This is a genomic window from Bradyrhizobium genomosp. I (2014) (genome assembly GCF_000261685.1).
Classification (GTDB): Bacteria; Pseudomonadota; Alphaproteobacteria; order Rhizobiales; family Xanthobacteraceae; genus Bradyrhizobium.
Genome location: NZ_AJQE01000107.1, coordinates 1 through 41,991 on the forward strand (window position 1 = coordinate 1; position 41,991 = coordinate 41,991).

Consider the following 41,991-nt stretch of genomic DNA (forward strand, 5'->3'; position numbering starts at 1 on the left):
CGGCGACCCCTCCGCCGCCGTGGCGCAAAGCGGGGCCAGCACGCCTGAGACGGTGTCCATCGTCACCGGCAGCGCCTTGCCGATCGCAAGCGCGCAGGCAAGCCCTGCGACGGCGGCGAGCGCCGTCGAGCGTGACGGCATCGGGCGCGGCACGGCAGGAAGGCTCATTGCTGTCATCGTGATCTCCCCCTGTCGCCATCAGGATGCAGCGGCGGCCGCTGCGACCGGCCGCCTTGCAGGCGTCCAGCGGAACGCTGCACCGAAACGATTCCAGACATTGATCGAGGCGACCGCCGAGGTCAGGTACGTCAGTTCCGTCTCGGAGAATTCGCCGGACGCTTCCGCGTAGACCTCCTCGCTGACCCCGTCGGGCAGACAGGTCAGCGCCTCGGCCCAGGCCAGCGCAGCACGCTCGCGCGGCGAAAAGATCGGCGCCTCGCGCCAGACCGCGACCAGATGGAGCTTGTCGACGGGAACGCCAATCCGTTCCGACAGCAGGACGTGATGCTGCACGCAGAAGGCGCAGCCGTTGATCTGCGACGAGCGCAGCTTGACGAGTTCCAGAAGCTGCTTGTCGAGCCCGGCCTTGGCCGCAAGCTGGCCCAGCGCCAGCACCAGATCATAGGCATCGGGCGCGATCTTCTTGAAATCCTCGTATTCGCTGCGGGCGTGTGACATTGCCGTTCACCTCGTCTTGTTATAAGAGTGCGTATATCGTATAAGAGCTCTTATATGTCACGCAAGATCAATGACGTCACGAGATCGCAATCGGGACGAAGGCCGGTCGAAGACGGCGCCGTGCATGTTCCCGCTCCCGGGGAAGGCAAGCGGGGCGAGCAAGGCTATCTCGGCTATCTGCTGCGACAGGCCCACGCCGCGGTTCGCCTGACGATGGAGCGGACTCTCGCCGATCTCGGCGTGACGCCGCCGCAGTTCGCGGTACTGACCATGCTGAACGCCTATCCGGGCCTGTCGGGCGCCGATGTCGCCCGCCTCACCTTCCTGACGCCACAGACCGTCGGCGTCATCATCCGCAACCTCGAACGCGACGGCGCGATTGCGATGACACCTCATCCGGTCCACGGCCGCATCCAGCAATGGACGCTGACGCCGCGCGGCGCGACGCTGTTGAAGGCGTGCCGGCACCGTGTGCTCGAATTGGAGAAGCGCCTCGCTCGTGATTTGGATTCAAAGGCGGAAACAACCATCCGGCGTTGGCTTGCCGGAATCGCGGCCGACCTGAAGGAGGCTTAGGCCGCCGACATTCGCAGTCGTTGATTGCAGCTTCTGCTGCCGCAGCGCGCCCTACCCGCCTTTCAACGCATTCTTGACCTCGCCATCGGGCCAGGTCTTGTCCGTTGCGATCACCCGCACGCGGCTTTGATCGGCGGTATTCACCAGCACGTGCGAACTCATCCGGTCACCGCTCGGCTCGAGACGCAAATCGGTTTCGGGCTTCCAGCTCAGCGTGGTCGCGAGGTCGCCGGGGAAAATCTGCCATTGCGATCCGTCGTCGAGTTCGACGACATGGCTTTCCGCATGTGCGCGTATCTTCATTCCACCCCGATTCGATCTGCCGATCCTGCGACGAAGGGCCCCGGCATCAAGCCGGGGCCCGGTTCCGTCAGTCATTGTCGTGATGAATGACGGTCTTGCTGCGATTGCCGAATTCATCTTCCTTCTTGATCACCGTGGTACGATCGGCGGGCTCGCGTTCCCTGATGACGGTGGTGTGGTCGCGGTCCCGCTCACGATATTCGTGGGACTGGCCAACCGTCACGCCGGCGCCGACCGGGCCGACATGGACGCCGACTTCATCGGCAAACGCAGGCGCCGCAACGGCGGTGGCAATGGCGGCAGCAAGCAGAAATTTCTTCATCTTCTCCTCCTCATTCTCGTGTGGGGGAATGCAGGACTGCGACAGTTTGTTCCGACAAACGACGCGTGGATCGGGCCTGCAGATGTTCCAGGAACCGACTCACACGGGCCATGTTTCCGGCTAGAATGCGCCCATGAAGCACGCTGATTCCTCGCCCCGTCACACGCGCCGCGCCCTGCTCCAATCGGCGTTCGGTGCAGCCGCCTTGCTCGCCGTCCCGACACGCGCTCTCGCCGCGCCTTCGGGCTTCGACGAATGGCGCGAGAGCTTTCGCGCACGCGCGATGGCGAAGGGTATTTCAGCAGCGACCTGGCAGCGCGCGATGGGACGGGTCGAGCCGGACATGAGCGTGTTCAAGCAGATGCGCAACCAGCCCGAATTCCACGAACAGGTCTGGCAATACATCAATCGCCGCGTCTCGGACTGGCGCATCATCAACGGCAAGATCGCGCTGAAGAACAACGAGGCATTGTTCGCCCGCATCGAGCGCGATTTCGGCGTAGAGCGCGGCACGCTGCTGGCGCTGTGGGGCGTCGAGTCCGCCTATGGCGATCCCTTGGTGCAGCAGAACCACATGAGGCCGGTGTTTCCCTCGCTGGCCGCGCTCGCCTGGAACGAGCCGCGCCGCAAGGCCTATTGGGAGACCGAACTGATCAACGCGCTGCGGATCGTCGACAAGGGCTGGAGCACGCCCGAGCAAATGCGCGGATCCTGGGCCGGCGCGATGGGGCATTCGCAATGGATGCCGGAAGTCTGGCTCAATGTCGGCATCGACTATGACGGCGACGGCAAGGTATCGCCGTTCGGCAAGCCCGATGACGCGCTGGGCTCGACGGCAAAATATCTCGTCAACCGCGGCAAGTGGCATCGCGGCGAGCATTGGGGCTACGAGGTGCGCACGCCCGGCAACATGGGCGGAAGCCGCACCTATGCGGCCTGGCAGGCAGCCGGCGTCACCCGCGCCGACGGCCAGCCGTTTCCGCAGCCAAACGCATCCGCGCAGATGTGGACGCCTGTCGCGGGCGGGCCGACATTCCTGCTGGGACCGAATTTCTATTCGGTGAAGAGCTATAACCCTTCCATGAACTACGCGCTGGCGATCTGCCATCTCGGCGACCGCTGCCTGGGCGCACCACCCTTCATCCAGCCCTTCCCCGGCTCGGAGCGCGCGCTGACGCTCGCCGAGGTGCAGGAGATGCAGACGCGCCTGACCAAGGCCGGCTTCGATACCGGCGGCACCGATGGCCGCGTCGGCAACGACACGATGAAGGCGATCAAGGATTTTCAGCAGCGCGCCGGCATCACGCCGGCGGATGGCTATGGCGGGCTGAAGGTGCTGGCCAAGCTGCGGCAGGGGTCGTAGGTACCGTCATTCCGGGGCTCGCGCAGCGAGAACCCGGAATATCGCGCCACATCTCCGGATTCCGGGTTCGAGGCTCCGCCTCGCCCCGGAATGACACAAGTGGTCAATGCCGATACTGCGGCTCCTCCGCGTCGAGTTGGCGGCGGATGGCGGCAAGATGCAGCCGCGCGGATTCGGAATCGCCCTCGCGCATCTGCCTGTAGGTCGCGGCCGCAATCGCGGGATCGACCGGCAGCACCTTTCGTCCCGTCGACATCGCCAGCACCTGCACCTCGGCGGCGCGTTCGAGGTAATAGAGATCGTCCCAGGCTTCCGCAATGGTCGGCGCCAGCACCATCACGCCGTGATGCTTCATGAAGACGATGTCGGCATCGCCGACGGCGGAGGCGATCCGCGCGCCCTCGCGGCTGTCGAGCGCGAGGCCGTTGTAGTCGCGATCCACGGCGGTGCGGCCATAGAATTTCAGCGCGGTCTGGCCGGCCCAGATCAGGGGATCGCCCTCGGTCATCGACAGCGCCGTGGCGTAGGGCATGTGGGTGTGGAAGGCGACCTTGGCACGCGGCAGGCGCTTGTGCATCTCGGCATGGATGTAGAAGGCGGTCGCCTCAGGCACGCCCTCGCCGTCGAGCACGTTGCCGTGGAAGTCGCAGATCAGGAGCTTGGACGCAGTCAGCTCGCGGAAGGCGTAACCATAGGGATTGACGAGGAACAGATCATCATGGCCGGGCACGACGGCCGAGAAGTGGTTGCAGATGCCTTCCTCGAAGCCGTTGCGCGCCGCCACGCGGAAGCATGCGGCGAGATCCTCGCGCGCGGTGCGGATCGCGTCGGTCGCGAGGTCCGGCCGGTTGGAGCGGAATGGAGCGGGCGCGGGTGAGGAAGCGTGAAGGCTGTGCGCCATGGCAAAGGACACCTCTGTCGGTCGGGAGCTGTCTCGCGTTGTACAGGGACTGCGCCTGCGCGTCAGCCCCTGCGACCGCCACCCTGCCCTGCACCGCTCAGGCCCGCCGCGGCACGCCGCCCGCGTTCATGCCGCCGTCGATGACGAGCTCGCTGCCGGTGACATAGCGCGAGGCATCGGAGGCGAGATACAGCACGCCGGAGGCGATCTCCGCGGCCTGGCCGGCACGGCCAAGCGGCGTGATGACACGGGCGCGCTCCTCCGGATCGATCGGGGCGTTCTGACCGGCGTCGGTTGCCCCCGTCGGGATCTTGCCCCAGATCGGGGTATCGATGATGCCCGGGTGAACCGAGTTGACGCGGATGCCGTCGCCCGCCGCCGCACACTCCATCGCGATCGATTTGGCGAACAGCCGCACGCCGCCCTTGGTCGCCGAATAGGCCGACAACCCGGGCGAGCCGCGCAGGCCCGCCAGCGAGGACATCATGACAATCGAGCCGCCGCCGGTCTTGCGCATCAAGGGCAGGCAATGCTTCACCGAGAGAAACACGCCGTCGAGATTGATCGCATTCTGCTTGCGCCAGTCAGCGAGCGTCATGTCGACGATTGAGGGCACGGCGATGCCGATGCCGGCGTTTGAGACCATGATATCGAGCCGGCCGTAGCGCTTCGCGATGTCGGCTGCAATCTCCACCCAGCGCTCCTCGCTGGTGACGTCCTGCTCCAGGAAGATCGCCTTGCCGCCGGCCTTGGTGACGCGCCCGGCGAGCTCCGGGCCGCGCAGCTCGTCGATATCGGTGATGACGACCGAGGCGCCTTCGCGCGCGAACAGCTCGACGATGGCTTCGCCGATGCCGGACGCGCCGCCTGTGACCAGCGCGACCTTGCCCTCAACCTGCCCTGCCATGTTCACTCCCTTTCTTTTTTGTTGTTTGCGGCTATTTATCTTTTGCGCATGATCTTTTCGGAAAACCGCTTCGCACTTTGCGCTAGCGCGGCCCTTCGGGTCCGGATCATGCGCTATCTAATCACGGATGGCCCCTGGTCCGGTAGCGCGACGTCGACGACGCGAAACTGCACGCGCTCGGCGCCCTGGTAGCGATCGACCGAGAGCGAGCCCGCCACATGCAACTGCTGGCCGCGATTGGCGAGCAGCGCGTTACCGAGCTTCTGGCCGACCGAACGGAACGCGATGCCGTTGACGATGGCGCCGTCGCCCGACTTGAAGCGCAGGCGCAGATGCGCCTGACCGACTTCGTCGGCAAACACGAGCTGGTGCGCCGGCAGTGCCAGCATGGGCTCCGGATTGCCGCTGCCGAAGGGACCGGCGCGGTTGAGCGTCGTCGCAAGCTCCGGCGTCACCGCACGTGCGGAGACCGCGCCGTCGATATAGAGCTCGTTGACGTGGCGCGCCTCCGCGACGTCGCGTGCCAGCGCATTTTCGAGATAGGCGCGGAATTCGGCGAGCTTCTCTTTCCGCAGCGTGACGCCGGCGGCCATCGCGTGGCCGCCGCCCTTGAGCAGGATGCCGTCGGCGACCGCCTGCCGCACGGCCTTGCCGAGATCGACGCCGGCGATCGATCGGCCCGAGCCGGTGCCGATGCCGCCGGGCTCGAGCGCAATGGCAAAGGCAGGCCGCGAGAACTTCTCCTTCAGGCGGGAGGCGACGAGGCCGACCACGCCGGGATGCCAGCCTTCCGAGGCCGTGACGATCACGGCGAGCTTGTCCTCCAGCCCGATCGAGGCCAGTGCCTCGGCTTCAGCCTGGGCTTCGGCCGCCTGCTCGATGACACGGCGTTCGCTGTTGAGGCGGTCGAGCTCCGCGGCGATCCGCGCCGCCTCGACGCTGTCGCCTTCGAGCAGCAGCCGCACGCCGAGATCGGCGCGGCCGATGCGGCCGCCGGCATTGACGCGCGGTCCCAGCATGAAGCCCAGATGCCAGGCCTCCGGCGGGCCGTTGAGCCGCGCGACGTCCATCAGCGCGGTGTGACCGACATGGTCGCGCCGCCGCATCGCGATCAGGCCCTTGGCCACGAAGGCGCGGTTGAGCCCGATCAGCGGCGCCACATCGGCGACCGTGCCGAGCGCGACGTGATGCAGCATGCCGAGCAGATCGGGCTCCGGCATCTCTGCGCTCCAGAAGCCGCGCTGGCGCAGCTCGCGGTTGACGGCGACCAGCGTCACGAGCACGAGGCCGACGGCGGCGAGATGGCCGAGGCCGGAGAGATCGTCGAGCCGGTTCGGATTGACCAGTGCGTCAACCTCCGGCAGCACATCGCCGGCCTGATGATGATCGATCACGACAACGGACATGCCGAGGCGTTTGGCCTCGGCGAGCGGCTCGATGCTGGTGGTGCCGCAATCGACGGTGACGAGCAGCGTCGCGCCCTTTGCCGCCAGCCCACGAACGGCCTCGACGTTGGGGCCGTAGCCTTCGAATATCCGGTCGGGAATGTGGATCAGCGGATCGAGTCCGCAATGACGCAGGTGCCAGGCGAGCAGCGCCGCCGAGGTCGCGCCGTCGACGTCGTAATCGCCGAAGATCGCGACCTTCTCGCCCCTCGCCGCCGCATCGGCGATCCGCTTGGCCGCGGCTTCCATCTCCGTCACGGTGAACGGATCCGGCAGCAGCTTTCGGATGGTCGGATCGAGAAAGTCGGGTACAGCGTCGATATCGACCCCGCGGCCGGCCAGCACCCGCGCCAGCAGTTCCGGCAATTGGTACCGCTGCACGATGGCGAGCGCCTGCGCCGCCCCGCGCCCGTCCAGACGGTCGCGCCAGAGCTTGTCGGTCAGCGAGCGCGCCACACCCAGGAAAGCCTGGGGCGCTTCGACGGGCAAGGCGGAGGCGGGCGGCGTCATGACGGGAGGGAGGTTGCGGGGAACTCGAAGGTCCAGGCGATCACGCGGACGCAAGGTCACTGGCTTCTGGGATTGGTCGGCAATCGGCCCGGATTTGCAACGCCCCAGCCGCACAAAGCGGTGGATGAGCCGTCCTCACCGCGCGGAGTGACTATCATTTAGGCATTCGGCCGAACAGCAAATTAAGCAGGCGTTAGGCGGAATCCTCGAAAAAGAATCGTATTCGATCTGTAAGTCGTTGTACTCCGTTCATTGCAGATCAGGCCTCATTGCCAAGGGAAGCTCCCCGATGTCTGCTGCGCTGGGTCTGAAGGCCAAGCCGATTGCCGCCGAACCCGCTGACGATGATTCCGATATCTCCGCACTGATCAATCGCCTCACGGCGGAGGTCAACCAGATCGCGATCGACAAGACCAAGTCGATCCAGCAGATCACCAACCAGATGAAGATGCTGGCGCTGAACGCGCTGATCGAAAGCTCGCGCGCCGGCGCGCAAGGCGCGGGCTTCGCGGTGGTGGCGCAGGAGGTGCGCGGCGTCGGCCAGCAGGTCGAGACGATCGCGCGCGAGCTCGAAACCCAATTGACGAAACGCACGGGCGATCTCGTCGCCTCGATCGAGCGCATGAGCCAGCGCTCCCGCGGCGAGCGGATGGTCGACCTGTCGCTCAACGCCATCGAGCTGATCGATCGCAATCTCTATGAACGCACCTGCGACGTGCGCTGGTGGGCGACCGATTCCGCCGTGGTCGATTGCGCGGCCTCACCGGGCGCTGCGACCGTCTCCCATGCCGCGCAGCGGCTGGGCGTGATCCTCGGAGCCTACACCGTCTATCTCGACCTCTGGCTCTGCGACCTCGACGGCAACGTCATCGCCAACGGCCGGGCCGACCGCTTTCGCGTCGTCGGCCAGAACGTCGCCCACACCAAATGGTTTCGCGAGGCGCGGTCGTTGCGCTCCGGCGACGACTATGTCGCCGGCGACGTCGAGAACCAGCCGCTGCTCGGCAACGCGCAGGTCGCGACCTATTGCGCGAGCGTCCGCACCGGCGGCCAGACCAACGGCGCGCCGATCGGCGTGCTCGCCATCCATTTCGACTGGGAGCCGCAGGCCCGCGCCATCGTCCAGGGCGTGCGCGTCGGCGACAGCGACAAGGCCCGCGTGCTGCTGGTCGACTCGAATTTTCGCGTGATCGCGGCCTCCGACGGTCAAGGCATCCTCAGCGAGCGCATCTCGCTCTCGCTGGACGGCCAGCGTTCCGGCTTCTATCAGGATCGCTCCGGAATGGTCGCCTTCCACGCGACGCCCGGTTACGAGACCTATCGGGGCCTCGGCTGGTACGGCGTGATCGTCTGCGGGGCGTAGGGCTGCAAGCCTGCCCGATCAAGAAACGCGAAAACAACCCCATGCACAGTAGGCAGAGGGTTGTTTTCGCTCGAGTTTTTCCTTCGCCGAACATTTTTGACACGTCAGGCAAAACAGGAGCATTGTGCGATCGTCGCCCAGCCCGAGACGGTCGCGCCGGAGCGGCTTCACTTCAGACCTCCTCTTCACTTCAGACACCACGCTGCAGCAGCACGACGGCATCGGCCTCTTGCCGAGACGAGACCAAGCGGCCTCGCCTTGCGGATCACATGTGATCGCATCGGCTCCTCCAACGCTCTCGCGATAGCCCAATGTTCGCACCATGGAATACGCGCAGCGTCAGGCCGCTGAGGCGATTGCAATCCCACGTCGCATGACCACAGACCACAATCACGACACAATCGCTGATTGTTTTCGATCAGCCGCCGATCACTCCCAAACCAATTCCACTTGCGAGCTTGTCTGAACCGGCGCAGCATCTTGGTGCCGGCCTCGGGCCGAACATCACGCGCGAAACATCGTGCGGATCAAATCAGAAAATGGAGGAAACGAATGACACTCGATGTCTCACGTCGGTCCCTGCTCACGCTCGGTGCCGGCCTTGGCGTCGGTCTTGGCGCCAGCGCGCTCCTTGGCGGCAGTGCGATGGCACGCGCACCCAAGCTCGGCACCCAGACTCCCTACTGGCACCGCTTCGTTCTCGGTGATGCCGAGGTAACAGTCGTGTCCGACGGACCGCTCCCGCTCGGCGATCCCTCCGGCACGTTCACCGGCGTTCCCAAGGAAGACGTCAAGAAGATGCTGGCCGACAATTTCCTGTCGCCCGAAAATGTCGTGCTCGAGCAGAACTCGCCGATCGTGAACACCGGCGACAAGCTGATCCTGTTCGACACCGGCATGGGCTCATCCAAGATGTTTGGCCCCACCACCGGCCGGCAGCAGAAGAGCATGATGGAGGCCGGCATCAAGCCGGAGGACATCGATGCCGTGGTCTGCTCGCACGCGCATATCGACCATATCGGCGGCATCGTGGACGCCAACAACAAGCCGCTCTTCCCGAACGCGCAGATCTACATCTCGCAGACCGATTTCGACTTCTGGACCGACGAAGGCAAGCTGGGCAGCCCCGCCAAGGACTTCGTCCTGCACGCCCGCAAGAACCTGCTGCCGGTCCGCGACCGCATCAAGTTCTTCAAGGACGGCGAGGAATTCCTGCCCGGCGTGCAGGCGATCGCAGCGCCCGGTCACACCGTCGGCCACACCATCTTCATGGTCTCCTCGGCCGGCAAGTCGTTCGCCTTCCTCGGCGACCTCTCGCACCATTCGGTGCTGCTGCTGGAGCGGCCGCGCATGGAATTCTCCTACGACACCGACCCGAAACAGGCCGCCGATTCGCGGGTCAAGCTGCTCACCATGCTCGCGGCCAGCAAGACGGCCGTGATGTCCTACCACTTCGCCTGGCCCGGCTACGGTCATGTCGCCAAGGCCGGCGAGGGATTCCACTATTATCCCGAGCCGATGCAGATGACGCTGTAGCCAATGACAGCAAGCCCGGGCCGCCCATGTTCGGCCCGGGCGCACGGCAGAGGGGAATGATCCCTGACCAATTCCTGCCGCCCAGCATCTCTGGAGCATTTTTTGGCAAGCCAGGCCCGTTCCAGGCAAGAGCCCGCCTCATTGCTCGGGTAGAACTCTGCCCCGCATCATCATCATCGACGCGAGCACGTAGGCTCCTTGCCCGCTCGCATTCGAAAATGCTCGGGAGACAGGCCATGAAGATCGTCGTGATCGGCGGCAGCGGGTTGATCGGATCCAAGCTCGTGGCGAGGCTGACGCAGCAGGGACATGATGCCGTGGCGGCTTCGCCGCGGACGGGCGTGAACGCGGTCACCGGCGAAGGCCTCGCGGCCGCGCTGGCCGGCGCGGATGTCGTGGTGGACGTCGCCAACGCGCCGTCCTGGGAGCCGGCCGCCGTGCTCAACTTCTTCCAGCAGTCGAGCCAGAACCTTGCGACGACGGAGGCCGCAGCAGGCGTCAAGCATCACGTCGCGCTGTCGATCGTCGGGACGGACCGCTCACCCGACATCGCCTATTTCCGGGCCAAGCTCGCGCAGGAGCGCATCGTCAAAGCTTCTTCAGTCCCCTACTCGATCGTTCGTGCCACGCAGTTCTTCGAATTCATCGGCGCCATTGCCGAGACGGGTGCCGCGGAGGGGCGGATCGTCGTGCCGTCGGCGGCGTTCCAGCCGATCGCATCCGACGACGTGGTCGCTTGCCTCGCGGAGGTCGCAACCGGACGCCCGCTCAACGGCACGATCGATATCGCCGGACCTGAAAAGGCGCCCTTCAACGAGTTCGTCGCGCGGCGCCTGAAGGCGGCCGGCGACAGCCGCCCGGTGGTGGGTGACGCCAAGGCCGGATATTACGGCTCCCCCATCGAAGACACCTCGCTGGTCCCGCTCGGCGAAGCCAGACTCGGGACAACGCCGCTCGCGGCATGGCTGGCGACGGCCTGAGCATTCGCGACTCCAGCGTCACTGCAACGACGGCAATGAAGGACATCCCATGCGCAGACTGTTGATCGCGACGGCGGCGTCCGCCGTAGTTTGTCTGGCGGCTCATGCCGCCGGGGCGCAGCCCGCAGCCAAGTCGGCCAAGGTGAGCGTGGTGTTCGACCACGCACTGCCAAATGTTCCGGGCAAGAGCATGAAGGGTGTGCTCGTCGAGTATGGTCCCGGCGGCTTCTCGCCGGCCCACATCCACGCGCGCTCCGCGTTCATCTACGCCACGGTGCTGGAGGGCGCGATCCGAAGCCAGGTCAATGACGAGCCCGCCAAGGTCTACCAAAAGGGCGAGAACTTCTTCGAGAAGCCCGGCGATCGCCACGCCATCAGCTCCAACGCCAGCGACACCGAACCGGCGAAGCTGCTTGCGGTGTTCGTTGTGGACACGGCCGATACCGAGCTGACGACACCGATCACGAAGTGACGGCGGCTGTCGGCCGCCAGACCTGTGCTGGTGCGATTTCGCATTCGCCCGATTATCCTTGCCGTCCTCTGTCGGCTGAATTGATGGCGCGTTAGACGTGAAGCTCTCCTGCTTCACGTTCCACGAGCAACGCAGCTCGCCTCAAGCTAACGGAGACCATCATGACCAAACCCGGCATCGTTTTCGCACACGGCCTCTGGGCTGACGGATCGTGCTTCGGCAAGCTGATCCCGACGCTGCAGGCCGAAGGACATGAGGTCATGGCGAGCCAGCACGGCCTCGATTCTCTCGCAACCGACGTCGCCGCCGTGACGGCATGTCTTGGCCGCGTTCCCGGGCCAGTGGTCCTCGTCGGTCACTCCTACGGCGGCACGCTGATCACCCACGCCGGAACCGATCCGCGGGTCGCCGCGCTGGTCTACATCGCAGCGCTCGCGCCCGATGCCGACGAAACCTCCCAGAGCCAGCTCGCCAAGTTTCCGACGACAGAGGTGTTCAGCCATCTCGACGCGCCGCAGGGGCGCATCTGGCTGAAGCCAAGCGGCGTCAAGCATTTTGCCGGAGACCTGCCCGAGGCCGAGCAGAAGCTGGTCTATGCGACGCAGGGCGCGCCGGTGGCAGACCTTTTCGACCAGAAGGTCGATGGCACGGCGTGGAGATCCAAGCCGAGCTGGTATGTCCTCGCGACCCGGGACCAGACGGTTCACCCGGACCTGCAGCGTGCTGTCTCGACGCGCATGAACGCCACCGTGACCGAAGTCACCTCGTCCCACGTTCCCATGCTGTCGAAGCCGGATGTGGTCCTTGACGTGATCCGCAAGGCCGCGAGCGCGGTCTCCAGGAGCTGACACCGGCGCCGCCGCCGGCCCGATGGCGGACGCCGTCGCAGCTTCCAGGATCAGGCCGGGCGATGCATGTCGCCGGCCTGTGATCTACTCCGCGGGTCGCCGGCGCCGCCGGGATGTCGAAGAAGACGCTCTATAAGCTGTTCGAGAGCAAGACCGAGCTGTTCCGCGCCATGCTGTTGCGCAGCCTGCCGCCGGTGCATTTCGCGGACGCGCCGATCGAGGGGCCACCATCGGCCCGGCTGCGACACGCCCTTCGGAAGATTGCGGACGTGGCGCTGGCCCCCGGCGAGATCGCACTGCATCGCCTGATCATCGGCGAGCGCCAGGCCTCACCGGGCCTTGGCCGCATGTTCGCGGAGGTCATTCTGGAGAATGGCACGGACGACATCGCCGACATGCTGAAGGCCGTTCGTCTCGAGCCGCGCCTCGAAGGCCTGCCGCCGCGCTCCGTCGCCGAGATGCTGCTCGGCATGGTGTTCAGCCACGATCATTTCAGGCTGCTGACCGACGACAGCTTCCGGCCCAACCGGCGTGCGCTGGACAAGCGGATCGACCTTGCGATTGCGATGTTCTGCGCGCCTGAGGCGCAGGAGCCGCAGGCAGCCGTGTGATCGCGCGTTTAGGACCGCTCAGCAGCCGAGCCTGTCGGCGATCCCGCCGAAATCCTTCGCGACGATATCCCAATTGCCGGTCGCCTCGAAGTCCACCTTCTGCAACGGCCCGTATTCCGTCGGCCGCGCCACGAAGGCGGTCTTCAGCCCGTTCTTCTGCGCCGCCGCGAGATCGCCGTTGTGGGCGGCGACCATCATCACCTCTTCCGGCTTGAGGCAGAGCAGGCGCGCGGCGCCGAGATAGGTTTCCGGATCCGGCTTGTAGTGCTCGAACAGCTCGGCCGACATGACGAGATCCCACGGCAAGCCGGCGAACTTCGCCATGTTGGTGAGGAGCGCGACGTTGCCGTTCGAGAGCGGCGCGATCACGAATTTCGTCTTGAGCCGCGTCAGGCCCGCGACGCTGTCGGGCCAGGGATGGAGGCGGTGCCAGCCCTTGGTGAGGTAATCGAGATCGGCGTCCGTGAGGCCCTTGACCGCGAACTTGTCGACCAGCTTCTCCAGCGAGCGGCGGTGCAGGTCATCGAGCATGACATAGCCACGCTCGGGATGCTTGCGCACGTCATCCATGGAGGCGACGTACATGCCGCGCCAGCCGTCGACGAGCGCGGTCCAATCAGCGCTGACGCCGCGCTGCTTGCCCCACCACATGAAGTCGGTGATGAGGCTGGTGCGCCAATCCACGACGGTGCCGAACACGTCGAACACGAGGGCCTTGACGGCGGAGAGATCGGACATGCGCTTCCTCTTGTTCTTGTCGTGGTCATTCCGGGGCGCGCAGAGCGCCATCCCGGAATCTCGCGCTACAATCTCTGGCTTCCGGGTTCTCAGGGCCGCGCTTCGCGCGGTCCCATCGCCCCCGGAATGACCGAGGACATCAATCCAAATGGAACTTCGCCAGCTCGCGGTGCTCGGCCTTGATGTAGCGCACGGTGCCGGTGACGGAGCGCATCACCACCGTCTCGGTCTCGATCACGCCGTCCTTGCGGAACTTGACGCCTGACAGCAGCGAGCCCGTGGTGACGCCGGTGGCGGCGAACAGGCAGTCGCCGCGCGCCATATCCTCGATGCCGTAGATCATCTTGGGATCGTTGACGCCCATCTTGGCGGCGCGCTCGCGCTTCTCCTCGGAGTCGAGGATCAGGCGGCACTGCATCTGGCCGCCGATGCAGCGCAGCGCCACGGCCGCGAGCACGCCTTCCGGCGCACCACCGGTGCCGAGATACATGTCGACGCCGGTGTTATCAGGGTCGGCGCAATGGATCACGCCGGCGACGTCGCCATCGGTAATCAGGCGCACGGCGGCGCCGGTCGAGCGCACGCTCGCGATGATGTCGGCGTGACGCGGACGGTCGAGCACGAGAACGGTGATGCCTTCCGGCTTGACGCCCTTGGCCTTGGCGAGGCGGCGGACGTTGTCGGCAGGACTCGCATCGAGATCGACGACGCCCTTGTCGTAACCGGGGCCGATCGCGAGCTTCTGCATGTAGACGTCGGGGGCATGCAGCAGCGTGCCGCCGTCGGCCATCGCCATGGTGGCGATCGCGCCCGGCATGTTCTTGGCGCAGAGCGTGGTGCCTTCGAGTGGGTCGACCGCGATATCGACCTGGGGACCGGCATTCATCCCGACCTTCTCGCCGATGAAGAGCATCGGCGCCTCGTCGCGCTCGCCTTCGCCGATCACGATGGTGCCTTCGATCGGCAGCTTGTTCAGCTCGCGGCGCATGGCGTCTACGGCGGCCTGATCAGCCTGCTTCTCGTTGCCGTGCCCGCGCAGTCGCGCCGACGACACCGCCGCCCGCTCCGTCACCCGCACGATCTCCAGCGTGAGAATGCGCTCGAGCAACGCTTGCGGCGGGACTGAAATATGGGTCGACATCGGCTCACTCCTTCAAACAGGTTCGGGACAGAAGTCTCTGCCCGCATCAACTCGCAACGCCCCCGGTTCGTTCGTCCGAACCGCCTCAGTTCTTCTCGATCCGGATCACCTGCGGCCGTCCGCTGATCACCTTATCCTTTTGCACGGCGGCAAGCGCGCGACGCACTGCGTCCTCGTGCGTGGCGTAGGTGATCAGGATGACCGGCACGGGGACCGCCTTGCCGCTATCGGACGCAACGCCGCCATTGGGATGACGCTGCACGATCGACTCGATCGAAATCTTCTGCTCGGCAAGCCGGGTCGCGATCGCGGCCGCAGTGCCGGGGAAATCGCGCGCCAGCAGGCGGATGTAATAACCGCCCTCGTGCCGCTCCATCGGCGCCTTCCTGGTGTCGCGCAGCTGCGCGATCGGCCGGCCGAAAGGATTGGCGCGGATGCCGCGCGCGACGTCGGCGACGTCGGCGACGACGGCGGACGCCGTCGCGGCACCGCCTGCACCGGGGCCGACCAGCGTGATCGGCGGAATGCCCTCGCCGTCGATCGTGACCGCGTTGGTGACACCCATCACCTGCGCGATCGAGGAGGATTTGGGAACCATGGTCGGATGCACGCGCTGCTCGATGCCCTTGGCGGTGCGAACCGCGACGCCGAGCAGCTTGACGCGGTAACCGAGATCGGCGGCGGCGCGAAGATCTTCGGGCGCGATGGATGAGATACCTTCGACATACACCGCGCTTTGAGCAACTTTCGTGCCGAAGGCGAGGCTGGCGAGAATGGCGAGTTTCTGCGCGGTGTCGTGGCCGTCGACGTCGAAGGACGGATCGGCCTCGGCATAGCCGAGCCGCTGCGCGTCCTTCAGGCATTCGGCGAAGGACAGGCCCTCCTGCTCCATCCTCGTCAGGATGTAATTGCAGGTGCCGTTGAGGATGCCGTAGACGCGGTTGATCCCGGTTCCGGCGAGACCCTCGCGCAACGTCTTGATGACCGGGATCGCGGCGCCCACCGCTGCCTCGAAATTCAGCGCGCCGCCGTGCTTTTCAGCCGCCTTGGCGAGCTTGAGGCCGTGCCTGGCCAGCAGCGCCTTGTTGGCGGTGACGACCGACTTGCCGGCGTTCAGCGCGGCTTCCACCGCCGACAGCGCCGGGTCGCCCGCGCCGCCCATCAGCTCGACGAAGCAGTCGACCTCGGGATGGGTGGCGAGGGCAAGTGGATCCTTCGCCCATTCGACGCCGCGCAGATCGATGCCGCGCTTCTTCGCCTTCGAGCGCGCGGTGACGGCGACGACGCGAATGCCGCGGCCACTGCGGCCCGCGAGCACGCGCGCCTGCGTTTCGATCAAACGGATAACTTCGGCGCCCACGGTGCCGAGCCCCGCTATACCCACTTTCAGGGGTGCAACCATGATGTCTTAGAAAACCTGCCGAAGAGAACTCAACGCCGATTGGCGAGCGGAACGACGTTGTGCAACGTTTCGATGCCGCTTTCAAGGAAGCGGCGCACGCCGCGCGCGGCCTGCCTGATCCGTTGCTCGTTTTCCACCATGGCGATGCGGACATATCCTTCACCATGCTCGCCGAAGCCGACGCCGGGCGAGACCGCAACGCCGGATTTCTCCACCATCAGGGTCGCGAACTGCATGCTGCCGACGCTGCGGAAGGCTTCCGGCAGCGGCACCCAGGCGAACATCGAGGCCTCCGGCGGCGGAATCTCCCAGCCGGCGCGCCCGAACGATTCCACCAGCGCGTCGCGGCGCTTGCGGTAGGTGTCGCGCATCTCCTTGATGCAATCGTCCGGACCGTTCAGCGCGGCGGTCGCCGCGACCTGGACCGGCGTGAACGCGCCGTAGTCGAGGTAGGATTTGACGCGGGCGAGCGCCGCGATCACGCGCTCATTGCCGACCGCAAACCCCATGCGCCAACCGGCCATCGAGTAGGTCTTCGACATCGAGGTGAATTCGACGGTGACATCCATCGCGCCGGGCACCTCGAGCACCGAGGGCGGCGGGTTGTTCTCGTCGAAATAGACCTCGGCATAAGCGAGATCGGACAGGATCAGGATCTCATGCTTCTTCGCAAAGGCGACGAGATCCTTGTAGAAATCGAGGCTCGCGACATAGGCGGTCGGGTTCGAGGGATAGCAGACGACAAGCGCCAGGGGCTTGGGGATCGAATGCACGATCGCCCGCTCCACAGCCTCGAAGAATTGCGGCGTCGGCTCGGAGGGCACCGAGCGGATCACGCCGCCCGCCATCAAAAAGCCGAAGGCGTGAATCGGATAGCTCGGGTTCGGACAGAGGATCACGTCGCCAGGCGCGGTGATCGCCTGCGCCACATTGGCGAAGCCTTCCTTCGAGCCCAGCGTCGCCACGACCTGGGTGTCAGGGTTCAGCTTCACGCCGAAGCGGCGGGCGTAATAGGCGGCCTGGGCCCTGCGCAGTCCGGGGATGCCGCGGGAGGCCGAGTAGCGGTCGGTGCGCGGCTTACCCAGCGTCTCCTTCAGCTTCTCCAGCACATGCGGCGGTGCCGGCAGGTCGGGATTACCCATGCCGAGGTCGATGATGTCGGCACCGGCATTCCGCGCGGCCGCCTTGGCCCGGTTGACCTGTTCGAACACATAAGGCGGCAGGCGACGGATGCGGTAAAACTCTTCCATGGCTCTCCAGGGCTCCGGGCAACCGGTCAGGACAGAATCGACAGGCCACGAGGGCCGTTCGACAAGGCGCTCATTGCCATCGCGAAAATCACTCACAATCAAATACTTAGAGCAATCATCGACGACGGAGACTGAAGTCGTTCGTTCTGACTCTTGGCTGAACCGAAGTCTTTTAGCACGGCAAGGCGGAGGCGCCAGCGATTACCTTGCAGCGCCTCATTTGGCGTCCTTGGCAGCCACCGCCTGGCGATCGCGCGCCGCGGCGAGCTCGGCCTCGATTTTGGCGCGCTGCTCCGGCGGGATCACCGCCTGATCGCGATCCGGAGGCAGGTCATGCACCGGCAGATAGCTGCCGGGCTCCCTGGCAGACGCCTGCGCATCCGCGGGTGTCAGATCCGCGAGCTGGCTCGAGCAGCCGCCCAGAGCGAGCGCCGCGATCAGCAGCGCCCCGCAAATCGGCAGCGTCTTTTGCAGGTCCCACAACGCCAACACTTGGGAAATCCCCTACTCGTCCCAAAGCACGGCCCCGGGCAACCTTACCCAAGACCGCGCCCCAGCTCAAACCATTGCTGCCCAAATGGCGAGAGCGAGAAAACAGCCACTCCCCACCAAGCCGAGCGGTGCGGCCCGATTGTGACGGAACCAAGAAGATTTGTCGCAGTGCAACACATCTTCGAGAGTGTTTAACGTCAAACATGCGAGCTTCGCGGTGACGAATACGGAATGAATCGTTACTGTTCAGCTCATGAGCATGGCCACGACCGACACGCCGAAACCTGGGACGAAGTTCGACGCGGAAGCCTTCGCGATGAATGTCGCGCGGGCGATGGAGAGCGGCGGCAAGGCGCTCGCCGCCTACCTCAAGCCGCGCGAGAGCGGCGAGGTGCAGGATCGCCCGCCGGCCGAGCTTGCCGAGGTCGTCAAGACCTTCACGTCGGTCGCCGAATATTGGCTGTCGGATACATCCCGCTCCTCCGATCTCCAGACCAAGCTCGCGAAGGACTATCTCGACCTCTGGGGCTCGGCGGTGCGCCGCATGGCCGGTCAGGACGCCCAGCCCGCGATTGCGCCCTCGCCGCGCGACAAGCGCTTTGCCGATCCGGAATGGAAGTCCAACCAGTTCTTCGACTTCGTCATGCAGCTCTATCTGCTCACGACCAAATGGGCGCAGGAGCTGGTGCGGGATGCCGAAGGGCTCGATCCGCAGACCCGCCGCAAGGCGGAGTTCTATGTCCAGCAGGTCATCAACGCACTATCGCCCTCCAACTTCGTGCTGACCAATCCGGAGGTGCTGCGCGAGACGGTGGCGAGCAGCGGCGAGAATCTCGCGCGTGGCCTGAGGATGCTGGCCGAGGACATCGCGGCGGGCAAGGGCATGCTGAAGATCCGCCAGTCCGATCCGGACAATCTCGTCGTCGGCGTCAACATGGCGACGACGCCGGGCAAGGTGATCTACCAGAACGAGATGATGCAGCTGATCCAGTACGCTCCGACCACGGAGACCGTGCTGCGCACCCCGCTCCTGATCGTGCCGCCATGGATCAACAAGTTCTACATCCTCGATCTGAAGCCGGAGAAATCCTACATCAAGTGGTGCGTCGACCAGGGCATCACCGTGTTCGTGATCTCATGGGTCAATCCCGACAAGCGGCTCGGCAACAAGAGCTGGGAAGACTACATGAAGGAGGGCCCGCTCACGGCGATGGACGTGATCGAGAAGGTCACCGGCGAGATGAAGGTGCACACCGCCGGCTATTGCGTCGGCGGCACCATGCTGGCGACCACGCTGGCCTGGCTCGCCGAGAAGCGCCGCCAGCGCGTGTCGTCCGCGACGTTCTTCGCCGCCCAGATCGACTTCACCCATGCCGGCGACCTCCTCGTGTTCGTCGACGAGGAGCAGATCGCAGCGCTCGAGCAGGACATGAAGGCCGCCGGCGTACTCGAAGGCTCGAAGATGGCGATGGCCTTCAACATGCTGCGCTCGAATGACCTGATCTGGTCCTACGTCGTCAGCAACTATCTGAAGGGCCAGCAGCCGAGCGCGTTCGACCTGTTGCACTGGAACTCCGACGCGACACGGATGACCCAGGCGAACCATTCCTACTATTTGCGCAACTGCTATCTGGAGAACCGCCTGTCGACCGGCACGATGGTGCTGGACAACACCCTGCTCGATCTGTCCAAGGTGAAGGTGCCCGTCTACAATCTTGCCACCCGCGAAGACCACATCGCGCCCGCTGAATCAGTGCTGTACGGCTCACAGTTCTTCGGCGGTCCGGTGAAGTACGTCCTGTCCGGCTCGGGCCACATCGCAGGCGTGGTCAATCCGCCCGCCTCGAACAAGTACCAGTACTGGACCAACGACAACATCAAGGACGTCAATATCGCGCAGTGGATGAAGGGCGCCGTGGAGCACAAGGGCTCATGGTGGCTGGACTGGCGCCAATGGCTGGGCGGGCTCGATCCCGAGGAAGTACCGGCTCGCGCGGTCGGCAGCGAAGCATTCCCACCGATCGAGGACGCGCCCGGCAGCTATGTCAGGGTTCGCGCATAGCGGAATCTCCCGCGCTTGTGTAAGCTCGCCTGCAGCACCGCGGCGACAGAGGGGATCGGACTATGACGCGCGAATTGTTCTGGCTGACACTGACGGTGATCCTGACCGGGATTCTCTGGATTCCCTACATCATCAATCGCTGCCAGGTTCGCGGGCTCAGCGGTGCCATGGCCAACCCGTCGCGCGGCGACAAGCCGCAGGCGGAGTGGGCGAACCGGTTGATGTTCGCGCATGACAACGCGGTCGAGAACCTCGTGATCTTCGCGCCGCTGGTGCTGATCCTGAACGCGATCGACTATTCCACGAAATGGACCGTGCTCGCCTGCGCCGTCTATTTCTGGTCGCGCGTCGCGCATCTCATCGTCTACGCGATGGGAATCCCGGTGTTCCGCACGCTGGCCTTCACCGTCGGCTTCCTCGCGCAGGCCGTGCTGGCGCTGGCGATCTTCAAGGTGGTTTGAGCGCACGCGTACCTTGGTAACGTCATTCCGGGGCGGTGCGTAGCACCGAACCCGGAATCTCGAGATTCCGGGTTCGCCCTTTGGGCGCCCCGGAACGACCGAGCAAGCTCTCCTACTCCTCCGGCAGGCCCAGCATCAGCCGCATGTTCTGCACGGCTGCGCCGGATGCGCCCTTGCCGAGATTGTCGAGCCGGGCGACCAGCACGGCCTGATGATACCTGTCGCTGGCGAAGACGTAGAGCTCGAGCATGTTGGTCTCGTTCAGCGCCTCCGGTTCGAGCCGGCCGCCCCTGGTCGCCTCGTTCTGGAGCGGCATCACCTTGACGTATTTCGAACCGGCATAACGCTTTGCCATCGCCGCTTGCAGGTCGGCACCGCCGGGCTTGCCCGGCAGCGTGTCGAGCTGCAGCGGCACCGAGACCAGCATGCCCTGCCGGTAGTTGCCGACCGAGGGAATGAAGATCGGCCGCCGCGTCAGGTTGGAGTAGAGCTGCATCTCCGGCAGATGCTTGTGCTCGAAGCCGAGACCGTACAACTCGAAGGACGGTGCGCTGCCATCCTCGAAGCTTGCGATCATCGACTTGCCGCCGCCGGAATAGCCGCTCACCGCGTTGACGGTGACAGGATAATCTGATGGCAGCAGGCCGGCATCGACGATCGGCCGCAGCAGCGCGATCGCGCCGGTCGGATAGCAGCCGGGATTGGAGACCTTCTTCGCCGCCTTGATCTTGCCGGCCTGGTCCGGTGTCAGTTCGGGAAAGCCATAGGCCCAGTCCGGCGCGACCCGGTACGCGGTCGAAGCATCCAGCACTTTCGGCGCAGAAGTGCCCATGCTGTCGACAAGAGCGACCGTTTCCTTGGCGGCATCGTCCGGCAGGCAGAGGATGACGAGGTCCACCTCCTCCATCAGCGCCTTCTTGGCCGCGGGGTCCTTGCGCTTGTCGTCGGCAATGGTCTTCACGACGACGTCGCTCTGGAGCTTCAGCCGCTCGTTGATGCCGAGCCCGGTGGTGCCGGAGCCGCCGTCGACGAAGACGGTCGCGGGCTTCTTGGCCACGCTGGTGGTCGGGGTTTTCGTGGTCTCAGCGAGGCCGGTTTCAGAAAGGCTCATGGCGCGCTCCTTTCGAGCATGTTCGTGTCGTCTGCAAAAGCTTGTTCTGCGAAGGCTTGTTCTGCGAAGGCTTGCGGCCTGGCCTGCCGCATCAAATGTGAGATCTGCCTGGCGTCGGCATCGCCGGCGTTGAGCGCATCGGCGATCGCTACATGGTCGGCGTCCGATTTGTGCTGGTTCAGCTTGAAGCTGCCTTCGACCTCCTCAACCGTCATGACCAGCCCCACGATCCCCTTCTTCATCGTCTCCAGCCGACCCGCCGTCATCTTGCCCGATGTCCACGGCTTCTTCGGCAATAGCCAGCTCTCGAACTTGTCGCTGAGCGTGTCGACCTGCACCGACAGTTCGTCGTCCGACAACAGCCGCACCGGCCCGCTCAGATGCACCGACTGGTAGAGCCAGGTCGGCACCTGGTCCGGCGAGACGTACCAGTCCGGCGATACATAGGCATCGGGCCCGTTGACCGCGAGCAGCCACGAGGTCGCGCCATCCGCAAGCTTTAGCAGCGGATTGTGACGGGCGACATGAAAGGCAGCCTGCGGCGTGCCGTCGGCGGCGTAGGTCAAATAGAACGGCAGCGGCGAAGCAATCGGCTTCTTGCCGTCGAAGGCGCACATGGTGCCGAAGCCGCGCTCGTCGGCGAATTTCAGGCTCGCGGCGCGGTCCTGCTTGAAATGGGGTGGCGTGTACATCGTGGTCTCCTGCTGGGCCTCCTCGGGGGAGCCGCCGGATCAGATCGCGCTGACAGGAGAGAGATTGCCGCGGATCGGATCCAGCGGCAAAGACGATGATCTCAAACGCGATCGACCGCCCAAACCGCTGAAGAGCGGCGGCGGCGACGGGCGAACAGGATGGTCGCGGCGTTGATCATGGCGCGCGGCTATAAGGCCAGATCGGGTTCCCGTCAAGGCGACGGTTGTCAGATCACCCGCCAGATCCATTCCATGATCTTGGCGAGCACGTCACCGAACAGCAGGAGCACGGCCGACCAGATCAGGGCCGACACGAAATTGGCAGCCTGGAAACTCCAATAGGGCATCTCGAAGATGCCGGCCGCGAGCGGCACGGAGGCACGCAAGGGGCCGAAGAAGCGCCCGATGAAGATGCTGGGTATGCCCCAGCTGCGCACGAAAGCCTCGCCTCTGGGCAGCAGGTCCGGATAGCGCGAGAGCGGCCACATCTGGGCAACCCTCTCCTTGTAGCGATAGCCGAACCAGTAGGAGACCCAGTCACCCAGCGCCGCGCCGAGGCCGCCGGCGATCCAGACCGGAAAGAAGCTGATGCCGCTGACCCCGATCAGCGCGCCGATGGCCACCAGCGCGCCCCAGGCCGGAACCAGCAGCGAGATGAACGCAAGGGACTCTCCGAAGGCAAGCAGGAACACGATCGGCGCCGCCCAAGCTTGGTGAACGCGCACGAAATCAGCCAGGGCGTGCGCAAACTGCTCCATCCAAAATAGCCTTCCCGCCCCATCTCAAGGTGCTGCTCGATGAAAAGGACTGGTAAGCCAAGGACTTGTGTGACATCAAGTCACAAAGCCCGACATGGACCGGAGTGACCCGTCAAATTGCCGGGAACTTGTGGGCCTGCGGCGTAAAATCGCCGGGATTGACTCCCAACCCACACCGCTAGTCCCGCCTGCGGTAACCTTTCCAAGGCAGAAGTGGCATAGTCGGCCTAACCGATTCGCCGCTCATGCGGCCCTCAAAACGCATCAAGATATATGTCCAAGCAGTTGAAGCCCAAAGCAAAAGACAACTTTTTCGGCGGCGACGAGCCGAACCCCCGCGCCGCCAAGGCGGCGCCGCGCGCGAGCGGCGGCGAAGCCGACTACACCGCGGCCGACATCGAGGTGCTCGAAGGCCTGGAACCGGTGCGGCGCCGGCCCGGCATGTATATCGGCGGCACCGACGAGAAGGCGCTGCATCACCTGTTCGCCGAAGTCATCGACAACTCGATGGACGAAGCGCTGGCCGGGCACGCGACCTTCATCGAAGTCGATCTGAGCGCTGACGGGTTCCTGACCGTGACCGACAACGGCCGCGGCATCCCGATCGATCCTCATCCGAAGTTCCCGAAGAAGTCGGCACTCGAAGTCATCATGTGCACGCTGCATTCAGGTGGCAAGTTCGACAGCAAGGTCTACGAGACCTCGGGCGGTCTGCACGGCGTCGGCATCTCCGTGGTGAACGCCCTCTCCTCGCGTCTCGAGGTCGAGGTCGCGCGCAGCCAGAAACTCTACCGCATGTCGTTCGAGCGCGGCCACCCGAAGGGCAAGCTCGAGGACCTCGGCAAGGTCAACAACCGCCGCGGCACGCGCGTGCGCTTCAAGCCCGACACCGACATCTTTGGGCCTAAGGCCGCGTTCAAGCCGCAGCGCCTGTTCAAGATGACGCGCTCGAAAGCGTATCTGTTCGGCGGCGTCGAGATCCGCTGGAATTGCGCGCCCGAGCTGCTCAAGGGCATCGAGGATGTGCCGGCGGAAGCGACGTTCCACTTCCCAGGCGGCCTCAAGGATTATCTCGCCGCGGCGATCCACGCCGATACGCTGGTGCATCCCGACATCTTCTCCGGCAAGTCGGGCCGCAACGGCGCGCATGGCGCTTGCGAATGGGCGGTGGCCTGGACCGCGGATGCGGACGGCTTCCTCTCCTCCTACACCAACACCGTGCCGACGCCGGATGGCGGCACGCATGAGTCCGGCCTGCGCAGCGCATTGCTGCGCGGCCTGAAGGATCACGCCGAGCGCGTCGGCCAGGGCAAGCGTGCGGCCTCCGTCACCTCCGAAGACGTGATGGTCGGAGCCGCCGTGATGCTTTCGGTGTTCGTGCGCGAGCCCGAATTCCAGGGCCAGACCAAGGATCGTCTCGCCACCGCAGAAGCGCAGCGCATCGTCGAGCAGGCGATGAAGGATCCGTTCGACCATTGGCTGTCGGGTAATCCGAACATGGCCAACCGGCTGCTCGACTTCGTCATCGACCGCGCCGAGGAGCGGTTGCGCCGCCGGCAGGAGAAGGAGACGGCGCGCAAGACCGCCGGCAAGAAGCTGCGCCTTCCCGGCAAGCTCGCCGACTGCACCGACGCCGGCACCGAGGGCTCGGAGCTGTTCATCGTGGAGGGTGACTCGGCCGGCGGCAGCGCCAAGCAGGCGCGCGACCGCAAGACCCAGGCCGTGCTGCCGCTGCGCGGCAAGATCCTCAACGTCGCCTCCGCCGGCAAGGACAAGCTGACGGCGAACGCCCAGCTCTCCGATCTGGTGCAGGCGATCGGCTGCGGCCAGCTCTTGCAGTATCGCGAAGAAGATCTGCGCTATCAGCGCATCATCATCATGACCGACGCCGACGTCGACGGCGCCCATATTGCGTCGCTGCTGATCACCTTCTTCTACCGGCAGATGCCGCGGCTGATCGACGAGGGCCACCTCTTCCTCGCGGTGCCGCCGCTCTACAAGCTGACGCACGGCACGAAGTCGGTGTACGCGCGCGACGACAAGCACAAGGAAGAGCTGATCAAGAGCGCGTTCAACGCCAACGCCAAGGTCGAGGTGAACCGCTTCAAAGGCCTCGGCGAGATGATGCCGGCGCAGCTCAAGGAAACCACCATGGATCCGCGCAAGCGGACGCTGCTCAAGGTGGTGCTGCTCGCCGACGATCGCGACACCACCGCCGATTCCGTGGAGCGCCTGATGGGCACCAAGGCCGAGGCGCGCTTCGCCTTCATCTCGGACAAGGCCGAATTTGCCAGCGAAGAGCTGCTGGACGTCTGAGGCATTGACCGCAATCCCGCACCGGCCCCGGACAATTCGCCGGGGCCTTTCGCGTTCTGACATCGACAGTGAGACAGTCCGCGCCCACACTCGAATCTCGCGATTCTTCGCGCGTTGAGATGCCCAGCTTGGACGCTTGCGACGCTACTCTGCTGCCGACGTCAGCGGGAACCGAATTGCGACAATGTGGCACGCCCTTCGAGGGCGCAGGAACAGCCATTCACAACCCAGTGTGTCGTCAAGACTACAGCCGTCCTGCGCGGGCCTAGGCTATTTTCCATTCATTCTTCATCGGAGTGATTGAAAATGAGAAAGCTAGGTTTATCGCTTCTGGCGCTCCTGCTCGGCACGGCCGGTGTCTCTGCCGCTGATCTCGCTGCGCGACCCTATACGAAGGCTCCTCCACCTGTGGTGGCCGCTTACAACTGGAGCGGATTCTATCTCGGTGTGCACGGCGGCTGGATCGAATCCGATCCGCGCTTCGACTTCGTCGGCGTCGGTCATTACAATACGCTGCCGGGTCAGAGCTTCGGTCTGAAGGCAGATGGTTTCATGGTTGGTGGCCATGCCGGCTACAACTGGCAGATCGACAAGTTCGTGCTCGGCATCGAGGGATCCGGTTCCTACACGGACATCAGCACCAATGCGATCAGCCCGTTCTTCCCGGCAAGCGATACTTTCCACGCCAAGATGCGTTGGATGGCGACTGTGACGCCGCGTCTCGGTGTGACCACCGGCCCGGTGCTCTTCTATGTCAAGGGCGGTGTCGCTTTCGCCGATCTGTGGACGAGGATCGAGGATACGTTCGACTACAACGAGCGCAGCGAAACTCGCGTTGGTTGGACGGTGGGCGGCGGATTGGAGTGGATGGCTACGCCGAACTGGATCGTCGGTGTCGAAGGCAACTACTATGATTTCGGCAATTGTTGCGGCGGTTTGCAGGAGAGCCGGGTCCTCGCAACCAATGCTTTGGCGGGCGTGTTCAGCAATCACAGCACCAAATTCGATGCCTGGTCCGTGCTGGGCCGCGTCAGCTACAAGTTCGGTGGTCCAGTGATGGCGAAGTACTGAGCCGCCGCTGCTTCGAACACCAGCCCCGGCCTCGGCCGGGGCTTTTTGCTTTTTGGTCCGCCACCAAGTCGGCCTCCGCCCGGATGGCTCGATTCGCGTTCGGACCCGGCGACTCAGCCATCGACCCGGGAGCGCAAATGCCGAGGCAGGATTGCATCCCTTTCGGACAGCGCCGATTTGCTAACGAGACGTTACCTCAGATTGAAACCCTCGAATTCCTACAACTCATTGAAATTTCGAAGCTTTTCTGACTACGAGCAATCACTCCTCAAATACCCAAGCACCGGCGTTTTCCAGCGACTGTGCCTGCCCGGCAACAGCATTTCGGCAAGAACCGTCTATAGTTCGGGTCATCAGATGACACGAATTCAGTGCGCTCGCGCCTGCTACGCCGGACCAAGGTTGGGGATTTTGACATGAAGAAGACTTTGCTCGCTCTGACCGCGGTTGCGGCGATGACCGGTTCGGCCTCGGCGGCCGACCTTGCGGCCCGTCCCTACGTGAAGGCCCCGATGCCCGCGCCCGTCGCGAACTGGACCGGCTTCTACGTGTTCGGCGGTGGCGGCGGCGGCCTCTCGAATGCCGACCAGAGCGTTGTCGACACCGCCACGGGCACCCCGCTGACGATCACCCAGCGCCAGGGCGGTTCGGGCTGGTTCGGCACCGTCGGCGCCGGTTACGACTGGCAGTTCAGCGGCACCTGGGTCGCTGGTGTGTTCGCCGACGGTCAGTTCGGCAGCATCCGCGCCACCATCCAGGATCCGACCCTCGGCATCACTGGCAACCAGAAGCTGGAAACCTCCTGGGCCGCGGGTGTTCGCCTCGGCTGGCTGGTCGCCCCGAACGTTCTCTCCTACGTCAACGGCGGTTACTCCGGCGCTCACTTCGGACAGACCAACTTCACCACGCTGGGCGGCACGCCCGTCGGCGGCCACCTCAACAGCTACGATCGCCACGGCTGGTTCATCGGCGGCGGCGTGGAGAACAGCCTGAACATCTTCGGCATCACCTCGCCCGGCTGGTTCATGAAGACCGAGTACCGTTCGGCCTTCTACAATGCCAAGACTCAGGATGAGATCTCCGATGCCACGGGCCTGCCGACCGGCGTGAACAGCATCCGCGCCAACAGCTGGAACCAGACGATCTCGACCTCGCTGGTCTACCGCTTCAACTGGACCGGTCCGGTCGTCGCGAAGTACTGATCCGATCTCACGATCAAACGTCAAAGCCCCGGCATCGCCGGGGCTTTTTCGTTTTGGGCCGAGCGGCCGAGGCTCGCCTGCAATGACTGGTACGGCGCGCCGGGCTCCGCTCGCCGACTATCGGCACGGCCGATCGCCCAGCCGCGAATTGCCTTTCCAGGGACACTTCCTCCCCCGCCGGCGGCTTTGCCGCCGGTGCCATTGTATCCGAACCGAAGCTACGGTTAGTGTGCGCTCAAGCTTTCGCAGCGCGCCGATCCTTCATCGCCGCGCCGCTGACAGAAGCGGACCGTTGGGAGGAATCCATGCGCAGATTGCTGCTGGTCGCAGGCCTGCTTGCGACTGCCGTCGGGCTGCTCTGGATCGGACAGGGCACGGGCACCGTTCCGTGGCCGCGATCGAGCTTCATGGTCGACCAGCTGCAATGGGCCGGCTATGGCGCAGCCATCGCCGGCTTCGGGCTGGTGCTGATCTGGCAGAGCAACCAATAGAAGAAACCAGGCAAGAAAAGGTACTGAAAGCATGACATCCAGCCGGTTCGATCTCCGCGGCAAGGTCGCGATCGTCACGGGAGGCAATGGCGGCATCGGGCTCGGCATGGCGCGCGGCCTTGCCGATGCCGGCGCCGACATTGCCGTGGTCGGGCGCAACGAGACCAAGTCCGCCGCCGCCGTGGCCGATCTCAGCCAGCGCGGCGTGAAGGCGATCGCCATCGCCACCGACGTGACCGACAAGGCGGCGGTCGCGGCCATGGTCGACCGCGTCGTCAGAGAACTCGGCCGCATCGACATCCTCGTCAACAATGCCGGCATGAGCATCCGCAAGCCGCCGCACGAGCTCGAGCTCGACGAGTGGAACAAGGTGATCGACACCAACCTCACCAGCGCCTTCGTGTGCTCGAAACTGGCCTATCCGGCGCTGAAGGCGTCCGGCAACGGCAAGGTGATCAATATCGGCTCGATGATGTCGATCTTCGGTGCGAGCTTCGCGACGGCCTATGCGGCGAGCAAGGGCGGCATCGTGCAGTACACCCGCGCGTGCGCCAACGCCTGGGCGCCCGACAACATCCAGGTCAACGCCATCCTGCCGGGCTGGATCGACACCGATCTCACCCGAGGCGCGCGGCAGCAGGTCTCGGGCCTGCACGAGCGCGTGCTGGCGCGCACGCCCGCGGGACGCTGGGGCGACATCGACGACTTCGCCGGCATCGCCGTCTTCCTCGCCTCGCCCGCGTCGAACTTCGTCACGGGCACCGCGATTCCCGTCGATGGCGGCTTCTCGGTGATGGCCTGAGACCTGCGTCACGCAAAAAAAGAAGCCCCGGACCAGGCCGGGGCTTTTGAATTTTGGCAGTGCTTTTTTTGATCGTTGGTCGCGTTGCGTCGACGTGCTCAGTAGCGGGCGATGGTCGGCGCGTCGAACTTGTAGCTCGCGCGCACCACGGCCCACTGGATGTCGCGCGGCTTGGCATCGAAGGTGTAGTTACCGGAGGTGCCGCCGAGCTGATAGGTCTGGCTGCCGAAGGCCGCGTAATTGTATTCGAGGCCGACGATCCAGTTGCGGGTGACGCCGTATTCCCAGCCGGCGCCGACCGTCCAGCCGTTGGCCCAGTGGGTCTGTTCGCCCGAACCCGTCGCCACGCCGACCGTGTCGGAGACCGAGAGGCGGTTGTTCACGCCGGCATAGCCGCCCTTGATATAGAAGAGGTTGTTCTGCACGGCGAAGCCGGCGCGCCCGACGACGGTCGCGAGTACGTTGGCACGCCAGGAGAACACGTCGTCCCCGGCGCCAAACACGGTGTTGACGACCGTACCCTTGTTGTCGAGACCGGAGATCGTCCCTTCCACGCCGAACACGTAGTTGTTGGCCTGCCAGTTGTAGCCGATCTGGGCGCCGCCCATGATGCCCGAATTGCGCTGACGGAAGCTGTCACCCGGCGAAAGATCGCCGAACGGCGCGCCGGTCCCGTTGTTGGTGAACTGCTCGTTGGTCCAGGCGCCGCCGATATGGCCGCCGACATAGAAGCCGGTCCAGGTGAACAGCGGCTCGACATAAGCGGGCGCCTTCGTGTAGCGCGCACCGAGATCTGCGGCGGAAGCCGCGCCGGTCGAAACCAGCGCCGTCGTGCAGGCGAAGGCGGCAATCAATTTATTACGCATGGTACAACCCCGTGTCCTTTGATGGGCATACGGTCACAGACGGCTCTTACTAAAATTGAAATCAACACGGTTAACGTGGCAGATGAATCCGCGTCGGCCTGTGAATCCGCCGGCGCTGTTGCAGGCGCGCAACGCGCCGCTCGCGATTTAGCACGGCGTTATCCCTTCCGAAGTCCTGCGCTAAGATCCCGGCGCGGCCCTCGAATGCACATGCTCGGGACGCACGCCGAGCGCAAGCAGCCGCGCCGGAATGCCCTGAAGCCACGGCAGCGCGGTGATGAGGCGCACGATCAGCGGCACCTTCAGCGGTCGATCGCCGCCTTGCAGGGCGCCGCTGATGATGTTGTTCTGGACGATCACCTGCATTGCTTGCGTCATCTTCACCGGAAACTCGCGGCGACGCCTGATGGCATCGAGCTCATCCTCGGACGGGCAGCCATGTTGCAGCTTGTCCACCAGCAGATTGGCAGTCGCGACCGCGTCCTGCACGGCGAGATTGACACCGACGCCGCCGACCGGCGACATCGCATGCGCGGCGTCGCCGATGCAGAGCAGGCCCGGCTGCGTCCAGCGCTCCAGACGGTTGATCGCGACGGTGAGCAGCTTGATATCGTCGAAGCTCTTCACATCAGTGATGCCGGATCGGAGGATCGGCGCCATGCGCGCGACGTCGTCGAGCAGCGCCTGCAATCCCCTCGCCTTCACCGCATCATACCGTCCCTTGGCGATGACATAGGCGCATTGCCAGTAATCGCCGCGGTCGAAGGTGATCATCATCTTGCCGGGCTCGACTCGCGCGAACACGCTCTCGGTCTCGTCCGCCCTGCGGCCGGCGCGAAACCAGAGCACGTCCATCGGCGCGCCGATCTCCTCGAGCGCAAGGCCCGCGCGCTCCCGCACCGTCGAATGCCGACCGTCGCAGGCAATGGTGAGATCGGCCTCGATGTCGATGAAGCCGTCAGGCGTCTTCGCCCGCACGCCGGCGACCGTGTCGCCGCGGCGGATCAGATCGACCGCCTCCGCGCTCATCATGACCTCGAGCGAGGCAAAGCGCTTGCCGGCCTCGCGCAGGAAATTCAGAAAATCCCATTGCGGCATGAAGGCGATGAACGGATATTTCGTATGGAGCCGGCTGAGGTCGGCGATGCGCACCGGCGTGCCGCCGAACAGGCCGTCGATCTTCTGCAAGCGCTGGTGCGGCAGCTTCAGGAAGCCGTCGATCAGGCCGAGCTCGTCCATCACCTGAAGCGTCGAGGGATGCACGGTGTCGCCGCGGAAGTCGCGGAAGAAATCGGCATGCTTCTCCAGCACCACGACGTCGATGCCGGCCCGCCCCAGGAGATAGCCGAGCATCATGCCGGCCGGCCCGCCGCCGACGATGCAGCAGCGGACTCTCGTGGTCCTGTCGGATTGTTGGTCGGATGTCATTGCCGCCGCGATCCGCGATGTGAGTATCGATCAAGATCCGCCGGACGATACTAAAGCATGATCCGGAAAAGTGCGCAGCGGTTTTCCGAAAAGATCACGCTTAAACAACGACCTAAAGCGCGATGACGATTCATCCTAATCGCATCGCGCTTTAGCGCAATCCGGGCCGAAGGCAGTCTCAATCTGCAGGCAAAAGCCCGTCGTGGCCGGTTCTTGCAGCGGCAGACAAGCCGCCGACAAAAAGGCCCCAGAAGGCGGGCCTTGCCTGAAACGGAACCAGCTATTTCTGATCCTCATTGCTGGTCCCGGTGCCAGGGCTGCCGATCGGCAATCCGTTGGCGGCATGACCGACGCCCATGTTTCGCTCGGCCTGCGCTGCTGCCGGCGTGTTGCCGTTCGGGGTCGAGGGCTGAACGTTCGGATTGACCTGGCCATTATTGGTGTTGAGGTTGGCCCCCGTGGTGGTGCCATGCGTTCCCATTCCGGACGGAGCCGACGGCCCGGAGTTGGCACTGCTGGATGATGTGCCCATTCCGGCACCCGAGCTCGTGGCGGATCCGGCACCGGCACCGGCACTGGCACCGCCCCCCGCACCACCGCCGGCACCACCTCCCCCACCACCACCTTGCGCGAGGGCGGCCGTCGAAAGTGCAACACAAGCGATCGTCACGAGGATGGATTTGCGGATCATGGATCGTCTCCCTGGTTTGGCAGACAATCCAGGTCACCGGAAGATGTTCCGTCATCCGCTCATTGCGCCGCGGCCAATGAAGACCTCAATTATTGCTGCGGTTCGCGCTGCGGAAGCTCTTGATCTCCGAGACGCTGCCGTCGCGATAGGTCAGTTCCACCGAGACGGATTGCGTGCTTGGCGCGAGCTTCATGTAGAGCGGCATGCCGGCGGTGATTGCGCTGGGATCGCGCGTGTCGCAGGGCGGCATCTTCAGCACCTGGTTGGGCACCGCGGTGTCGATGCCGATGCGCACCTCGCGGATGGCGCAGCGGTAGGATACGAGGTGCGTGTAATAGACCAGCAGCCCGTTGAACTCGCGGAACGACAGCCAGCTCGTCGACGTCATATCGAGGATCTTGCGCTGATCGCGGATCAGTGCGGCCTCGGGATCGAACCTGATCGGGAACGGCCCCTGCATCTCGCCGGCCTGATCGACATAGCGGACCTCGATGGTGCCGGCCTGCGCATCCGGCGGCAGTTCGATCGACGGGTTCGGCATCCGCTTGCGCGTGCGCGGATCGAGCGTGTCGATGAATCCGGTCTCGCGGAAATCGCCCTTGCCGGCCATACGCCAGGAAATGCCGAGCGTCGGGTCGGCGAAGGAGAACACCACGCTCCAGCCGCCATTGTGCCGCGAGAAGCTCGCGATCGGCGCGTTGACGGCCTCCTCCCTCGGCAACTGTGGCACCGACACCGGAGGCAGCGCCGCAAGCTTCTGCGGCGGCGGATCGGCCGGCCGCGCGGCGGCGTCTTTCGCCGTGCCGCTCAGGAAGACGTCGTCGACCATCTGGTCGAAATAGACCGGCACCTGCCTGTGCTTGACGGTGTCGGCCATCTCGCTGACCAGGCGGCGGGTGCGCTGCGCAACCTGCACGAGGTTCTCGCCGGGCTGGAGCAGCTCCTTGGCGAAAGCGCGCGTGAACACCGAATTCGGATTGGTGTCATCATTGGACAGACGATCGAGCGCGGTCTGACGGGGACCTGCCGAGAACACCGAGAACACGCCTTCGGGCAGTTGCGTCATCGGCGCGAGCCCGCCGCCGCCGGCGACTGCACGGGTCCCCTTGCGCTCGAACGGGTTGTTGCGGCAGGCGTCGAACACCAGGATCGAGGTCCGCGCCTTCTTGTTCTGCAAGCGCTCGACGATACGGTCGGCCAGGATCGAGGCGTCGCGCACCAGCTCTTCCTGTCCTTCCGTCGCCGCCGGCACGTCGGTCGGCAGCAAATAGTTCTGGCCGGCGATCTCGAAGCCGTGGCCGGCATAGAAGAAGAACGCGGTGTCGCCCGGCTCGATCGCCTTGTCGAACGCAAGCAGCGTCTCGGAGAATTGCTGCCGGCTCTGGTTCTCCGCGACCATCACCGAGAAGCCGAGCTGCTTCAGCGTGTCACCCATGGTGCGAGCGTCGTTGACCGCCTTGAGCAGCTTCGGGACGTTCCTGTATTCATTGTTGCCGACGACGAGCGCGACGCGTTTGTCGGCATAGGCGGGAGCTGCGAAGCCGCTCAGGCTCGCCGCGAGCCCAAGGGCCGCCAGAATTCCGAAAAACCGACGCGTCATCGCAAATTTCCCGTTGCCGAACGGCCCTACGCCGGTTCCTTCGAACGCGGTCCATGGGCTCCCCTGCCGCTGTGTGATAGTCGGCCCAGACGCAACGACGGTTCAAGGGGGCTCGGCTCCGATTCCACGATCTGGCTATGGCAGATTGCGTTGGAATCTGCTTCTTCTTGGGCAATTTCACCGGAAACGAGGGGCAGCCGTGTTTCGCTGGTGTACGAACGAGGTAGAGCCGCGCGACCGCTTCGACTATTGGCGCGAAGTGCGCGCCAAGGGGTTGTTCGGCGTCACCGCCGAGCTCGAGCGCGAACGGCGCGCGGACTTCTTCGGCGAATTCTCGCTGCGCCAGCTTGGCGGCGCCGGCCTCGTCGAGCTGAAGGCCTCGCCCTACGCGGTCGAGCGCAGCAACTCGGACATCGCCTACGCGCCGGGCGACAGCATCTGCGTCTACCAGCAGCTCGGCAGCGGCGGCTGGTTCGGCGGCATGCGCGCAAGCGACTTTTCAATCGGGAGCGGCAACTTCGCCACCAGCCATACAGATCTGCCCTACCGCACCGCGCCGCTCGGCGCCGGAGGCTTCCACCTGCGGATCCTGAAGATTCCCGTAAGCAGCATCCCGGCGCAGGACAAGCGCATGCGCGAGCTTGCGCCGCGGACATTCAACGATCCGGCGCTGGCGCCGCTGCTCGCTGCCTGCTTTGCCGATCTCGGCGAGGCCGCTGCGGATGATGCCACCGCCGATGCGACCTCCCCGGTCCAGACCTCCCTGGTTCAGGCCTTGGTCCATCTGGCGCTGATCGAGCGCGGCATCGTGCGGCCCGGCAGCCGGCGCGGACAGGCTGCGCTGCGGACCGCCCGCCTCTCGCAGGCCCGGCGCCTGATCGTGCGCCACCTGCAAAACCCGGACTTGGTGCCGACAATGGTGGCCGACCAGCTCGGCGTGTCCGTGCGCCACCTGCACATGCTGTTCGAGACGGCAGAGAAGAGCTTCTCGCAGACCGTGACCGGCGAGCGCCTGAAACAGAGCCGCCGCCTGATGCGCGAGGCGCCGGACCGGCTGATCGCCGACGTCGCGACCGCCTGCGGCTTCGAGAGTCTCGCGACCTATTACCGGGTCTTCAACGCCGCCTATGGCATGGCCCCCGGCGACTTCCGGGCCAAGGGCTCGGATGGGGGCTAGGCGACGTCTTGGCGGATCCGGTCGGGTGACGAGGCTGGGCGGAAAACCCGAGCCGCGCCCGTGATTTGGACAAAAACCTCAGGTTTTTTAGGGCCTTCCCGCGTCCGCTCCATTGACTTTGGCCAATTCCACCCTATGTTCCGGGGCGACGCGGCTCAGATCGAAGAGCGATTCCTGAGCCTTGCGCTTTGTTCGCGTGAGTCAGCACCCCCAGCTTCCTAGAGAGCGCGCCGTTTCGGGGTGGAGCGCGACAGCCTTATTACCCTCGATTCCGAACGGCGGTTTCGACCAGAGGCTCAATGTCCTTTTCAAATCTCGGACTGTCCGAAAAAGTCCTCGCCGCAGTGGCGGCCACCGGTTACACCAACCCCACCCCCATCCAGGAACAGGCGATCCCCCACGTCCTCGCACGCAAGGACGTGCTCGGCATCGCCCAGACCGGCACCGGCAAGACCGCGGCCTTCGTGCTGCCGATGCTCACCATCCTCGAAAAGGGTCGAGCCCGGGCGCGCATGCCGCGCACGCTGATCCTCGAACCGACCCGCGAGCTTGCGGCCCAGGTGAAGGAAAACTTCGACCGTTACGGCGCCGGCCAGAAACTCAACGTCGCCCTGCTGATCGGCGGCGTCTCGTTCGGCGACCAGGATGCCAAGCTGATGCGCGGCGTCGACGTGCTGATCGCCACCCCCGGCCGCCTGCTCGACCACACCGAGCGCGGTGGCCTCTTGCTCACCGGCGTCGAGCTGCTCGTCATCGACGAAGCCGACCGCATGCTGGACATGGGCTTCATTCCCGACATCGAGCGCATCTGCAAGCTCGTCCCGTTCACGCGGCAAACCCTGTTCTTCACCGCGACCATGCCGCCGGAAATCCGGCGCATCACCGAAGCCTTCCTGCACAATCCGCAGAAGGTCGAGGTCTCCAGGCCAGCCACCACCGCCGTCACCGTCACGCAAGCCCAGGTGCCTGCCGGACGCGAGGCGCACGAGAAGCGCGAGCTGCTTCGCCGCCTTCTGCGCGAAGCCAAGGACCTCAAGAACGCGATCATCTTCTGCAATCGCAAGCGCGAGGTCGCGATCGTTCACAAATCGCTTCAGAAGCATGGCTTCAGCGTCGGCGCGCTGCACGGCGACATGGACCAGCCGGCCCGCATGGCCGCGCTCGACCAGTTCCGCAAGGGTGAGCTGCCGCTGCTCGTCGCCTCCGACGTCGCCGCCCGCGGCCTCGACATTCCCGAGGTCAGCCACGTCTTCAATTTCGACGTTCCCCATCACGCCGACGACTACGTCCACCGCATCGGCCGCACCGGCCGCGCCGGGCGAACCGGCACCGCGATCTCGATCGTGACACCGCTCGACCAGAAGTCGATGGCGGCGATCGAAAAGCTGATTGGCCAGAGCATTCCGCGCGCCGAAGGCGATTACGAAGTCCCGGCCGAGTCCTCCGAGGCGAGCGAGCGTCCGCGCGAGCAGCGCGGCCGTGAACGTTCACGCGGCGGCGGACGCGGCAAGCCGCAGCGCGGCCGCGACCGTGAGCGCAGCCACGAGCCGCGCGAGGCGCGGGGCGAGGCAAGACATGCCTCCGAATCAAGGCCTTCTTCGGAGGCGCGACAGCCCGCCGAATCAAGGCATCGGTCCGACGACAAGCGTCGGGCGGAGCCACGTCAGGCGGCGCGCCAGCAGGCCAACACCTCGCATGTACCCTCGATCGGCCGTCCCGAGCCGCGCCGCCAGCGCGAGGTCGACACCGAGCCGGGCGATCACTCGCACCTGCCGGCGTTTCTGCTGCGGCCGGTACGCTCCCCTGCCGGCGCCTGAAGCGCGACGCGCTCCAGATTTCGGTTGAGCAAACCCGCCGCACACTTTATTAGACGCATTCGTGAACGTATATTTACGGGGCGTTCACGATCGTCCGTTAGCCTACAAACATAATTTAAGCATTGCTGCGGTCGGGGGCGCGCCGACCGCTGTGGGGTATGTTCTGTGATCAAGGTGCTTGATGAACACGAACGCACGATGGCGTTCGCCGAGGTGGCGCTCGGCCAGATCCGATCGCTTCGGCAGACGGCAATTCCCCGCAACTACGAGATCTGGTACGTCTACGCCACCGGCTACAACGCGCCGCTCAACAAGATCATCAACGAGACGCTGGCGCGCAGCGGCAAGCTGACCGAAGCCGATCTCGAGCAGATCTACGAGACCTATCTCTCCCATATCAAGACCACCGACCGCATCGACAAGGTCGGCGCGCGCGTCATCGGCGAGATCGACGACGTGATGAAGATCCTGGGCGACGCGCTCGGCATGACCGGCGCCTACGACGCAAGCCTGTCGGGCGCGGCCGAGAAACTGTCGTCGGCCAAGGGCCGTGACCAGGTCAAGGCGATCGTCGAGGCGCTGCTGCGCTCGACCGGCGAGATGCGCCAGACCAACAAGGCGCTGGAAGACCGGCTGACGCTGTCGAAGAACGAGATCAGCAATCTCCAGCAGAGCCTGGAAGCGATCCGCGCCGAGAGTCTGACCGACCCGCTCACCGGCCTCGGCAACCGCAAATATTTCGACCGCATGATCGGCATGGCCGTGCAGAGCGCGCTCGCCTCGGGCGAGCCGCTGTCGCTGCTGCTGTTCGACATCGATCACTTCAAGTCGTTCAACGATTCCTACGGCCATCTCACCGGCGACCAGGTGCTGCGGCTCGTCGGCCTGTCGCTGAAGCAGACCATCAAGGGCCAGGATATCACCGCGCGCTATGGCGGCGAGGAATTCGCGGTCGTGCTGCCCAACACCGCGCTGCGCCAGGCCCTCACGGTGGCCGACCATATCCGCCGCGCCGTGATGGCGAAGGAATTGAAGAAGAAATCGACCGGCGAGATCCTCGGCCGCGTCACCATCTCCGTCGGCGTCTCCATGCTCAAGGAGGGCGACGACACCGACGCGCTGATCGAGCGTGCGGATGCCTGCCTCTACGCCGCCAAGCGCAACGGCCGCAACCGCGTGATCTGCGAAGCCGATCCGGAATACGCGGTCGAGACGCATAGCCGAGTGGCGTAAGCACCCCGTCCGCGCTTGACTTTCCGGACTGACGACCGGCATCTTCCCCGCCGCCGTGGCACCTGACCGCGAGCATCGAGGACGTATCGCCTTGTCCAATCCTCACGATTTCCACATGCCGCAACCGTCCTACACCAGGGACGAGCTGCTGCGATCGAGCGAAGGCGGCTATTTCGGCCCGGGCAATGCGCAATTGCCGGCACCGCCGATGCTGATGATGGATCGCATCACCGAGATCAGCATGGACGGTGGCGCATACGGCAAGGGCCATATCGTCGGCGAGTTGGACATCGCGCCAAGCCATTGGTTCTTCCAATGCCACTATCGAGGCGACCCGATGATGCCGGCCTCCTTGGGCCTCGACGCCATGTGGCAGATGATCGGCTACTGGCTCGGCTGGTCCGGCTCGCCGGGCAAGGGCCGCGCCATCGGCGTCGGCGAGGTGGAGTGCACGGGAACCATTGCGCCCGACACGGAACGTGTGCGTTACGAGGTCGCGATGCGCATGGTCCGGCGCGGAAAGCTGGTGCTCGGAATTGCCGACGGCCGGGTGCTTGCCGACGGCACCTGTGTTTTCACGGCCAAGGACATGAGGGTCGGCCTGACCAAGGCCGTGGATTGAAGGTCACGCCTTTCGCTTGGCGCGCTTTCGATCCGAACGCTTCCTGATCACGCTTTTCGGCGCTTTCGCTGGCTTGGCAGCCTTCTTCGCGGGTTTGCTCGCCGCCTTCTTCGCCTTCGGCCGCTTCCTTACCTTGGCGCGCTGCGCCGCGGCGAGCGCCCCTCGCGCCCATTGTGCAAGTTCTGCGGAATCGTCGAACAGGCGTGCAGGCAGTTCCCAGTAGGAGTTCACCGTCACGATCTTGGCGCGGGTGGAATATTGAAAGGGCTTCGAGCCCTCGGCCTCAAATTCCGGGATGGTCACCTCGTCGGCACGGAAGAACAGGCCCGCGCGCAAGGACAGCGCGAAATTGACGCCGTCGGCGGAGATGCCGTAGCCGGAGAACATCTTGCGGATGGTGACCGGGCCGAAATCGGCGAACAGGTCGATCAGGAATTCGCGGTCCATTGCCCAACTCTCTCGCCAGCGTCGTCCCCGCGAACACGGGACCCATAGCCACAGGCAGGAGTTTAGCGAAGACTGCCAGTCGTGCCAGTGGTGGTGCTCGTCACCGAGAGATCAGGCGGTACGGGTCCCGGCGTTCGCCGGACGACGACAGCATGATTGGCGCGAGCCTGGCTTACCCGTCGATCTTCGCCGGCCGCAGCTCGACCGATTCGCCGCAGCCGCAGGCGGAGATCTGGTTGGGATTGTTGAAGACGAACTGGGCCTGCATCTTGTCAGCCTTGTAGTCCATCTCGGTGCCGAGCAGGAACAGCACGGCCTTGGGATCGACCAGGATCTTGACGCCCTTGTCCTCGACGACCTCGTCGGTCGGGCGGATCTCGTGGGCGTATTCGACCGTGTAGGACTGGCCGGCGCAGCCGCCGTTCTTCACACCGACGCGCAGGCCCACGATCTCCGAATCGGCGCGCTGCGTCAGCTCGGTGATGCGCTGGGCAGCAGCGTCCGTCAGCCGCATCACCTGCGGGCGCGGCCGCCGCGGCTTCGGAGTGGAGGATGCTGGTGTCGAGCCTGGCGAAATCTGGGTCATGTTATTTATGTGGTCCGTTGCCGAGCGAATTCAATGCGGGCCGAGGCTGTCACCACATGTTGAGCACGAGGCGCGCCTCGTCGCTCATGCGTTCCGGCGACCACGGCGGCTCCCAGACGACCTTGACGTCGACCACGCCGACGCCGGGGACGCTGGCGACCGCGTTCTCGACCATGGTCGGCAGTTCGCCTGCGGCAGGACAGTTCGGCGTCGTCAGCGTCATCAGCACGTCGACCGAGCGGTCGTCCTTGATCTCGACCTTGTAGATCAGGCCGAGCTCGTAGATGTCGGCCGGGATTTCCGGATCGAACACGGTCTTGAGCCCGGCGATGATCTCGGTGGTCAGACGCTCGGTCTCCTCCGGCGGCAGCGCCGAATGGGTCTCCATCGGATTGGCTTTGATTTCGGCCGTGTCACTCATGCGAACAAATCCCGCGCCTTGAGCAGCGCCTGTGCCAGATGATCGACTTCTTCCCGCGTATTATACATGCCGAACGACGCGCGGCAGGTGGCGGTCACGTTGAACCGCTCTAAAAGAGGCATCACGCAATGGGTGCCGGCGCGCACCGCGATGCCCTGGCGGTCGATCACGGTGGCGACATCATGGGCATGCGCGCCCCTCAGCTCGAAGGAGATCACCGGGCCCTTGCCCCGCGCCGTGCCGATCAGCCGCAGCGAGTTGATCTCGCGCAGGCGCTCCTGGGCATAGGTGGTGAGATCGTGCTCGTGGGCGGCGATGCGCTCCTTGCCGATCGAATTGACATAGTCGATGGCGGCGCCGAGTCCGACGGCCTCGACGATCGCGGGCGTGCCCGCCTCGAATTTGTGCGGGGGATCGCCATAAGTGACGACATCGCGCGAGACTTCGCGGATCATCTCGCCGCCGCCGTTGAAGGGGCGCATCGCGACGAGGTGGTCGTACTTGGCCCAGAGCACGCCGATGCCCGTAGGACCATAGACCTTGTGGCCGGTGAAGACGTAGAAGTCGCAGCCGATGTCCTGGACGTCGACCGGCAGATGCACCGCGCCCTGGCTGCCGTCGACCAGCACCGGAATGCCGCGGGCATGGGCGATTCTGACGACATCCTTGACCGGCACGATGGTGCCGAGCGCATTCGACATCTGCGTGATCGCGACCAGCCTGGTCTTCGGCGTCAACAGCTTCTCGAACTCGTCGATGAGGAAATTGCCCTCGTCGTCGACCGGCGCCCATTTGATCACGGCACCCTGGCGCTCCCTGAGGAAATGCCAGGGCACGATGTTGGAGTGGTGCTCCATGATCGAGATGACGATCTCGTCGCCGTCCCCGATGTTCGGCCCGCCCCAGGACGAAGCGACCAGGTTGATGGCCTCGGTCGCGTTGCGGGTGAAGATCACTTCTTCGGTGCGGGACGCGTTGATGAACTGCGCGACCTTGGCGCGGCCGCCCTCATAGGCTTCGGTCGCGGCGTTGGCGAGGTAGTGCAGACCGCGATGCACGTTGGCGTATTCGCTCGTATAGACCTGCGTCATGCGATCAAGCACGGACTGCGGCTTCTGCGCAGACGCCGCATTGTCGAGATAGACCAGCTTCTTGCCGTAAACCTGCAGAGCGAGCGCCGGGAAATCCTGGCGCACGCGCGCAACGTCGTAGGCGCCGTTCTTGACTGCCGGATGCGTGCTCATGACCGCCGCTCCAGCCAGCGCTCGGCCATGCCGATCACGTGCTCGCGCAAGCCGTCGTCGGCGATCTGCTCGATCGCCTCGCCAACGAAAGCCTGGATCAGCAGCGCCTGGGCCTGCTTCTCCGGCAGGCCGCGCGCCTTCAGATAGAACAGCAGGCTGTCGTCCAGCGCGCCGGCGGTGGCGCCATGGCCGCAGGAAACGTCGTCGGCGAAGATCTCGAGCTCGGGCTTGTTGTCCGCCTCGGCTTCGTCCGACAGCAGCAGCGCCCGGGTCATCATCTTGCCGTCGGTCTTCTGCGCGTCGGGACGAACGATGATGCGACCCTGGAACACCGAATGGGCGCGGTCGTCGATCACGGCGCGGAAGATCTCGCGGCTGACGCAGTTCGGAACGGCATGGTCGACCACCAGCGTGGTGTCGCCGTGCTCCGTCTTCTTCAACAAGTTCACGCCGTTGATGGAGAGATCGCTGCCCTCGCCCGCCAGCGTGATGAAACCCTGCAAGCGGCTGACCGCGGCGCCGCTGGTCATGTTGAAGAAGTTGAGCCTGGTGTTGGCGCCGACGGTCACGAATTGCGAGGTGATGTTCACCGCATCGGGCGCATCGTCCATCAAGCGGATATGCGCGACGTCGGCGTTGTCGCCGATCGAGACGATGACGGCATCGTTGGCCTGGTAGGCCTTGGCGCCGGCCGCGACGAAACTCTCGATGATGGTGGCGCGGGCGCCCTTCGCGATCGCGATCTGCGAGCGGGTGAAGGCCGATGCCGAAGCAGCGGTCGCCACATGGATGATCTGGATCGGCGCAGGGAGCTGCGCACCCTCCGCGATCGACAGCACCACGCCGTCGGTCGCCAGCGCCGCGTTCAGCGCGATCACGGCGTCGGTCGACGCCGTCGTCAGGAGGCCGGCATCCTTCTCCAGCGCCTCCCGCAGCGTCGTGAGGCTCACTTCGGGTGCGAGCGCCTTCACGTCGGAGAGCTCGGCCGCGAACACGCCGTCGACCAACACCAGCTTGCGCGCGCCCGCGATTCCATGCGCCTTCACGGCTTTCTC

42 protein-coding genes and 2 pseudogenes are annotated in these 41,991 nt (G+C 64.9%); 20 read left to right on the forward strand and 24 right to left on the reverse strand.

The window, feature by feature from the left end; all coding sequences use genetic code 11:
* Both IC50_RS44015 and IC50_RS10275 read right to left on the reverse strand, forming a co-directional pair.
* Positions 1-177, reverse strand: a pseudogene (locus tag IC50_RS44015) (cupin domain-containing protein); the annotation flags it as partial.
* Positions 178-198: 21 nt separating this feature from the next.
* A complete protein-coding gene (locus IC50_RS10275) occupies positions 199-678 on the reverse strand; it encodes a carboxymuconolactone decarboxylase family protein (RefSeq protein WP_035703653.1) in 480 nt (159 codons plus the stop codon).
* Between the two features lie 54 nt (positions 679-732).
* Between IC50_RS10275 and IC50_RS10280 the strand changes: the two genes are divergently transcribed.
* Positions 733-1,254, forward strand: coding sequence for a MarR family winged helix-turn-helix transcriptional regulator (locus IC50_RS10280; protein ID WP_035703656.1), 522 nt, complete (start codon positions 733-735; stop codon positions 1,252-1,254).
* A gap of 51 nt (positions 1,255-1,305) precedes the next feature.
* On the opposite strand, the gene IC50_RS10285 is transcribed toward IC50_RS10280, so the two are convergent.
* Positions 1,306-1,632 (reverse strand): hypothetical protein, encoded by a 327-nt coding sequence (locus IC50_RS10285; protein WP_244429563.1) that lies wholly within the window; start codon positions 1,630-1,632, stop codon positions 1,306-1,308.
* Complete coding sequence (locus IC50_RS10290; RefSeq protein WP_035703659.1) at positions 1,625-1,879, reverse strand: hypothetical protein; 255 nt, start codon at positions 1,877-1,879, stop codon at positions 1,625-1,627. The genes IC50_RS10285 and IC50_RS10290 overlap by 8 nt, the downstream gene beginning before the upstream one ends.
* A 133-nt stretch (positions 1,880-2,012) precedes the next feature.
* On the opposite strand from IC50_RS10290, the gene IC50_RS10295 reads away from it, so the two are divergent.
* Positions 2,013-3,242: a lytic murein transglycosylase gene (locus IC50_RS10295; RefSeq protein WP_035703661.1), complete on the forward strand. Its 1,230-nt coding sequence runs from the start codon at positions 2,013-2,015 to the stop codon at positions 3,240-3,242.
* Between the two features lie 103 nt (positions 3,243-3,345).
* Here the strand turns inward: IC50_RS10295 and IC50_RS10300 are convergent, their stop codons facing one another.
* The 3 genes from IC50_RS10300 to recJ form a co-directional block, all read right to left on the reverse strand.
* Positions 3,346-4,143 (reverse strand): aldolase, encoded by a 798-nt coding sequence (locus IC50_RS10300; protein ID WP_035703663.1) that lies wholly within the window; start codon positions 4,141-4,143, stop codon positions 3,346-3,348.
* A gap of 97 nt (positions 4,144-4,240) precedes the next feature.
* On the reverse strand, positions 4,241-5,050 hold the full coding sequence (locus IC50_RS10305; protein ID WP_035703664.1) for an SDR family NAD(P)-dependent oxidoreductase: 810 nt from the start codon (positions 5,048-5,050) through the stop codon (positions 4,241-4,243).
* A 113-nt stretch (positions 5,051-5,163) separates the two neighbouring features.
* Complete coding sequence (gene recJ / locus IC50_RS10310; protein ID WP_035703665.1) at positions 5,164-7,005, reverse strand: single-stranded-DNA-specific exonuclease RecJ; 1,842 nt, start codon at positions 7,003-7,005, stop codon at positions 5,164-5,166.
* Between the two features lie 289 nt (positions 7,006-7,294).
* Here recJ and IC50_RS10315 point away from each other — a divergent pair, with 289 nt between their 5' ends.
* The 7 genes and pseudogenes from IC50_RS10315 (at position 7,295) to IC50_RS10340 (ending at position 12,815) form a co-directional block, all read left to right on the forward strand.
* The gene (locus IC50_RS10315; RefSeq protein ID WP_035703667.1) at positions 7,295-8,368 is read left to right on the forward strand and encodes a methyl-accepting chemotaxis protein; all 1,074 of its coding nucleotides are present in this window, start codon (positions 7,295-7,297) and stop codon (positions 8,366-8,368) included.
* A gap of 552 nt (positions 8,369-8,920) precedes the next feature.
* A complete protein-coding gene (locus IC50_RS10320) occupies positions 8,921-9,904 on the forward strand; it encodes an MBL fold metallo-hydrolase (RefSeq protein WP_035703669.1) in 984 nt (327 codons plus the stop codon).
* Between the two features lie 236 nt (positions 9,905-10,140).
* The gene (locus IC50_RS10325; RefSeq protein ID WP_035703670.1) at positions 10,141-10,884 is read left to right on the forward strand and encodes an SDR family oxidoreductase; all 744 of its coding nucleotides are present in this window, start codon (positions 10,141-10,143) and stop codon (positions 10,882-10,884) included.
* 49 nt (positions 10,885-10,933) lie between these two features.
* Positions 10,934-11,356, forward strand: a complete 423-nt coding sequence (locus tag IC50_RS10330; protein ID WP_035703672.1) for a cupin domain-containing protein — start codon at positions 10,934-10,936, stop codon at positions 11,354-11,356.
* 161 nt (positions 11,357-11,517) lie between these two features.
* Complete coding sequence (locus IC50_RS10335; RefSeq protein ID WP_035703673.1) at positions 11,518-12,204, forward strand: alpha/beta fold hydrolase; 687 nt, start codon at positions 11,518-11,520, stop codon at positions 12,202-12,204.
* 95 nt (positions 12,205-12,299) lie between these two features.
* Positions 12,300-12,365: pseudogene (locus IC50_RS43680) on the forward strand (TetR family transcriptional regulator); the annotation flags it as partial.
* Between the two features lie 9 nt (positions 12,366-12,374).
* The gene (locus IC50_RS10340; RefSeq protein WP_277996248.1) at positions 12,375-12,815 is read left to right on the forward strand and encodes a TetR/AcrR family transcriptional regulator C-terminal domain-containing protein; all 441 of its coding nucleotides are present in this window, start codon (positions 12,375-12,377) and stop codon (positions 12,813-12,815) included.
* A gap of 18 nt (positions 12,816-12,833) precedes the next feature.
* Here IC50_RS10340 and IC50_RS10345 read toward each other — a convergent pair whose 3' ends face one another.
* The 5 genes from IC50_RS10345 to IC50_RS10365 all read right to left on the reverse strand — a co-directional run bounded on the left by IC50_RS10345 (position 12,834) and on the right by IC50_RS10365 (position 17,838).
* Positions 12,834-13,553, reverse strand: a complete 720-nt coding sequence (locus IC50_RS10345; protein ID WP_035703721.1) for a haloacid dehalogenase type II — start codon at positions 13,551-13,553, stop codon at positions 12,834-12,836.
* 139 nt (positions 13,554-13,692) lie between these two features.
* Positions 13,693-14,694: a class II fructose-bisphosphatase gene (glpX, locus tag IC50_RS10350; protein WP_035703675.1), complete on the reverse strand. Its 1,002-nt coding sequence runs from the start codon at positions 14,692-14,694 to the stop codon at positions 13,693-13,695.
* Positions 14,695-14,779: 85 nt separating this feature from the next.
* Positions 14,780-16,096, reverse strand: a complete 1,317-nt coding sequence (locus IC50_RS10355) for a homoserine dehydrogenase (RefSeq protein WP_035703677.1) — start codon at positions 16,094-16,096, stop codon at positions 14,780-14,782.
* A gap of 29 nt (positions 16,097-16,125) precedes the next feature.
* Complete coding sequence (locus IC50_RS10360; RefSeq protein ID WP_035703679.1) at positions 16,126-17,346, reverse strand: LL-diaminopimelate aminotransferase; 1,221 nt, start codon at positions 17,344-17,346, stop codon at positions 16,126-16,128.
* Between the two features lie 216 nt (positions 17,347-17,562).
* Positions 17,563-17,838 (reverse strand): hypothetical protein, encoded by a 276-nt coding sequence (locus tag IC50_RS10365; protein ID WP_035703682.1) that lies wholly within the window; start codon positions 17,836-17,838, stop codon positions 17,563-17,565.
* 253 nt (positions 17,839-18,091) lie between these two features.
* Here IC50_RS10365 and IC50_RS10370 point away from each other — a divergent pair, with 253 nt between their 5' ends.
* Both IC50_RS10370 and IC50_RS10375 read left to right on the forward strand, forming a co-directional pair.
* Positions 18,092-19,900 carry a PHA/PHB synthase family protein gene (locus IC50_RS10370; RefSeq protein ID WP_035703684.1) on the forward strand — a complete coding sequence of 603 codons (1,809 nt, stop codon included), beginning with the start codon at positions 18,092-18,094 and terminating at the stop codon, positions 19,898-19,900.
* A 62-nt stretch (positions 19,901-19,962) separates the two neighbouring features.
* A complete protein-coding gene (locus IC50_RS10375) occupies positions 19,963-20,361 on the forward strand; it encodes an MAPEG family protein (protein ID WP_035703686.1) in 399 nt (132 codons plus the stop codon).
* 112 nt (positions 20,362-20,473) lie between these two features.
* Here the strand turns inward: IC50_RS10375 and argC are convergent, their stop codons facing one another.
* The 3 genes from argC to IC50_RS10390 all read right to left on the reverse strand — a co-directional run bounded on the left by argC (position 20,474) and on the right by IC50_RS10390 (position 22,922).
* Positions 20,474-21,472, reverse strand: coding sequence for an N-acetyl-gamma-glutamyl-phosphate reductase (gene argC, locus IC50_RS10380; protein WP_035703688.1), 999 nt, complete (start codon positions 21,470-21,472; stop codon positions 20,474-20,476).
* Entirely contained in the window at positions 21,469-22,164 is a 696-nt protein-coding gene (locus IC50_RS10385) for an FMN-binding negative transcriptional regulator (protein ID WP_035703690.1), read from the reverse strand. The genes argC and IC50_RS10385 overlap by 4 nt, the downstream gene beginning before the upstream one ends.
* Before the next feature lie 227 nt (positions 22,165-22,391).
* Positions 22,392-22,922: a DedA family protein gene (locus IC50_RS10390; protein ID WP_035703691.1), complete on the reverse strand. Its 531-nt coding sequence runs from the start codon at positions 22,920-22,922 to the stop codon at positions 22,392-22,394.
* A gap of 273 nt (positions 22,923-23,195) precedes the next feature.
* Here IC50_RS10390 and parE point away from each other — a divergent pair, with 273 nt between their 5' ends.
* From parE to IC50_RS10415, 5 genes are all read left to right on the forward strand, one after another.
* Positions 23,196-25,238: a DNA topoisomerase IV subunit B gene (parE, locus tag IC50_RS10395; protein WP_035703692.1), complete on the forward strand. Its 2,043-nt coding sequence runs from the start codon at positions 23,196-23,198 to the stop codon at positions 25,236-25,238.
* Positions 25,239-25,544: 306 nt separating this feature from the next.
* On the forward strand, positions 25,545-26,309 hold the full coding sequence (locus IC50_RS10400; RefSeq protein ID WP_035703695.1) for an outer membrane protein: 765 nt from the start codon (positions 25,545-25,547) through the stop codon (positions 26,307-26,309).
* A 416-nt stretch (positions 26,310-26,725) separates the two neighbouring features.
* Positions 26,726-27,511, forward strand: coding sequence for an outer membrane protein (locus tag IC50_RS10405; RefSeq protein WP_035703697.1), 786 nt, complete (start codon positions 26,726-26,728; stop codon positions 27,509-27,511).
* A 305-nt stretch (positions 27,512-27,816) separates the two neighbouring features.
* A complete protein-coding gene (locus IC50_RS10410; RefSeq protein WP_035703723.1) occupies positions 27,817-28,002 on the forward strand; it encodes a hypothetical protein in 186 nt (61 codons plus the stop codon).
* A gap of 31 nt (positions 28,003-28,033) precedes the next feature.
* Positions 28,034-28,804 (forward strand): SDR family NAD(P)-dependent oxidoreductase, encoded by a 771-nt coding sequence (locus IC50_RS10415; protein WP_035703698.1) that lies wholly within the window; start codon positions 28,034-28,036, stop codon positions 28,802-28,804.
* 98 nt (positions 28,805-28,902) lie between these two features.
* Here the strand turns inward: IC50_RS10415 and IC50_RS10420 are convergent, their stop codons facing one another.
* The 4 genes from IC50_RS10420 to IC50_RS10435 all read right to left on the reverse strand — a co-directional run bounded on the left by IC50_RS10420 (position 28,903) and on the right by IC50_RS10435 (position 33,389).
* On the reverse strand, positions 28,903-29,670 hold the full coding sequence (locus IC50_RS10420; protein ID WP_035703700.1) for an outer membrane protein: 768 nt from the start codon (positions 29,668-29,670) through the stop codon (positions 28,903-28,905).
* A 180-nt stretch (positions 29,671-29,850) separates the two neighbouring features.
* Complete coding sequence (locus IC50_RS10425) at positions 29,851-31,098, reverse strand: FAD-dependent oxidoreductase (protein ID WP_081492404.1); 1,248 nt, start codon at positions 31,096-31,098, stop codon at positions 29,851-29,853.
* 280 nt (positions 31,099-31,378) lie between these two features.
* Positions 31,379-31,789, reverse strand: a complete 411-nt coding sequence (locus tag IC50_RS41230; protein ID WP_081492405.1) for a hypothetical protein — start codon at positions 31,787-31,789, stop codon at positions 31,379-31,381.
* Between the two features lie 85 nt (positions 31,790-31,874).
* Positions 31,875-33,389, reverse strand: a complete 1,515-nt coding sequence (locus IC50_RS10435; protein ID WP_035703702.1) for a caspase family protein — start codon at positions 33,387-33,389, stop codon at positions 31,875-31,877.
* 199 nt (positions 33,390-33,588) lie between these two features.
* On the opposite strand from IC50_RS10435, the gene IC50_RS10440 reads away from it, so the two are divergent.
* The 4 genes from IC50_RS10440 to fabA all read left to right on the forward strand — a co-directional run bounded on the left by IC50_RS10440 (position 33,589) and on the right by fabA (position 38,238).
* Positions 33,589-34,566: a helix-turn-helix domain-containing protein gene (locus IC50_RS10440; RefSeq protein WP_035703705.1), complete on the forward strand. Its 978-nt coding sequence runs from the start codon at positions 33,589-33,591 to the stop codon at positions 34,564-34,566.
* A 299-nt stretch (positions 34,567-34,865) separates the two neighbouring features.
* Entirely contained in the window at positions 34,866-36,383 is a 1,518-nt protein-coding gene (locus IC50_RS10445) for a DEAD/DEAH box helicase (protein WP_035703707.1), read from the forward strand.
* 165 nt (positions 36,384-36,548) lie between these two features.
* On the forward strand, positions 36,549-37,616 hold the full coding sequence (locus tag IC50_RS10450; RefSeq protein ID WP_035703709.1) for a GGDEF domain-containing protein: 1,068 nt from the start codon (positions 36,549-36,551) through the stop codon (positions 37,614-37,616).
* A 91-nt stretch (positions 37,617-37,707) separates the two neighbouring features.
* Positions 37,708-38,238, forward strand: a complete 531-nt coding sequence (gene fabA / locus IC50_RS10455) for a bifunctional 3-hydroxydecanoyl-ACP dehydratase/trans-2-decenoyl-ACP isomerase (protein WP_035703711.1) — start codon at positions 37,708-37,710, stop codon at positions 38,236-38,238.
* 3 nt (positions 38,239-38,241) lie between these two features.
* Here fabA and IC50_RS10460 read toward each other — a convergent pair whose 3' ends face one another.
* From IC50_RS10460 to sufD, 5 genes are all read right to left on the reverse strand, one after another.
* Positions 38,242-38,685: a TfoX/Sxy family protein gene (locus IC50_RS10460; protein WP_035703712.1), complete on the reverse strand. Its 444-nt coding sequence runs from the start codon at positions 38,683-38,685 to the stop codon at positions 38,242-38,244.
* Positions 38,686-38,857: 172 nt separating this feature from the next.
* Positions 38,858-39,271: a HesB/IscA family protein gene (locus IC50_RS10465; protein ID WP_035703714.1), complete on the reverse strand. Its 414-nt coding sequence runs from the start codon at positions 39,269-39,271 to the stop codon at positions 38,858-38,860.
* A 49-nt stretch (positions 39,272-39,320) separates the two neighbouring features.
* Entirely contained in the window at positions 39,321-39,692 is a 372-nt protein-coding gene (locus tag IC50_RS10470) for an SUF system Fe-S cluster assembly protein (protein WP_028177247.1), read from the reverse strand.
* Complete coding sequence (locus IC50_RS10475; RefSeq protein ID WP_035703716.1) at positions 39,689-40,936, reverse strand: cysteine desulfurase; 1,248 nt, start codon at positions 40,934-40,936, stop codon at positions 39,689-39,691. The genes IC50_RS10470 and IC50_RS10475 overlap by 4 nt, the downstream gene beginning before the upstream one ends.
* Positions 40,933-41,991: Fe-S cluster assembly protein SufD (gene sufD, locus IC50_RS10480; RefSeq protein WP_035703729.1), on the reverse strand; the 1,059-nt coding region annotated here is incomplete at its 5' end. The genes sufD and IC50_RS10475, both read right to left, overlap by 4 nt.

Excerpts from the sequence above, each read along its gene's own strand:
- IC50_RS10275 (WP_035703653.1), bottom strand. The coding sequence starts at position 678 with ATGTCACACGCCCGCAGCGAATACGAGGATTTCAAGAAGATCGCGCCC.
- IC50_RS10280 (WP_035703656.1), top strand. The coding sequence starts at position 733 with ATGTCACGCAAGATCAATGACGTCACGAGATCGCAATCGGGACGAAGG.
- IC50_RS10285 (WP_244429563.1), bottom strand. The coding sequence starts at position 1,632 with ATGACTGACGGAACCGGGCCCCGGCTTGATGCCGGGGCCCTTCGTCGC.
- IC50_RS10290 (WP_035703659.1), bottom strand. The coding sequence starts at position 1,879 with ATGAAGAAATTTCTGCTTGCTGCCGCCATTGCCACCGCCGTTGCGGCG.
- IC50_RS10295 (WP_035703661.1), top strand. The coding sequence starts at position 2,013 with ATGAAGCACGCTGATTCCTCGCCCCGTCACACGCGCCGCGCCCTGCTC.
- IC50_RS10300 (WP_035703663.1), bottom strand. The coding sequence starts at position 4,143 with ATGGCGCACAGCCTTCACGCTTCCTCACCCGCGCCCGCTCCATTCCGC.
- IC50_RS10305 (WP_035703664.1), bottom strand. The coding sequence starts at position 5,050 with ATGGCAGGGCAGGTTGAGGGCAAGGTCGCGCTGGTCACAGGCGGCGCG.
- recJ (WP_035703665.1), bottom strand. The coding sequence starts at position 7,005 with ATGACGCCGCCCGCCTCCGCCTTGCCCGTCGAAGCGCCCCAGGCTTTC.
- IC50_RS10315 (WP_035703667.1), top strand. The coding sequence starts at position 7,295 with ATGTCTGCTGCGCTGGGTCTGAAGGCCAAGCCGATTGCCGCCGAACCC.
- IC50_RS10320 (WP_035703669.1), top strand. The coding sequence starts at position 8,921 with ATGACACTCGATGTCTCACGTCGGTCCCTGCTCACGCTCGGTGCCGGC.
- IC50_RS10325 (WP_035703670.1), top strand. The coding sequence starts at position 10,141 with ATGAAGATCGTCGTGATCGGCGGCAGCGGGTTGATCGGATCCAAGCTC.
- IC50_RS10330 (WP_035703672.1), top strand. The coding sequence starts at position 10,934 with ATGCGCAGACTGTTGATCGCGACGGCGGCGTCCGCCGTAGTTTGTCTG.
- IC50_RS10335 (WP_035703673.1), top strand. The coding sequence starts at position 11,518 with ATGACCAAACCCGGCATCGTTTTCGCACACGGCCTCTGGGCTGACGGA.
- IC50_RS10340 (WP_277996248.1), top strand. The coding sequence starts at position 12,375 with ATGCTGTTGCGCAGCCTGCCGCCGGTGCATTTCGCGGACGCGCCGATC.
- IC50_RS10345 (WP_035703721.1), bottom strand. The coding sequence starts at position 13,553 with ATGTCCGATCTCTCCGCCGTCAAGGCCCTCGTGTTCGACGTGTTCGGC.
- glpX (WP_035703675.1), bottom strand. The coding sequence starts at position 14,694 with ATGTCGACCCATATTTCAGTCCCGCCGCAAGCGTTGCTCGAGCGCATT.
- IC50_RS10355 (WP_035703677.1), bottom strand. The coding sequence starts at position 16,096 with ATGGTTGCACCCCTGAAAGTGGGTATAGCGGGGCTCGGCACCGTGGGC.
- IC50_RS10360 (WP_035703679.1), bottom strand. The coding sequence starts at position 17,346 with ATGGAAGAGTTTTACCGCATCCGTCGCCTGCCGCCTTATGTGTTCGAA.
- IC50_RS10370 (WP_035703684.1), top strand. The coding sequence starts at position 18,092 with ATGAGCATGGCCACGACCGACACGCCGAAACCTGGGACGAAGTTCGAC.
- IC50_RS10375 (WP_035703686.1), top strand. The coding sequence starts at position 19,963 with ATGACGCGCGAATTGTTCTGGCTGACACTGACGGTGATCCTGACCGGG.
- argC (WP_035703688.1), bottom strand. The coding sequence starts at position 21,472 with ATGAGCCTTTCTGAAACCGGCCTCGCTGAGACCACGAAAACCCCGACC.
- IC50_RS10385 (WP_035703690.1), bottom strand. The coding sequence starts at position 22,164 with ATGTACACGCCACCCCATTTCAAGCAGGACCGCGCCGCGAGCCTGAAA.
- IC50_RS10390 (WP_035703691.1), bottom strand. The coding sequence starts at position 22,922 with ATGGAGCAGTTTGCGCACGCCCTGGCTGATTTCGTGCGCGTTCACCAA.
- parE (WP_035703692.1), top strand. The coding sequence starts at position 23,196 with ATGTCCAAGCAGTTGAAGCCCAAAGCAAAAGACAACTTTTTCGGCGGC.
- IC50_RS10400 (WP_035703695.1), top strand. The coding sequence starts at position 25,545 with ATGAGAAAGCTAGGTTTATCGCTTCTGGCGCTCCTGCTCGGCACGGCC.
- IC50_RS10405 (WP_035703697.1), top strand. The coding sequence starts at position 26,726 with ATGAAGAAGACTTTGCTCGCTCTGACCGCGGTTGCGGCGATGACCGGT.
- IC50_RS10410 (WP_035703723.1), top strand. The coding sequence starts at position 27,817 with ATGCGCAGATTGCTGCTGGTCGCAGGCCTGCTTGCGACTGCCGTCGGG.
- IC50_RS10415 (WP_035703698.1), top strand. The coding sequence starts at position 28,034 with ATGACATCCAGCCGGTTCGATCTCCGCGGCAAGGTCGCGATCGTCACG.
- IC50_RS10420 (WP_035703700.1), bottom strand. The coding sequence starts at position 29,670 with ATGCGTAATAAATTGATTGCCGCCTTCGCCTGCACGACGGCGCTGGTT.
- IC50_RS10425 (WP_081492404.1), bottom strand. The coding sequence starts at position 31,098 with ATGACATCCGACCAACAATCCGACAGGACCACGAGAGTCCGCTGCTGC.
- IC50_RS41230 (WP_081492405.1), bottom strand. The coding sequence starts at position 31,789 with ATGATCCGCAAATCCATCCTCGTGACGATCGCTTGTGTTGCACTTTCG.
- IC50_RS10435 (WP_035703702.1), bottom strand. The coding sequence starts at position 33,389 with ATGACGCGTCGGTTTTTCGGAATTCTGGCGGCCCTTGGGCTCGCGGCG.
- IC50_RS10445 (WP_035703707.1), top strand. The coding sequence starts at position 34,866 with ATGTCCTTTTCAAATCTCGGACTGTCCGAAAAAGTCCTCGCCGCAGTG.
- IC50_RS10460 (WP_035703712.1), bottom strand. The coding sequence starts at position 38,685 with ATGGACCGCGAATTCCTGATCGACCTGTTCGCCGATTTCGGCCCGGTC.
- IC50_RS10465 (WP_035703714.1), bottom strand. The coding sequence starts at position 39,271 with ATGACCCAGATTTCGCCAGGCTCGACACCAGCATCCTCCACTCCGAAG.
- IC50_RS10470 (WP_028177247.1), bottom strand. The coding sequence starts at position 39,692 with ATGAGTGACACGGCCGAAATCAAAGCCAATCCGATGGAGACCCATTCG.
- IC50_RS10475 (WP_035703716.1), bottom strand. The coding sequence starts at position 40,936 with ATGAGCACGCATCCGGCAGTCAAGAACGGCGCCTACGACGTTGCGCGC.